At 32.6% G+C, this 57,671-nt stretch carries 36 protein-coding genes and 1 riboswitch (1 of these 37 running past the window's edge); of the genes, 32 read left to right on the forward strand and 4 right to left on the reverse strand.

Annotation, left to right across the window (positions count from 1 at the left end; all coding sequences use genetic code 11):
- Nucleotides 1-252: 252 nt before the first annotated feature.
- From ABMA45_RS00690 to ABMA45_RS00740, 11 genes are all read left to right on the forward strand, one after another.
- Nucleotides 253-771 (forward strand): GNAT family N-acetyltransferase, encoded by a 519-nt coding sequence (locus tag ABMA45_RS00690; protein ID WP_022087960.1) that lies wholly within the window; start codon nucleotides 253-255, stop codon nucleotides 769-771.
- 195 nt (nucleotides 772-966) lie between these two features.
- Nucleotides 967-1,443 carry a GNAT family N-acetyltransferase gene (locus ABMA45_RS00695; protein ID WP_346432189.1) on the forward strand — a complete coding sequence of 159 codons (477 nt, stop codon included), beginning with the start codon at nucleotides 967-969 and terminating at the stop codon, nucleotides 1,441-1,443.
- A gap of 406 nt (nucleotides 1,444-1,849) precedes the next feature.
- Nucleotides 1,850-3,745 carry an ABC transporter ATP-binding protein gene (locus ABMA45_RS00700; RefSeq protein ID WP_022087962.1) on the forward strand — a complete coding sequence of 632 codons (1,896 nt, stop codon included), beginning with the start codon at nucleotides 1,850-1,852 and terminating at the stop codon, nucleotides 3,743-3,745.
- Nucleotide 3,746: 1 nt separating this feature from the next.
- Nucleotides 3,747-5,582 carry an ABC transporter ATP-binding protein gene (locus ABMA45_RS00705; RefSeq protein WP_022087963.1) on the forward strand — a complete coding sequence of 612 codons (1,836 nt, stop codon included), beginning with the start codon at nucleotides 3,747-3,749 and terminating at the stop codon, nucleotides 5,580-5,582.
- A 199-nt stretch (nucleotides 5,583-5,781) separates the two neighbouring features.
- A riboswitch (cobalamin riboswitch) is annotated at nucleotides 5,782-5,968 on the forward strand.
- 67 nt (nucleotides 5,969-6,035) lie between these two features.
- Complete coding sequence (locus ABMA45_RS00710) at nucleotides 6,036-8,021, forward strand: DUF4430 domain-containing protein (protein ID WP_022087964.1); 1,986 nt, start codon at nucleotides 6,036-6,038, stop codon at nucleotides 8,019-8,021.
- A 32-nt stretch (nucleotides 8,022-8,053) separates the two neighbouring features.
- Nucleotides 8,054-8,977 carry an AAA family ATPase gene (locus ABMA45_RS00715; protein WP_022087965.1) on the forward strand — a complete coding sequence of 308 codons (924 nt, stop codon included), beginning with the start codon at nucleotides 8,054-8,056 and terminating at the stop codon, nucleotides 8,975-8,977.
- Entirely contained in the window at nucleotides 8,970-10,073 is a 1,104-nt protein-coding gene (locus ABMA45_RS00720; protein WP_022087966.1) for a DUF58 domain-containing protein, read from the forward strand. Before ABMA45_RS00715 ends, ABMA45_RS00720 begins: the two co-directional genes overlap by 8 nt.
- On the forward strand, nucleotides 10,070-12,196 hold the full coding sequence (locus ABMA45_RS00725; RefSeq protein WP_022087967.1) for a transglutaminase-like domain-containing protein: 2,127 nt from the start codon (nucleotides 10,070-10,072) through the stop codon (nucleotides 12,194-12,196). Before ABMA45_RS00720 ends, ABMA45_RS00725 begins: the two co-directional genes overlap by 4 nt.
- An 84-nt stretch (nucleotides 12,197-12,280) precedes the next feature.
- Nucleotides 12,281-16,531, forward strand: coding sequence for a cadherin-like beta sandwich domain-containing protein (locus tag ABMA45_RS00730; protein WP_022087968.1), 4,251 nt, complete (start codon nucleotides 12,281-12,283; stop codon nucleotides 16,529-16,531).
- A 397-nt stretch (nucleotides 16,532-16,928) separates the two neighbouring features.
- Nucleotides 16,929-22,376, forward strand: a complete 5,448-nt coding sequence (locus ABMA45_RS00735; protein WP_022087969.1) for a carboxypeptidase-like regulatory domain-containing protein — start codon at nucleotides 16,929-16,931, stop codon at nucleotides 22,374-22,376.
- 127 nt (nucleotides 22,377-22,503) lie between these two features.
- Nucleotides 22,504-24,105, forward strand: a complete 1,602-nt coding sequence (locus ABMA45_RS00740; RefSeq protein ID WP_022087970.1) for an MBL fold metallo-hydrolase RNA specificity domain-containing protein — start codon at nucleotides 22,504-22,506, stop codon at nucleotides 24,103-24,105.
- 218 nt (nucleotides 24,106-24,323) lie between these two features.
- On the opposite strand, the gene ABMA45_RS00745 is transcribed toward ABMA45_RS00740, so the two are convergent.
- The gene (locus tag ABMA45_RS00745) at nucleotides 24,324-24,698 is read right to left on the reverse strand and encodes a hypothetical protein (RefSeq protein ID WP_022087971.1); all 375 of its coding nucleotides are present in this window, start codon (nucleotides 24,696-24,698) and stop codon (nucleotides 24,324-24,326) included.
- A 358-nt stretch (nucleotides 24,699-25,056) separates the two neighbouring features.
- Between ABMA45_RS00745 and ABMA45_RS00750 the strand changes: the two genes are divergently transcribed.
- From ABMA45_RS00750 to nagA, 9 genes are all read left to right on the forward strand, one after another.
- Nucleotides 25,057-27,450, forward strand: a complete 2,394-nt coding sequence (locus tag ABMA45_RS00750) for a GH36-type glycosyl hydrolase domain-containing protein (protein ID WP_022087972.1) — start codon at nucleotides 25,057-25,059, stop codon at nucleotides 27,448-27,450.
- A 25-nt stretch (nucleotides 27,451-27,475) separates the two neighbouring features.
- On the forward strand, nucleotides 27,476-28,891 hold the full coding sequence (locus tag ABMA45_RS00755) for a phosphoglucomutase/phosphomannomutase family protein (protein ID WP_022087973.1): 1,416 nt from the start codon (nucleotides 27,476-27,478) through the stop codon (nucleotides 28,889-28,891).
- Nucleotides 28,892-29,015: 124 nt separating this feature from the next.
- Entirely contained in the window at nucleotides 29,016-30,812 is a 1,797-nt protein-coding gene (locus ABMA45_RS00760) for a sensor histidine kinase (RefSeq protein WP_022087974.1), read from the forward strand.
- 252 nt (nucleotides 30,813-31,064) lie between these two features.
- On the forward strand, nucleotides 31,065-32,378 hold the full coding sequence (locus ABMA45_RS00765; protein ID WP_022087975.1) for an ABC transporter substrate-binding protein: 1,314 nt from the start codon (nucleotides 31,065-31,067) through the stop codon (nucleotides 32,376-32,378).
- A gap of 79 nt (nucleotides 32,379-32,457) precedes the next feature.
- Nucleotides 32,458-33,354: a carbohydrate ABC transporter permease gene (locus ABMA45_RS00770; RefSeq protein ID WP_022087976.1), complete on the forward strand. Its 897-nt coding sequence runs from the start codon at nucleotides 32,458-32,460 to the stop codon at nucleotides 33,352-33,354.
- 14 nt (nucleotides 33,355-33,368) lie between these two features.
- On the forward strand, nucleotides 33,369-34,226 hold the full coding sequence (locus ABMA45_RS00775; RefSeq protein ID WP_022087977.1) for a carbohydrate ABC transporter permease: 858 nt from the start codon (nucleotides 33,369-33,371) through the stop codon (nucleotides 34,224-34,226).
- 15 nt (nucleotides 34,227-34,241) lie between these two features.
- Nucleotides 34,242-35,090 carry a response regulator transcription factor gene (locus ABMA45_RS00780; protein ID WP_022087978.1) on the forward strand — a complete coding sequence of 283 codons (849 nt, stop codon included), beginning with the start codon at nucleotides 34,242-34,244 and terminating at the stop codon, nucleotides 35,088-35,090.
- Nucleotides 35,091-35,798: a glucosamine-6-phosphate deaminase gene (gene nagB / locus ABMA45_RS00785; protein WP_022087979.1), complete on the forward strand. Its 708-nt coding sequence runs from the start codon at nucleotides 35,091-35,093 to the stop codon at nucleotides 35,796-35,798. It begins immediately after the preceding gene.
- Between the two features lie 132 nt (nucleotides 35,799-35,930).
- Nucleotides 35,931-37,166: an N-acetylglucosamine-6-phosphate deacetylase gene (nagA, locus tag ABMA45_RS00790; protein ID WP_022087980.1), complete on the forward strand. Its 1,236-nt coding sequence runs from the start codon at nucleotides 35,931-35,933 to the stop codon at nucleotides 37,164-37,166.
- Nucleotides 37,167-37,256: 90 nt separating this feature from the next.
- On the opposite strand, the gene ABMA45_RS00795 is transcribed toward nagA, so the two are convergent.
- Nucleotides 37,257-37,862 (reverse strand): Maf family protein, encoded by a 606-nt coding sequence (locus tag ABMA45_RS00795; RefSeq protein WP_022087981.1) that lies wholly within the window; start codon nucleotides 37,860-37,862, stop codon nucleotides 37,257-37,259.
- 141 nt (nucleotides 37,863-38,003) lie between these two features.
- Here ABMA45_RS00795 and ABMA45_RS00800 point away from each other — a divergent pair, with 141 nt between their 5' ends.
- The 3 genes from ABMA45_RS00800 (at nucleotide 38,004) to ABMA45_RS00810 (ending at nucleotide 41,241) form a co-directional block, all read left to right on the forward strand.
- The gene (locus ABMA45_RS00800) at nucleotides 38,004-38,801 is read left to right on the forward strand and encodes a Cof-type HAD-IIB family hydrolase (RefSeq protein WP_022087982.1); all 798 of its coding nucleotides are present in this window, start codon (nucleotides 38,004-38,006) and stop codon (nucleotides 38,799-38,801) included.
- 226 nt (nucleotides 38,802-39,027) lie between these two features.
- Nucleotides 39,028-40,821, forward strand: coding sequence for a Na/Pi cotransporter family protein (locus tag ABMA45_RS00805; RefSeq protein ID WP_022087983.1), 1,794 nt, complete (start codon nucleotides 39,028-39,030; stop codon nucleotides 40,819-40,821).
- Between the two features lie 63 nt (nucleotides 40,822-40,884).
- Entirely contained in the window at nucleotides 40,885-41,241 is a 357-nt protein-coding gene (locus tag ABMA45_RS00810) for a hypothetical protein (protein WP_022087984.1), read from the forward strand.
- A 251-nt stretch (nucleotides 41,242-41,492) separates the two neighbouring features.
- Here ABMA45_RS00810 and ABMA45_RS00815 read toward each other — a convergent pair whose 3' ends face one another.
- Nucleotides 41,493-42,077, reverse strand: a complete 585-nt coding sequence (locus tag ABMA45_RS00815; protein WP_022087985.1) for a TetR/AcrR family transcriptional regulator — start codon at nucleotides 42,075-42,077, stop codon at nucleotides 41,493-41,495.
- Between the two features lie 135 nt (nucleotides 42,078-42,212).
- On the opposite strand from ABMA45_RS00815, the gene mnmA reads away from it, so the two are divergent.
- The 6 genes from mnmA (at nucleotide 42,213) to lepB (ending at nucleotide 53,485) form a co-directional block, all read left to right on the forward strand.
- A complete protein-coding gene (gene mnmA, locus ABMA45_RS00820; protein WP_022087986.1) occupies nucleotides 42,213-43,274 on the forward strand; it encodes a tRNA 2-thiouridine(34) synthase MnmA in 1,062 nt (353 codons plus the stop codon).
- A 313-nt stretch (nucleotides 43,275-43,587) separates the two neighbouring features.
- Nucleotides 43,588-44,850, forward strand: a complete 1,263-nt coding sequence (gene rpoD, locus ABMA45_RS00825; RefSeq protein WP_243003041.1) for an RNA polymerase sigma factor RpoD — start codon at nucleotides 43,588-43,590, stop codon at nucleotides 44,848-44,850.
- A 321-nt stretch (nucleotides 44,851-45,171) separates the two neighbouring features.
- Nucleotides 45,172-49,719: a glutamate synthase large subunit gene (gene gltB, locus ABMA45_RS00830; protein WP_022087988.1), complete on the forward strand. Its 4,548-nt coding sequence runs from the start codon at nucleotides 45,172-45,174 to the stop codon at nucleotides 49,717-49,719.
- 239 nt (nucleotides 49,720-49,958) lie between these two features.
- Nucleotides 49,959-51,443: a glutamate synthase subunit beta gene (locus ABMA45_RS00835; protein WP_022087989.1), complete on the forward strand. Its 1,485-nt coding sequence runs from the start codon at nucleotides 49,959-49,961 to the stop codon at nucleotides 51,441-51,443.
- A gap of 222 nt (nucleotides 51,444-51,665) precedes the next feature.
- On the forward strand, nucleotides 51,666-52,568 hold the full coding sequence (locus tag ABMA45_RS00840; protein WP_022087990.1) for a PIN domain-containing protein: 903 nt from the start codon (nucleotides 51,666-51,668) through the stop codon (nucleotides 52,566-52,568).
- Nucleotides 52,569-52,750: 182 nt separating this feature from the next.
- Nucleotides 52,751-53,485, forward strand: a complete 735-nt coding sequence (gene lepB, locus ABMA45_RS00845; RefSeq protein WP_022087991.1) for a signal peptidase I — start codon at nucleotides 52,751-52,753, stop codon at nucleotides 53,483-53,485.
- A 143-nt stretch (nucleotides 53,486-53,628) separates the two neighbouring features.
- Here the strand turns inward: lepB and ABMA45_RS00850 are convergent, their stop codons facing one another.
- Complete coding sequence (locus tag ABMA45_RS00850) at nucleotides 53,629-54,390, reverse strand: GNAT family N-acetyltransferase (RefSeq protein WP_022087992.1); 762 nt, start codon at nucleotides 54,388-54,390, stop codon at nucleotides 53,629-53,631.
- 170 nt (nucleotides 54,391-54,560) lie between these two features.
- Here ABMA45_RS00850 and ABMA45_RS00855 point away from each other — a divergent pair, with 170 nt between their 5' ends.
- From ABMA45_RS00855 to pepF, 3 genes are all read left to right on the forward strand, one after another.
- Nucleotides 54,561-55,418 carry a deoxyribonuclease IV gene (locus ABMA45_RS00855; RefSeq protein WP_022087993.1) on the forward strand — a complete coding sequence of 286 codons (858 nt, stop codon included), beginning with the start codon at nucleotides 54,561-54,563 and terminating at the stop codon, nucleotides 55,416-55,418.
- A gap of 123 nt (nucleotides 55,419-55,541) precedes the next feature.
- Nucleotides 55,542-56,489 (forward strand): AEC family transporter, encoded by a 948-nt coding sequence (locus ABMA45_RS00860; protein WP_022087994.1) that lies wholly within the window; start codon nucleotides 55,542-55,544, stop codon nucleotides 56,487-56,489.
- 98 nt (nucleotides 56,490-56,587) lie between these two features.
- Nucleotides 56,588-57,671, forward strand: partial view of an oligoendopeptidase F gene (gene pepF / locus ABMA45_RS00865; protein WP_022087996.1) — the 5' portion only. 701 nt of this gene lie beyond the right edge of the window; 1,084 of the gene's 1,785 nt are visible here — the first part of the coding sequence; its start codon is at nucleotides 56,588-56,590; its stop codon lies off the right edge, out of view.

Below are 57,671 nucleotides of genomic sequence, written 5' to 3' on the forward strand. Positions count from 1 at the left end.
TATTAAAAGATATGAAATACTATCCATACGATTTGGTACATTACAAATAGGAAAATCTATAATGAGAAGATTGGTAAAGAAATAATTAATTTAATAATCAAAATAGGGGGAATACCAAGATGAAAAATGGAATTTAGAAGATGAAGATGATATAATGTGAGAAAATAAATTTGATATACAAAGCGGAATTGGTGCATTATAGAGGAGATATATAAATTCTAATAACAAAGGATTAGTGACGGAGGTATTATTGTGAAACTTAAGTTAGTAAAAGCAACAAATAAATATCGTAATCAAATCGTAGATATGTTGGATGAGTGGAATAATACTGGCGAAGAAATTATACCTTGTGTAATTGGTCGTTTAGATTATAGTGATTTTGATTACTATTGTAACAATCTGGAAGTAAAAGACACGAGTGAGGGCTTAGTTCCTGATTCTACGTTTTTTTGCTTAGATGAAGAACGAAACATTGTTGTAGGTGCTGTAAATATTAGACATTATTTAAACGAAGAGTTGTTATTAAATGGTGGACACATAGGAGATGGTGTTCGTCCATCAGAGAGAAGAAAAGGGATTGCAACAAAAATGATATCGTTGGCTTTGGACGAGTGTAGAAAGCTAGGAATAAATAAAGTTCTGATGGTTTGTGATAAAGGAAATATCGGTTCGGCTAAAAGTATTGAAAACAATGGAGGAATACTAGAAAACGAAGTTGTAGTTGATGGTGTTATGGAACAAAGATTTTGGATTGATTTGAATAAAATGTAAGTTGTAGAATTAGTGTAAAAGAGGCTATAGACTTTGCAAAAGAATGTATCATGTCAAAACAAAATATACCCAGAAACCATATCATTAGAAGACGGATTGAGAGATAGTGTTAAATGGTATTTGGAACATAGTACAGAGGTTAATAAGAAACCTTATTTTAAATATATAGATAAAAATTTGTAGAGATAAAGAAATTTGAAAAAGGATTATGGTGAAAAAATGAAAAATTACACGTATATTTCTTTAAGAGAAAAGCCAGAACTAAAAAATTGTGCAGCCGAATGGTTTCACAGTAAATGGGGAGTTCCAACAGAAGCTTATCTTGAATGTATGGAAGCTTATCTGAATAAGAAAACAGAATATGGTTGGTATATTTGCTTGGATGAAAATAAAATTGTAGGTGGGCTGGGAGTAATCGAGAACGATTTCCATGCTCGAAAAGATCTCACTCCGAATGTTTGTGCAGTCTACACAGAAGAGGAATATAGATGTCAGGGCATCTCAGGACATCTGCTTAATATGGTTGTAGAAGATTTAAAATCAAAAAACATAACACCTGTCTATTTGATTACAGACCATACCAGTTTCTATGAAAGATACGGTTGGGAATTTTTGTGCATGGTACAGGGAGATGGAGAACCCAATATGACCAGAATGTATATCCACCAATAGCTTTCAGTTTATCATACAAATGCTTTTGTGTTGCACGCAGTCATTTATAATTTCAACGTTGAAAAAGATGCCTATTTGTCTGAAAAGTTAACTATTGAGAGTAAAAAGTTGTCTTTTCAAAATATAAAGTTTGCTATTGAGAGTCAGAATTATAATGAACCAACGAAAAAACATATTAAAAATATATGAAGAAATTGAAACTAATCGGATATTTGGTGCTCCTGAGATAGAGAGTATTGAAATGTTCAACTTCAACGGCTAAGAATGTTATGAAAAAATTAAAAGAAATAGGTTTTGTTAAAGAAGTTAAAGGAAAAGGAAAGTATACTTTTATTTCTGATTTTATTTATGTGAAAATGAAAGTCGCAAAATTAAATTAGATGTAACATTAGTAAAGAGGAGACATATGAAAAAACAGAAGGAATATAACTTTTTAAATAATTTTATTTATGCCCTAAATATTGAGAGAAAGAGCAATTTAAAATTGCTGGCAATTACATTAATTAAGCCTATAGGAGACATAGTGGGAACTTTGTTAAATTCATATGCTCCTAAATATGTGCTGTCATTTATTGAGGATGATTTGCCATTTAACACAATAATTATGTATACAGTAATTATTTGCTTAATAATGATGATTTTAGATGTTATCAGCACTACATGTTACAACAGTTTCGAGTTTGAATATCGAAAGACAGAAGGCTATGTTGAAAAGAAGAGAATGGACAAGTTATTTCATACTGACTTTAAAAACATGGAATCACCGGATTTTCTTGATTATGCCCAAAGAGCAAAAACAGCATTGAACAGAGGCAAAGGATTTCATGGAGTTTTATACCAAAGTAGAAATTTTATTGCCCAGGGAACATTAATGATTTTGTCAGCGGCATTAATAGGAATCCAAAATCTATTAATGATGATAATTTTCATTGTAATATCTTTTGGAATAGTAAAGATTTCATCTTTCTTTACAAAAAGAGATAAGATCAAGTTTTCAGATGCAATGGCACCAACATGGCGTAAAATGAATTACTTAGAGTCAACTACAAAGAATTTTGATTTTGCAAAAGATATCAGACTTTTTAATATGTCAAATGCATTTTTCAATCAGTTATCAGGTGTAAATGAAACATACAAAGAATTAAACAGGAAGCATCACAACAGAATGGTTTTGTGGGAAGTAAGCCTTGGATCAGTATTGATTGTTCAGAAGATTCTTATGTACACATGGCTTGTTTACAATGTTGTTACAGGTGCGTATCAGATATCAGATTTTGTTCTTTATGTTGGACTTGTATCTACATTCCATGCGTCAGTAGGATATGTTAACTGGATTTATTCAGATATGAGAACTAATAGTCTTATGATTAATGATTACAGAAACTTTGTTGACTGGAAGGAAGACAGGGAAACAGCAGATGAAAAAGATGGTCACATTACAGAAATAAATCTTGATAAGTTTGAATTTAGATTTGAAAATGTAAGCTTTAAGTATCCGGGACACGATAATTATGTCTTAAAGAATGTTAATCTAACCATTAAGAATGGAGCGAAACTTGCGGTAGTTGGCGTTAACGGTGCCGGAAAAACTACTTTCATAAAACTTATGATGAAGTTGTACGAACCAAGTGAAGGAAGAATCCTTTTAAATGATGTTGACATAAAAGAATACAACAGGGAAGAATATTTTAAACTGTTTTCACCTGTATTCCAAAATGTGGAATGTTTTGCAATGCCAATCTATCAGAATATTTCATTTGCAGAGGAAGACAAAACTGATATGAATAAGATAAATGAGGTGCTGGAGCAAAGTGGTTTAAGTGAAAAAATCAATTCATACGAAAAGGGCATACATACTAATTTATTAAAAATTTTTGATAAAGAAGGAATTGATTTGTCAGGAGGGGAAAAACAGCGACTTGCCATGGCAAGGGCTTTGTATAAAGATGGAAAAGTTGTTATTTTGGACGAACCTACAGCAGCACTTGATGCGTTGGCAGAGGACAGAATGTATCGTGAATTTGAAAATATGATTTATGGAAAAACAGCAGTTTTTATTTCACACAGACTTGGAAGTACAAGGTTCTGCGACAAGATTGCAATGTTTGAAGATGGAACAATTGTTGAGGAAGGAACTCACGAAGAACTAATGGCTAAGAATGGAAAATATGCTTATATGTTTGGCATTCAGTCACAATATTATGATGAAAAACAAAAAAACAGCGATAATGTGGAAGATGCTGATTTAGAAATCAATGAAGGTGTAGAAGCATTAAAAGTTGAAATGGAGGGAGGACAGTAGTATGAAAAATAATAAAGATAATATCCGTTGCTTTAAGTTTTTTGGAAAATTTGCGTGGCAGAATGACAAGAAATATTATGCTTTTCTTATTTTAAACATAATTGTAAATTCACTGTCTCCCTTTGTAACAATTCTTGGAACCCAGTATCTTATTGATGAAATTGCAGATGAATCTAAGAGAAATATGTTTTGGATTGTGTTTTGGGTAGCTTTTATTTGTATTGGAAGTTTTATTTGTTCAAACCTTAAGAAGTGGACAGGAGAAAACATATCAAGAATTGGCGAAAAGTTTGACAGAATATTTAAAACCAATTTATGTATGAACTGCATTAAAATGAAGTTTAAAAATACAGAGGACACAGATGTTTTAGATATTATTAAAAATGCGGAAAGAGCATTAAATGAAACAGGACAGGTTAATGGTCTTATTACAGCACTGGCAAACATTATCACTAAGTTCTTTGTAGCACTTGGAGTTGTGGTTCTTGTTTGTACAAGAATTCCTTGGTTAATGATTCCTGTAATTATTTCTTTTGCGGTAAACTCTTATACCACATCGAAAGTAAACAAGGGCAGACGTAAGTTCTTCAAAGAAATGAGCAATGTGGAAAGAGGCAGTACATATTTTAATACTGAATTGCAGGAAAGCAGATATGCAAAGGACATTCGTCTTTATGACGCGTCAGAAATATTTGAAAAGAAATATGACGGCTATGTGGACAGAATATATGATACAAGTAAAAAATATTTCATGGGATTCTTGAAATATTGGAATGTAAATAATATATTTTATTCTGTAAGTGATATGACCATTTATATATTGCTGGTGGTAAATATTTTTAACAAAACCATTTCCATTGGCGAGTTTTCAAGTTTATTTCAGGCTACAGGCGAGTTTGCAAGTGCAATTAGAAACATAGTTAATTCATATCTTGAAATGAATTATACATCTTCAGTTTTAAAGTTCTATATTGATTTTGTTGAAAGTGTAGCTGTTGAAGACAATGAATTTGATAGTTCAGCAGCGGAAAACGGATTGTCAGACAATATAACTTTAGAAGAAATAGAAAATATTTTGACAGACTTTAATAAGTGTGAAATTGAATTTAAGGATGTAAGTTTTAAATATCCAAACACAGAAAAATATATTCTTAAAAACGTGTCAGTAACAATTAAGTCAGGAGAACATGTTGCCATTGTAGGACAAAATGGTGCCGGGAAGACTACCTTCATAAAGTTAATATGCCATTTGTACGACAATTACGAAGGAAAAATATTAATAAACGGCAAGGAAGCCGGAGAGTACAGCTTTAGGGAATATATAAGATTGTTGTCTGTAGTATTTCAAGATTTCAGACTTTTTGCTTTTACAATAAAGGAAAATGTAACAGTTTTTCAGGACAAAAAAGTTGACTTAGAAGAAATATACAAGATTGCAGGAATTGAGGATTGGATTACCGGCCTAGAAGAAAAAGATTCCACACATATTTATAAAATGTTTGTGGAAAACGGCGTTGAACCATCAGGCGGTCAGGCTCAGAAACTTGCTATTGCAAGAGCATTGTATAAGAATGCACCTATAGTTGTTCTTGACGAACCTACGGCAGCACTTGATCCTATTTCTGAATACGAAGTTTACAAGAACTTTGACAAACTGGTTCATGGGAAAACAGCAATTTACATTTCTCACAGACTATCATCATGCAGATTCTGCGATAGAATAATAGTCTTGGAGAATGGTTTAGTAGTTGAAGAGGGAAGCCATGAGGAATTAATGGAAAACGAAAAAGGTTTATACTTTAATATGTACAATGTTCAAGCACGACACTATAGTTAATAATTTAGACCATTTGAAGGAGTTGAGGTAAAGTATAAACAATTATGTATATGTGTATAAAGCAAACTACAAAGGTTCAATTATAGACTATACGGTATATTAAGAGTAAAAGAGTGACCAAAATAGTCACTCTTTTGCTAATTAACAATACAAAAGAATTGCATTATATAAATAATAATGCTATCATTAATACGATTTAAATTTCATATCAGTATATGGTTTGACAGAATTATATTCGTGTCGATTAATAGGGAATTCGGTTAGAACCCGAAGCAGTCACCACTACTGTAATGCAGACGAGAAAGCAATATGTCACTGGGAAACCGGGAAGGCGCTTTTAAGGATGAAGCTGAGTCAGGAGACCTGCCATATATGCGGTTTAAATATATTTTCCGGGTGAGGAGGATGTGTTTTTTTGTTGCCATTTTTTAAAAATGAAAATTAGGAGAGGCTATGGTGAAAAATAATAAACGGATTATTAATAGAATAATTGTAATACTAACAGCCGTGGCTTTAATAATAGGAACATGGGGGATTTTATATCACAAAGGCGATGCACCTGTAAATCCAATGAATAATGAGGCAAAGGCATCTAAAGTGTATGAAAATGATGATTTGCAGGTAGATGAATTTAATGACTATTCTAATTTGCAAAATGCGGATAGTGAGGAGAATAATGAAAATAAAAATAATGACAACAGCGAAGAGACTAATAACGAAACAAATGGCAATGGAAATGTAAGTCTGAAAGGCACTTCTAACAAATCAGGAAATGGAAAAGAATCCGCAGGTGAAGGAAAATCAGGTAAAAGCAAGGGTAAATCTTTTGCTAATAAGGTTAATCAAAAAACAGAAACCCTATATTTTACAACTTCAATTATAGATGGAGAAACAATTTCTACATATGAATATGCATTTACGATTACACATTTAGTTGAAAGTCTTACGGTAGAACAACAGTTAGTGTATGTGAATGATGAGCAGATAAATAATTTTGATGGCAGAGTTATTCTTAAGGAAGGAACCAATACTATAGAAATAGTGGTTAATTATAGAAGAGATGACGGCCGTGAAATTATTGCAAAGAAAAAATATACGGTAAATGTAGATACAGGCAATTTGTTTATATCAACAGATTTGAAGGACCAGACTGTAAACAATCCGTTTTTCAAATTTAATTTGCAGGCAAAAATGGGTGAAAATGATGCAGATGTAAAGGTATCGTTAAATGGTAAAAATATAACGGGAAAAGATGGCAAATATTCTGTAATTTTAAAAAAAGGAAAAAACACAATAGTCGCAAAAGCTGAATATGATAAATATTCGATTACAAAAAAGTATGAAATAACTCTTGAATATGAGGATGGTTTTGGAATTGAAACCGATTTGGAAAATAAAACAGTTAATGTAGAAAATATTGAATTTCAGGCAGTTATAAGAAATGGAACAGATAAGGCGAAATTATCTGTAATTGTTAATGGGAACATAATTGCAGGAAATGAAGGAACGTATAATGCTGGTCTAAAAATTGGCAACAACACTATAAGGCTTAAGGCAACAGATTCAGGAAACGTATCTTTAAATGAAACTTATACAGTTAAATATGTTCCATTAGCTACAAAAGATACTGAACCGGTTATTTCATATATAAATGTTACTGATGGAATGGAGATAAAAGGCGAAAGTTTTACTTTATACATCGGAGCGATGGATTATAAGAAGAACAAAATTTATTATGACGGAATTGAAGTTAAATTAAATGGAAAGAAAATTCAGTACAGATGGTCTGCTAATTATGTTGGATATTTGCTTAATTTGCAAAATGGAGACAATAGCCTTGAAGTTAAGATAACAGACAGCGATGGAAGGTATAAGGAATATAGTTACAAATTAAAATGTACATATATAGATGAAGGAACCGTTATTGGTACGGCAACAGTAAGCATCGATGCGAAGGTTATTCATTTAGGAGTCCTATTAAGACCTAAAACAGTAGATATTTATTATGGAGATAACGCAGCAGATATATTTGAACGTGCTATAGAGAAAAGCGGATTCTCATATACAAACAGCGGAACAGTGGATAAAGGATTTTATCTTGAAACTATATCAAGACCGGGAATTTTAAGAGGCTGGATGATTGATGATAAATTAAAAGATGAAATCATTGAGGATGGACTTCAGTTTAATATAGACCCTTCAACCGGAGAGTACATATATGACATGGATAGCTTAGGACAACTTGATTTCTGTCAGGGTTCAGGTTGGGCGTATAGTGTTAATGATGAATATAAAGAATACGGAATGTCGGAATATAAGCCAAAAGATGGTGATGATATAAAGATTAGATACACTTTGGCATATGGAAAGGATATTGGAGGATATAATCCGTCAAGCGGTTCTTATGGTATCAAAGATAAATATAGTGTTACATATTAAACGACTAGGCTTTCAAAAGAAAGGTATTAAAGATGAATAAAAAAATAGAAGATATTGTTTCAGAAGTTAAAAAGGTTGTAATAGGTAAAGATGAAATCATAGAAAAAGTATTAATGGCGATATTAGCCGGAGGACATATTTTATTAGAAGATGTGCCGGGAGTAGGAAAAACTACATTGGCATTAACTTTTAGTAAAGTATTAGGACTTGATTATAAGAGAATGCAGTTTACACCCGATAGTGTACCATCAGATATAACAGGATTTTCGGTATATAACAAAAATAGTGGCGAATTTCAATATATGGAAGGGTGTGCAATGACAAATCTATTGCTTGCAGATGAAATTAACAGAGCTTCAAGCAAAACCCAATCTGCGTTACTTGAAGTAATGGAAGAAGGAAAGATAACGGTAGATGGAGTTACAAGAACAGTGGAAAAACCATTTGTTGTAATTGCAACTCAAAATCCTACAGGATGGATTGGAACACAAAGTCTTCCAAATTCTCAGTTAGACAGATTTATGATTAGACTTAATATGGGATATCCGGATATGAATAATCTGATAGAAATTATGAAAGACAGACATCATGAGAATCCGTTAGACAAAGTAAAGCATGTTATTAATAAAAATGAATTAATAAACCTGCAGGAATTGGCGGGGAATATTTATGTGTCAGATGAAATTTATGAATATATAAGTAAGCTTGTAGAAAAAACGAGAGAACATGAACTCATAAAATTAGGAATCAGCCCTAGAGGAGCATTGGCAATTTGCAAAATGGCGAAGGCAAAAGCGATGCTTGGTGGAAGAGATTATGTAGTGCCACAGGATGTTCAATATATTTTTAAAGATGTATGCAGTCACCGTATAATCGTGGAATCAAGGTCAATGATTAATGAAGTAAACACTGACGAAATAATGAAAGAAATAATAGAAAGTGTAGAAAATGAATAGAAAGAGCTTAGGATTTTTTTTACTGCTGTTATTATTTCTGATATCAGCAGTAGTGTGGCGGCAGAAATTATTTTTAATAATTCCTATAATTATGATTTTGACAGGAATACTTACATTTGCCTATGCAAAATTAGCAACTACGAATTTAAATGCAGAGCTTAAATTCACAAATGTAGTGGATAAGGGCAAAAATGTTACAGGAAAAATAATAGTAAACAATAAATACCCTGTTCCATTAAATGAGATGGTTCTTAATTTTGAAATAAAGAACATACTTACAGGCGAGACAAAGAAAGTTAAAGAGAATTTGTTCCTTGGTATAACAAAGAAAAGTGAAATGCCACTTGAACTTGAATCTAAATATTGTGGATGCATAAAGGTAGAACTGAAAAATATCGAGATATTTGATATTTGGGGAATAGCGTCTATTAATAAAAATTTTAATGAAAGTCAGCAGATATATGTTATACCATATACCATTACACAGGACATTGAACTTGGAAATTCGAATGCAAAGGAAGCGTCAGATACATGGCAATTTATGGAGAATGTAGCAGGAGTTTCAGGAGAGGTATTTGATATTAAGGAATATCAGATTGGAGATAACATTAAAAATATCCATTGGAAATTAACAGGTAAATATGAAAATCCAATGGTTAAAAAAATGGCTAAAGAGGCAGAAGATTCAATCATATTAATTTTTGACAACCGATTTGAAAATTCCAAATATGAAATGGCGGATGCTTTAGCAGAAATGTTCATATCATTAAGTAGGAATCTTTTTAACGAAAATATTCCTCATACTATAGGATGGTGGCAGGAAGATAAAGAAAAATATATTTCATATAACATAAGAAGTGAACAGGATTTAGTAAGCAGATTACCTAAAGTATTAGCAGCAGGAAAATGCTTAAACAAGACATCAGAATATGAGAATTATATAGCAAAAATGTCATTTGAAAAAGCACATACGGTTATTGTGGCAGAAACAAAATCTGATGTACATAATATAGCGGCAAAAGGCGTTACGTGGCTTACTGTAGATGATGAATTAAATTCGCACAACTTAAAACAAAGAAGGGCAATTAAAATATGAAAAATCAAAATACTGTTGATTTAAGAAAACTGAATAAAGAAGATAAAAAATCAACAGATATTTTGATGACTTTGATTATGGAATTAATTGTTCTGGTTGGAATAACAGGGTTTGTATTTAAAGTGACAGAGTTTAGGATAACGGCATTTGGATTAAATATGAAAGTTATTTTAAATGATATTTCTGATTTAATCGGAAAAAAATATGGAATGATTACTCAAAAGTACATATTAAATCCTGACTTTAAAATGGATTTGCTTTTAATAGGACTATTAGCTTTAATTGCAATTGTTTTATATATTGCAATTAAATATGAAAATCAGGCAGTATTTGCAATTGGAATAATAGTCACAGTAGTTATTCAGGGAATGTTTGGTGGAAAAAAAAGTTGCCTTATGGCAGCAGTTTTAATATTTGCAAATATAATTTGCCTAAATAAAAAAAGATTAAGCAGTGCATTTGAACAAAATAATAAAAGTAAAGTATTAATAGTCTTTTCAATGCTTGTTATTAGCATTTTATGTGTTCCAATATCATATGAGACTAATACAGATAAGATGTTGGAGAACTTAAACCAAAATATAAATCATAAAACAGATGATTTGAGATATTTAAAGAAAAATAAGATTGCATTGAAAGTAAAAATGTCAAAGCCACAGTCTTATTATTTGAAAGGCTTAGTGGCAGGAGATTTTTCACAAAACGGTTGGAAGGAAACAGATAAAAAGAAACTGTACAAGTATGCAGATTTATTCTTCTGGTTACATAAAGAAAATTTTTATGGGCAGACACAATTGTTTAATGCAAAAAGCGAGGGCAATAGTGAAATTGATATAAACAAGATGACTATTAATGTTTTAGGGGCATCTTCTAAATACATTTATTCACCATATGAATATGTTTCAGATAATGATGGGTTAACAGATAAAGATGAAATAGGAGATGAAAAGCTTCTGTCAAAAGGCTTATATGGCACAAGAAAATATGAACTTGATGTGTCAGATAACATAGTGACTAATTATTCAGATATTGTGGAAAATCTTAAAAATAATGGAGATAAGCCGACAAAGTATTTAAAAAACGAAAATTACTATAATGAATTTGTATATAAAACATATTTGGATTTGACAGTAAAGCAAAAGGAAATACTTGGTACATATTTGAAAAAGGATAATGATAATCATGATTCATACAGTTACGCGAAATCAGAGATACTAAATTATTTAAATAAAAATATTAAATATAGTAAAAAGTTTCAGGGGATAAATGATTATGGAAATTTTTTAAATGAATTTATGGAAGTTAGCAAATCAGGAAATGATAAAGATTATGCTACGGCAACAGTTTTAATGTTCAGATACTTTGGAATACCGGCAAGGTATGTTGAAGGATATCTTATTACGCAGGATGATGTGAAAGATGCTGATGATAACAGCACTATTAACATACCTAAGAATAATTTTCATTGTTGGGCAGAATATTATCAGGATGGTGTTGGATGGATTCCATTTGAAACTATTAAATCATATATGGATTTGATGGGAACGAATGACAGCTTTACATCGGGCTTGGAGAATGAAACAAATGATAACAGGCAGATTAGTCAGGAAATAGACAGAGATAATTATAATGGTGAAGAACCTGAAAAAGAAAAAAAGGATGATAATGATAAAAATGAATCTGAATTAAATTACCTGATATGGATTATTTGCAGTTTATTAGCAATTGTAATTATTGCGGCTGCTGTATATGAAGTAAGATTGTATTTTATCAGAAAAAATATAAAACAGGATAACAACAATGCCAATGCAAATAAGGCAATAATGAGTTTATTTTCATATCTTATGAATGCATACTTTATCATTGATAAAACAAATAGATTTAAGAATTTAGAAAAATATGAAGAATTTCTAAAGGCTTATGAGAGTGAGTGTGAAGAAGGATATTTGGAAATGATGACATTATATCAAAAGGCAAGATATAGCAATCAGACCTGTACTAAAGAGCAGGTAAATCAAATGAAATATTACTGTGAAAATGTTAGAAAAGATATTTTCCTGAAACTTAGCAAATGGCAGAAATTCAAATGGAAATTTGTTTATAAATATGGAAGCCTTAAATAATGTTTAAATGCAAAATAAGAGAAATATAAGATAGTAGCAAATAGTTTATGAAAAAACATATAAAGTAAAATGAGTGAGAATGAAATGAAAAAAAGAATTTATGGATTGATTTTAAGTTTAATAATTGTAATAACCACATGTTTTGCTAATTGTGGAAGTCTAATTACTGTATATGGAGAAACAGAAGAGAAAGGTACCGTTACAGTTTATTTTACATTGAGTGAAGATGGAAAATTTGTAACGGGAAATGATGATAATGAAACTGTTTTGTGCCATATTCCTGTGACTATAAGTTATTTTGACTTAGCTGAATATGGTATGGAGGATTACTACAGATATGAAGCAGATTCATTTGAAGAAGGTGGAAGATACAATAGTGATAAAATTGTAGAAAGACCGACATTACTTCATCTTTTCATTAAAATGCTTGAAAAGTATTATCTTAGAAAAGGAGAAAAATTTGTAGTAAATGACAGATTACAGGATGCAATGAGTATTTCCGGTTCTGCAACAAGTTTATATATGACAAGATTTTGGGGACATGATGAAAACTTAATGTATTATGTTAATCACGAATATCCGCTTCAGGCAGCAGGATGGGGGTCAACATCTGACTATATTTTACTTGAAGATGGAATGGAAATCGATGTGGCAATGTTTTCTGATTGGGATTTCTATCACACGGGTGCATTTTCATTTTTTACAAGTGAAAGCACAAAGTGTACAAATTCCGGAATTTTTGACATACATACAAATGAAAACATAACTTTGACAATGAGGGGAACTGCAACAAATGCAGCAAATGATGGTAATTCATCTTTCGTAGGTGAAGCGATGCCCGGTGAAAAAGTAGTGTACTGTAATGCTTTGCAGGCGGTGTCGGATTATAACAATGATAATTGGAAAGAATTAAGTCAGGAAACTGACGATAATGGACAGATAACATTAACATTTGACAAACCCGGAACTTATTATGTTTCATCAACATCAACTTATGAAAATTATAAATTGAGTTCAGGAAATGCATGCGTTGCACCACCAATTGCAGTAATCAATGTTTCCGGAGAAAACGTATCAGAAGAAACAACAGAAAATCATCCCGGAGAATATGACGGCAGATTAATAAAAAACATTGAAATAAGTAATGGCATTTCAGATAATTCGAAATCTTATAAGTTTGATGCACCATTTGATGCAAATACAAAAGAATATACAATTACGGTTCCCGATTATGAAGATTCAGTATGCGTAAAGGTGGGATTAGAAGAAAGTGTACCTGATGGAACAGAAATTAAAGCTAACTATACGGATACAAATGGTGAAAGCAAAGAAATAACTATCAGTGGAAATGATGAACTGGGAAAGAAACTGGGAAAAATCATTGAAAAAGGAACTGTTGATAATAAATTTGTATTAACAGCAGCTTATAACAAAGTTGTAGAAAAATACACATTCAATATAAAAAGACAGACAACATTAAAAGGTATTACATTTGCAAATGAAAAAACAGGCAGAAATATTTCCATACAACCTGAATTCAACAGGGATACTTACGAATATGAAATAAGCATTCCGAAAAATTTGGAAAAGATAGAAACACAGATAGTTCCATATGATGAAAATTACAACATATATGTAAATGACGAACCTGTTGATGGAAACAGTAAGATTGATATTAGCACAGAAATAGATGGAATAAAGATTAGTGCTAAAAAAGATGAGTGCAGTTATTCGACTTACATAATTAAAATTGCAAAAACAAATCTTGCTAATACAGATTTTAAATTAACGAACGGAAGTATTATTCAGATAAAAAATAGTGATGGAGAAATTATAGCAGGTAAAAATGTTGTTGATACGCAGTTTACGGCAGAAAACTTGCTTGAAGGTGAAAAATATACTTATGTCGTTACTAAATACGGATATAAATCTGTAAGTGGAAGCTTTGTTGCAGGAGCAAATACTAATATAGATGCAACACTAAAAGAAGCTGATGTTAATAATGCAATAAATAAAGGAATTACTTCTATATGGAGTAATTTCAGAGGCAATGATGAAAATAATGGTGTGACAAAAGCATTAACACCTACTGACTATACAAATTCTATGCTCTATTGGGCAGAAAAAGTTGGTACGGGATTTGGAAGCGGGGCGCCAAGTTCGCCGATTCTTGTTGGAGATGATTTGGTATATACTACAGCGACATCGATTGTAAAGGTAGATACCATAACAGGAAAAGTAATTAAAAGTGGAAACATGATAAGAACCTCAGCTTTTAATATTACACCTCCAACATATGCAGACGGAATGATATTTGTTGCACTTGCAAGTGGAGCAATACAGGCATTTAATGCAGATACATTAGAATCCTTATGGGTTTATGAAGACCCATTATATGGTCAGCCAAATTCACCGATTACCTATCACAACGGATATATTTATACAGGATTTTGGAATGGTGAGACAGGAAATGCAAATTATGTTTGTTTGTCAGTTACAGATGAAGATGTAAATGACAAAACAGAAAAAAAGACAGCGAGCTGGACATATACATCAAAAGGTGGATTTTATTGGGCAGGAAGTTATGTATGTGACAAATATCTTGTAGTAGGAACAGATGATGGAGCGAAAGCGGATGAAGAAGGTAAAGGTTCATTGATAGTTCTTGATTCGTTAACAGGCAATCTTATATCAAGATATGATGATGTAAGAGGCGATATTAGATGTAGTGTTAGTTTTGATAAAGAAACAGAAAGATTTTATTTCACATCAAAAGGTGGAGACTTCTGTTCAGCAAAAATTTCTGCAGACGGAATAATTGAAGAAGTAAAAAAACTGGATATAGGAAGCTCTAGTACTTCAACTCCGGTTATTTGCAATAAAAGGGCTTATATTGGAGTTAAGGGAAAAGAACAGTTCGGAGTTAATTCAGGTCATCATATTGCGGTTATAAATTTGGAGGATATGAGTATTGCTTATACCTTAAGTACACGAGGATATCCTCAGACAAGTGGACTTGCAACAACAGGATATGAAGATAAAGACGGATATACATATGTGTATTTTATAGATAACTATGAGCCTGGAAAAATAAGAGTGCTTAAAGATAAACCTGGACAGACTGAAGCAATAATAACAAGAGATAGTGAGTACGAGGACGAAAATGATTATAACGTTTTGTTTTCACCAAAAGGTGCTCAGGCAAATTATGCAATCTGCAGTTTGATTTCGGATGATTATGGAACAATGTATTTTAAAAACGACTCAGCATACATGATGGCACTTGGAAGCAAAATAACAAAAATACAGGTAACAAAACAGCCGGATAAACTTGAATATAAAGCAGGCGAAAAATTTGACCCTAGCGGAATGGAAGTTACAGCTTTTTATTCAAATGGAAAAACAAGAAATGTTACTAAATATGTAACTGTTGATGATAGAGCACTGACGTCAGTGATGTCTGATGTGGAAGTTTCATTTAATTATGTACTTTATAATGATGAACTTTCTACTTACGGCAAATTTGATCCATTAATAGATACTGTAAACATTACCGTTACAGACAAAGAAGGTGAAGAAAAAGCAGCAGATGTCGTAAATAAAATAAACGGTATAGGTGATGTTATAACTCTTGATTCAAAGCAGGCAATAATTGATGCAAGAAATGCATATGACCAGCTTGATAGTTCACTTGAAAAATTTGTAACTAACTACCAAAAGTTAATTGATGCTGAAAATGTATTCAGAAGAATTGCAAAAGAATATTTGGATTCAAATTCACTTGGATTTACCGGAAACAATAAAGGATTCCAGAAAATAAACTTAAGTTGGAATAACTTAAGTTATGCAGACGGATACCTGCTTTATAAGTTAGATAATAAAACAGGGGAATATAAGGAAATTGCAAACTTTAAAGAAACAGGATACGAAGATACACAGGCAATAGTTGGTAGTACATATCAATATAAAATTATTCCTTTTATCAGAATTTCAAATAAGGCAGATGGGGTAATTTTAGGAAATGAATCCATTGTACAGACAAAATCAGAACTTGAAAAAGCAAACGGACTTAAGGTAAAAAAACAGGGCAAAAAATACTTAAAAATAAAATGGAACAGAAATAAAAACTTTAGTGGATATGTTGTCTACAGAAAAGAAGGAAAGAGTAAAAAATTCAAAATAATAAAAACAATAACTTCGAATAAGAAGACAACATATATAGACAGAAAAGTAAAAAGAAACAAAAAGTATTATTACAAAATCAGAGGTTTCAGAACAGTAGACAAAAAGAAGATATACGGAAAATATTCAGCCGTAAAATCTATAAAACGTTAAATTATACATAAGTAGCCATAACTGCAGATTACACGTGCATGGAACTTGCAGCTATGGCGAAGATGTATAAAAGTATAACTTTTGGTTTAAATTGTGAAATTTGCCATAGTTAATGAAATAAAAATTACCATTACTGATACAAAGTTATTTATTTATCGTTGCTAATGTTTGAGCCATTAGGCGAGTTTTACTTTTTTATTTACAATAAACGGTGCAGCAAAATAAGAAAAACAACGTGTTTGATATATATAATTATGTTTCGGCAAAAAAGTAAAAACAGAGCAGGCGATAAATAAAATATGGATGATGTTTAAGCCATCAGGCGAGTTTTACTTTCATTAATTATGGCAAGTCTCACAGCAAAAATATGGGACTAAAAAAACAAAGGAGAGAAGAGATGAAACAAGTGGGAAAGAAAATTTTTGCATTTTTATTGGCAATAACAATGATTGCCGGTATGACACTTGACAATGTCACAATTGCAAGAGCAGAAGAAAAAGCACCATGCATTACATTAAGCGATGGTGTAAAGGAAGAAGTGAATGAGACAACTTATATCTATAATGGATATAAGCCATATTTAGGGGACAAATTCACTGACAGCGAAAAACATGGAATGCTTTATTATGTAAGCAGAAGTGTTTACGATGAAGAAAGTGAAACATGGTCAGAACCTTCAAAATATGAAGAAATCACTATCGGATTCGCAAGTAGTCTTCCGGAATATGCAGTTACAGAAAGCACTCCGGGAAAATATAAGTATAGTTGGAAAGCTTATTGTAAAACAACAGGATTACTTTCAGAGGCAACTTATACAGTTAATTTAACAGTACAGGATCCGGAAGAAACAACATATGATATGACATTTTATGTTGGAAGAGACAATGCAGGAGCAAATAAGAATCCTGAAATTAAATTATACAAAACATTAGGACAGAATGATGAAACAGGTTACGATGAATTTGATGAATCAGATGAAATTGAACTTGAAGGAGGAAATATTGATTCAAGTGGACAGTATAGAGTATATACAGCTTCATTAAATGGTGGAACATATTCATACAGAGCATTTGGATATGATGAAAGTACACAAGAGTATACAAATCCATTAGGCGGTATGTGCGTTAACGTTCCAATGTCATCTAATGTAACTCAGTCAGGATATGATTCAAAATCAGTATATATCAGATGTACAAATGTAAGTTCAAGAACAAAGTATGACGGAAATAATTATTTAACAGCGGACCAGTATACTACAGAAGTTGTTTGCCCTTATTATAGTTGTACAGCTACACCTGGTACACCATATGTAAATGCAGGCATTACATACTATCCATATATGCTTGTAGCTCAGGGAAATGCATGCCTTTACAATTATTTTGCATATCCAAATAAAGACATAGCAGAAGAATATGATCTTACTTATGGATATGGAATTAACGGTACAGTACAAAAAGGTTATTCAACATTTTCATGGTCACCTTCAGTTGTTTCAAGAATTACATCAGCTATTACAGTACCTGATGAAGCGAAAGCACAGGTATATTTCCAGATGAACAACTTTAGGGATAAAGAAATTGAAAGTTATAAGCAAAAAACTAATTCAGATGGAACAGTAACATGGTATTTCTATGTTCCAAAGTCAAATGGAAATTATTCATATCGTGTATCTAAAGATGGATATGTAACTAAGGCAGGATATATGAGCCTTGGAAGCGAACAATCAGCAACATTTTCAGTTGATTTGGATAGAAAAGATGTTACAAGTCATGATTTCAGTGGCTTAGACAGCAGAGTATTAACAAGAGATGAAGCAAACTTAATTATGAATGTAAGTGATAAGAATGTTAAGAACATTGACGTTGATGAAACATTTAGACTCAGAGCTTACAGAGTATGGGAAATTATTAATAGTGATGCAGGAAATATAATGATTGAACCTGATTTTAATTATGAAATTTTATCAGGTGCAGATAATATTGATATAGAAGAAGTAGAAGATAATAGAACTAACGGAAAAGGAAACTGGTTAGATATTAAAGGTGTTAAAGCAGGAACAGCCGTAATTGCAGTTACCTATAATGCTATAGATGTTGATGGTACATCAAGCGGAGGATTTTACCCTGCAATATCTCCAAAGAGAACAGGTATAGCAATAATCCATGTCGGAAATGAAAAATCAGACATTTCTGATATAGGAGTAAAAAATGTAAATGGAAAAGACTGGTGCTGGAATTATGACACATTCTTCTTTAATGGAAAAGAAGGAAGTATGAACATTGCACCATATGCTTCAAGTGGAATTGATAAAGTTGAAGTTATTCCGGTAAAAACAACAGATGACTTACATAGTAGTTTTGAAGATGGAACAGCAGTTGAATCAAATGAAAATGGAACATATGATGTAAACCTTAAAGAAGGAAATAACATTATAAAAGTTACATCAAAGAATGGTTCTGTAGGATATCAGGTTGTAAGAGCTGCTAAAGTTCAGATGAATTATGAAAACATGTCAAATCCCGGAGAAAAAATTATGCCGGGAGATAAGGTTAAAATAATATTTGACGGGCTTTACAGATCGATTCCAAAGGTTTCAGGTATTTTCAATCCGGTAGTATTACAGATAGTAGGAAATACACCGGATGGTACTAAGTTAACAGGTCAGATTTCACAGTATCAGGTTGCTGATAGTGGTTCATTAGAAGTTACAATACCTTCTGATTTAACATTTGAAGATGGACAGGAACAGACAGATTATACAATTTCAAACGGATACATTAACTTACAGTCAATGTACAGCTATGCAGATGCATGGAAGTATATGTATACATTAACAGATGCAGGTGTTGGAACATGCTTTAACGCAGTAATTGTTACAGGACAGCATTCAACAATTTCAGATTTCTCTATTCCTGTAAATAGAAAGGTAACTTATGGAGTTAATGTTAATGTAACAGATGAACAGGGAAATGAAATTAAAGACTATGACTTATCTGTAGTAAATAAAAATACAAACGAAACAGTTGAAGATTTCAGTGCTCTTGGATATGCAAAATATAGTTACAGCATTAGTGCACCGGGATATGTAGCAAAATATGGAACATTTACTTTAGGTTCAAAGACAGAGGTAACTGACGGGAAAACAACAATAACTATTGTGTTAAAGAAAGCTGATGAAAATGCATGGGATGGAAAAACATTCACAGAACCACAGATGGATGAAGAAGGTACATATTTAATTGGAACAGGTTCAGAACTTGCATGGTTTGCTAATGAAGTAAATTCATCAACAGCAAAGACAACATCAGCATTAAATGCAAAATTAACAAAGGATATTGATCTTGCAGGATACAATTTCCCACAGATTAGTTATTATACTTCAAGTTCTGCATATGTATATTACGGTGGAACATTTGATGGTGATAATCATAAGATATACAACTTAAGAATTGATAAAACAGCAATTAATGCATCAACAGTTTATGGTGGATTATTTGCATATACAAATGGTGCAAAATTAAAAAATCTTACAGTAGAAGGTGATGTTGCAATTACAGCTCTATCTACAATGAGTGTAATAAACGCAAATACAGGTGGTATTGTAGGATATGCTTCAAATACAGAAATTAATAATGTAACAGCAGATGTAAATGTTGAAATTAAAGACTACGTAAAAGGAAACTGGAGTTACATTGGTGGTATTTGTGGATATACAAAAGGAACAGTAATTAAAAACTCAAAGAACAAAGGAACTATTTCAGGAAACAGATACACAGGTGGTATTGTAGGTAATACAAATGGCACAGTTGAAAATTGTGTAAATGAAGGAAATGTTATTTCAACAGCAGGTTATGCAGGTGGAATCGCAAGTGAAATTACAACAAGTGCAGTTGTTAAAAATTGTATCAATACAGCAAATATTGAAAGCAAAACAGGTTTAATGATTGGTGGAATTGTTGGTTATGCAAATGGTTCTGTAGATTCATCAGTAAATAACTGTATCTCTCTTGGAACAGTTTCAAGTGCTGCAACAGGTGATACATTAGGCTCAATAATTGGTTCAATAACAAGAGGAAAAGTAACAAACTGTTACGGTGTTTCAAAAGATAAAGTTGTATGCGGTAAAGTAAATGCTACATATGCAACAGTAACAGATAGCTATGCATCAGATGATTGCAATGAAGTACTTTACAAATATGCAACAGGAAAAGAGTTAAATGATTGTAGCGAAGATGCTAAAAATGAAATTGTAGAAATTACTTCTAAGTATGCACAGTTACTTATGGATAACAGTAAGACTACAGAAGAAAAAATAAATGCAATTTCAGATATTTCTAATGAAAACTTTGATAAGTGCATATTAGAAAATGAAAATGTAAATGTTACGGTAAATGCTCAGGCTAATAACAAATTTATCGTAGCTTCAAAGACAGTAGAAGTTAATGGATATTTAGCTGAAAGATATGGCTATACAGATGCAGTAAAAGATGGAGTATCAGCTCTCGATGTTCTCGTTGCAGCACATGAATATGTATACGGAGATAAATTCACAACTTCAACAGCAAAAGATTACATTGATTTTAGTACAAGCCAGTATGGTACATTTGTTTCAAAGACATTTGGAAAAGATGCTTCAACATTTATGTATTCAATTAATGGAAAATATCCACATAATGATGAATTAGTAAATGGATATTACACAGGATATACAGTAGACCAGGCTAAAACAGCAGACAATGATGTAGTTGATTTCTATTTCCTTCAGGATGCAGGATATTCAGATGATTTATCAACAATTAAGCTTGATACAGACAGCACAACAACAGATAAAACATTTAATGTATCAGTAAGCGGATATAATTATGCATGGTATGGTGCATGTGAACAGTCAGTCATTGATGCAAGTACACATGCTGTTAAAGGTGCAAAGATTGGAATTGTTGATGTTAAAACAGGTGAAGTTACACCAATCGATGGAGCAGTTACTGACGAAAATGGTAATGCAACAGTAAACATTGATAAGGCAGGAAAATATATTGTTACAGCATATGTTGATGATAAAGACAACACTCCAATATTAATGCAGCAGGCAACAATTAATGTAGAGTGGGCAAAACCATTAGAAGTAAAAGGTGTTGCAATTGCAAAACAGAATAAAAATGAAGTATCAGTTATGTGGCAGCAGAGCTTAGAACAGATAAGATTAGGACAGATTTACAATGTATATGTTGATGGAGAGTTATACAACAAATATCCTGCAGCAACAACTGTAACATATACATTTGACAAAACAGGAAAGCATACAATTAAGATTACTTCAGAACTTAATGGATTTGAAACAGAAGGTTACACAGTTGAAGTTGAAATTGAAGAGGAAACAACAGAGGAATCTACTGTAGAAACAACAACAGAGGTTGTGGAAAGTACAACAGACGAGACAACAACAAAAAAAGTTATGGAAAGTACAACTGCTAAAGACATAACAAATGTTTCTACTACAGCAAGTCAGACAACAGAAACTGTAACTACAACAACAAATGCTACAACAAAAGCAGTTAAGACTGTAAAAATTAAAAAGGCAGTAAAGAAAAAATCAGCTAAGAAAGTAGCAATTAAGTTAAGAAAAGTTAAGAAAGCAAAAGGCTATGAAGTTTTAGTTGCTAGAAATAACAAATTTGCCGGAAAGAAAGTTATTAAGATAACTTCTAAGAAAGTTAATGTAGTTGTAAGAAAGCTTAAACCAAATAAAACTTACTATGTTAAAGTAAGAGCATATGAAGTTATTAATGGTAAAAAAGTATATGGCAACTGGAGCAAAATAAAGAAGATAAAAAACAAAAAATAAAACAAGTTATAAAATAAAGAAATAAAAAAATAAAATCGTTTTATATTTTTGACCCTGTAATCATAAAATGTTATAATAAATATATTAATTAGTACGGATTAAAATTTAATATAAAGGGGATGATTTTATGATTCTAACATTTCTTGGAGCAGACCATGAGGTTACAGGAAGTTGCCACTATTTACAGGTTGGAGATAAAAAAGCTATTGTAGATTGTGGTATGGAACAGGGAAAGGATATTTATGTAAATCAGGAGTTGCCGGTGGCAGCAGGAGATATAGATTACATATTTTTAACTCATGCTCACATTGACCATTCAGGATTAATTCCGCTTATGGTAAAGAGAGGCTTTAAGGGACAGGTATTTGCAACGAAAGCAACTTGCGAATTATGTAACATAATGCTTCGTGATAGTGCACATATCCAGGAATTTGAAGCTGAATGGAAAAGCAGAAAGGCAAAGAGAGCCGGTAAGGAAGAATATGAACCAATCTATACGATGGCAGATGCAGTAGCTGCCTGTGAATTAATGGTTCCGGTAAACTATGATGAAACTGTGAGTGTATGTGATGAATTCCAGATTAAGTTTGTAGATGCAGGACATTTGCTTGGTTCATCAAGCATCGAGGTAAAAGTTACTGAAGGTGATGTGTCTAAGACGATAATTTTCTCAGGAGATATTGGTAATATTAATAAACCAATAATTAAAGATCCTAAGACAATGGATGGAGCTGATTATGTCTTAATAGAATCTACATATGGTGACAGATTCCATGAAGAAAGACCTGATTATGTAAAAGCTCTGGCGAGAATATTAAACGAAACATTTGCAAGAGGTGGAAATGTAGTTATCCCGTCATTTGCCGTAGGCAGAACTCAGGAAATGCTATATTTCCTCCGTATTATTAAAAGAGATAATATGGTTAAGAACTATCCTAATTTTGAAGTGTATGTAGATAGTCCGCTTGCCATAGAGGCAACAAATGTATTTAATAATAACGTAATTGATTGCTTTGATGAAGAAACAATGGAATTAATTAACATGGGAGTTAACCCGTTGAAGTTCGATGGATTAAAGGTTTCAGTTACAAGTAATGAATCTGTTGCTATTAACCAGAATAATATGCCAAAAGTTATATTGTCTGCATCAGGTATGTGTGAAGCCGGAAGAATACGACACCACTTGAAGCATAATCTGTGGAGAGAGAACTCTACAATATTATTTGTAGGTTATCAGGCAGTCGGTACGTTAGGAAGAGCAATACTTGAAGGAGCAACAACAGTAAAACTTTTTGGTGAAGAAATAGCTGTTAAGGCAAGAATAGAATCCTTAAAAGGTATAAGCGGTCATGGAGATCAGAAAGAGTTAGTAAAATGGCTCGAAGCTATGAAGAAAAGACCACAGAAAGTCTTTGTAGTTCATGGTGAAGATGAGGTATGTGATATTTTTGCAAAACTTTTAAGAGATGAACATGGATATGATGCATATGCTCCTTACAGTGGAACACAGTTTGACCTGGCAACAGGTGAATTAATAAAAGAAGGAGTTCCAATCAGAATACAAAGCAACTCTTCAAAACAGAGAAAACCATCTACTGTATATGAAAGATTACTTGCTGCAGGGCAGAGACTTCTTGCAGTTATTAAACGTAATGAAGGCGGTGCAAATAAAGACCTTGCAAAATTTGCCGACCAGGTACAGGCACTTTGTGATAAATGGGATAGATAAAATTTTATTATTAAGTTAAAAGCTATTAATTAAAAAAGCTACCACTTTACAAATTACGTAAAGTGGTAGCCTTTTTTTGTAAAACATTCCAATTTGGTATTTTTACATGATTAGAAAAACATTGTTTTTCTAAAAGTGGCTTTTTGATTTTAACATTACAAATTAATTATAGTCGAAAAAAGTCGATAATTATTTTATTTGAAAATAGTACGCTATTTTTAAACTAAACTGCATTTTTTCTTCACATCATCACTATAATAAGTGTTTTTGACAAGTTTATCATAGTAGAGGTAAAGCTTTTGTACTCCTCTTTCGAGAAAGAAATAATGCCTTATGTAAAATAAAAGAAGAATGTATATTGCAAGCAAAAATACAAACACACATATACTTTGGAGAACATAATTTGCCAAAGTTGTAAAAATTGCAATAATTGCAAATGTAACTGTTACGATTAAATGAATAAGTCTTTCATTTTGGAAAAACTGAATCTGTTTCATAAAATCGTTAAAAACTGCTTCACGTTCATTGTCTGACAATTCTTTTGATGTGACCATTTCCATATGGTCCAAAAATTCCTGTAATCGTTCTCTCATATAAACCTCCCAACTTTGATGTTTATTTATATGTATATTTTACACCTAAACAAACATAAATAAAGTCTAAAATTAAATTGATTTTCTTTATTTTCATAATGAATCTACAATTTACTGAAACAATCCGTAAGAATTAAAGTTGTGGTTTTTTGACTCTGCTATCAAATAATATTTATGACAAATGTAATAGATTGATTAATCCGTAAATTATTGCTGATTTGTATTTATTTGTTCCAAATAACAAAAAATAAAAACAAATCTGACAAAAAGAGAAAAGTAATAACAAGTACGTTCATTCAAAAAAGAGATTATATTTGCTATCATTATTTTAACTAAGAAAATAGGCAGGGAGAGGATTATGAGATACGGACATTTTGATAATGAAAAAAGAGAGTATGTAATAGACAGAGTGGATCTTCCTACATCATGGACGAATTATTTAGGTGTGAAAGATACATGTGTGGTAGTTAATCATACGGCAGGTGGTTATATGTTTTATAAAACACCTGAGTATCATAGAGTAACAAGGTTTAGAGGCAATTCAGTGCCAATGGACAGACCGGGACATTATGTGTATGTAAGAGACAATGATAATGGTGATTACTTTAGCATTTCATGGCAGCCGGTAGGAAAGCCACTTGATAAAGCTAAGTATAAGTGCAGACATGGATTATCATATTCTGTTTATGAATGCGAATATGATAAATTAAAAGCAAGTCAGAAACTTTGCGTTCCAATAGAAGATGATGTTGAACTTTGGGATGTAGTTATTGAAAATACAGACAATAAACCTAGGAACTTAAGTATTTTTTCTTATTGTGAATTTTCCTTCCATCATATTATGATAGATAATCAGAATTTTCAGATGAGTTTGTATTGTGCGGGTTCCTCATATAAGGATGGAATTATATTGTATGACTTATTCTATGAAGAATTTGGTTATCAGTATTTTACTTCAAATTTTTCTCCAGATGGCTTCGATTGCCTCAGAGACAAGTTCCTGGGTTTATATCATACGGAAGATAATCCACAGGCAGTAATAAATGGAAAATGTACAGGTTCATTTGAAAAAGGAAATAATCACTGCGGTTCTTTACAGAAAAATATTGTAATACAACCGGGCGAAAAAGTCAGACTTATCTTTATGTTAGGTGAAGGCGATGACACAGAAGGCAGAAGAATAAGAGAAAAGTATAGCGATTTTACAAATGTGGACAAAGCATACAAAAATTTGGAAAAGTATTGGAATGATAAAATTAATAAATTAACAATTGAAACTCCAAGTGAAGCAATGAACACAATGATTAATATATGGAATTTATATCAGTCAGAAGTTAATGTAATGTTTTCAAGATTTGCATCTTTCATCGAAGTAGGTGGAAGAACGGGATTAGGATATAGAGATACGGCGCAGGATTCAATGACTATACCGCATTCTAATCCGGAAAAGTGTAAACAGAGAATAGTACAGCTTCTTAATGGATTAGTTTCAAAAGGATATGGATTACATTTATTCCAACCGGAATGGTTTGAAAAGAAAAAGGATGATAAGAAACCTTTTAAATCACCTACAGTAATTCCGGGAATTAATAAGTCAGATATAATACATGGTATTGAAGATGCATGCTCAGATGATGCTTTATGGCTTATACCATCTATTGTGGAATATATAAAAGAAACAGGAGAAATCGAATTTGCTGATCAGATTGTTCCATATGCAGATAAGGGAGAAGGTACTGTATATGAACATATGATGAGAATATTAGATTTTTCAGCAAAAGAAGTAGGAGCAACAGGAATTTGCTTAGGACTTAGGGCAGATTGGAATGACTGCTTAAATCTTGGCGGAGGAGAAAGTGCTTTAGTATCATTTTTACATTATTGGGCAATAAACAATTTTATAGAATTAGCACAGTATCTTGGAAGAGATGATGATGTTAAGAAATATAAGGAAATGGCCATGCATGTAAAAGATGTATGTAATAATGAATTGTGGGATAAAGATTGGTTTATAAGAGGAATAACCAAAAACGGAAAGAAAATTGGAACAAGTACAGATAATGAAGGTAAAGTTCATTTAGAGTCAAATGCCTGGGCAGTATTGTCGGGGGCGGCATCGGAAGAAAAAGGCATTAAGGCTATGGACAGTGTAAAAGAATATTTGGCAACACCATATGGAATAATGTTAAATGCTCCATCGTATACAGTTCCTGATGATGATATAGGATTTATCACAAGAGTATATCCGGGTGTCAAGGAAAATGGTGCTATATTCTCACATCCAAATCCATGGGCATGGGCAGCGGAATGTGTACTCGGAAGAGGCGACAGGGCAATGGAATATTATAATTCATTGTGCCCATACAATCAGAATGACATGATTGAAATCAGAGAAGCAGAACCATATTCTTATTGCCAGTTTATCATGGGAAAAGACCATACTGCATACGGAAGAGCAAGACATCCGTTTATGACAGGAAGTGGAGGATGGTCATATTTCTCAGCAACAAGATATATGCTTGGAATCAGACCTGATTTTGATAAATTAAATATTGATCCATGCATTCCAAAGGAATGGGATAAATTTAAAGTTCACCGTGTATGGAGAGGCGCGGAGTACGATATAAATGTAGTTAACCCTAATAAGGTTAATAAAGGAGTTAAAGAAATAAAATTAAATGGGGAAATAGTAGATTTTATTCCGGTTATGGAAAAAGGAAGCCATAATCTGGTTGAAATCACCATGGGGTAGCATAAGGTATAATGAGGAGGCTTACATGATTAAATTTGGAACAGGCGGCTGGAGAGCAGTCATAGGAGATGAATTTACTAAGAAAAACATTCAATTATTAGCTCAGGCTATGTGCAACAAAATGAAAGCAGAAGGCAAGACTGATAAAGGAATGATAATTGGTTATGACAAGAGATTTTTGTCAAAAGAAGCTATGAGATGGATGGGACAGGTATTTGCAGCACAGGAAATTACAACATTGCTCGTTAACAAATCAGCGCCTACTCCTCTTATTATGTTCTATGTAGAAAAACATGAAATGCCATATGGAATGATGGTAACAGCAAGCCATAATCCGGCTATTTACAATGGTGTAAAAGTATTTACTTATGGTGGCAGAGATGCTGATGAAAATCAGACAAAAGAAATAGAAGACTACGCTTCAAAAATAGATGTGGATTCTATAGAAGAAATGGATTATGATGAGGCAGTAAGCAAAGAGTTGATTAAAGAAATTTATCCTTTAAATGAATACTTAGATAATATAATTAATGCTGTAGATATGCAGAAAATCAGAAATGCAGGTCTTAGAGTTGCTTTAGACCCGATGTATGGAGTTTCTGAAATACCTTTAAAAACATTACTGCTTACGGCAAGATGTGATGTAGAAACAATACATGACAGACATGATACCTTATTTGGTGGAAAACTTCCATCACCAAGTGCATCAACTCTTAGAGGTCTTATGACAAGAGTAATTGATTATGGATTTGACATAGGAATTGCTACAGATGGAGATGCGGACAGAATTGGAGTTATTGATGATACAGGAAGATTTCTTCATCCAAATGACATTCTTGTGTTATTATATTATTATCTTGTAAAATATAAAGGATGGCATGGTGCAGTAGTTAGAAACGTAGCTACAACACATATGCTTGATAAGGTAGCAAATAAGTTTGGGGAAACTTGTTACGAAGTTCCGGTAGGTTTTAAGTATATATCAGCAAAAATGACTGAAGAAAATGCAGTTATTGGCGGGGAATCTTCCGGAGGACTTACAGTACGTGGACATATTAATGGTAAAGATGGTATTTACGCAGCAATGTTACTTATAGAAATGATAGCAGTTACAGGAAGAAAGTTATCTGAAATATATAAAGACATTGAAGCTGAATGCGGAGCTATTTATATGGAAGAGCGTGACTACAAATTTACAAAAGAAAAGAAAGAAGAAATTCACAAAATATTAATGGAAGATAAACAGATTCCGGAATTACCATATAAGATTCAGCATGTTTCGTATATGGATGGAAGCAAAGTTTATTTTGAAAACGGAGGATGGGTAATTGGCAGATTCTCAGGAACAGAACCGTTGATTCGTATTTTCTGTGAAATGCCAACAAAAGAACAGGCTATTGAAGTTTGTGAAATATATGAGAAATTCTTAGGATTAAAGTAGTAATTTTGGAGTAACATAAGTTTAATAAGTCATTTACATAATAATTATTTATATAATATTAGTAACAGAATAATAAATAAGTTTCCCGACAGAAATAATAGTAAAAGTTGAAGGGAGACTAATAATGAAAAAGAACAACAGATATAATGCACTAAATAAAGAAAGGAAAAAGGCAAATCTGACCTTTGGGATGATTCGACTGCTGGTAATATGCCTTGTAGTACCGTTTGGAGCATTGTCGGTTGTTCTTTTTTTCTCGTCAGCTTCAAAAACTTCTAATCAGGTAAGAAATACAGTAGTTACATCTATGGAAAATGCTGCAGAAAACTGCAACAGTAATATAGAAAAAGTAATACAGGAATCAAAGCAGGCTTCATATGACAATGTCATAAGAACAAGTTATTTACAATTCCTAAAAGATAAAAATGAAGCGGTAATGTACAGAGAAATATCTAGTTATCTTAGTGAAAAGTACAAATATAATTCAATGATTTCAAGCACAATTGTTGTATTTAAAGAAAAAACAACAATGGAATATTATACGTATAGCAATGTTGCGGGAGCGACTTATGCAAGTATTTCAGATTTTAAAAATAATGCTATGACACAGATAAAGTCAGTAGCTCAAAGAATGGGAACTAATACTAAATTTATAGAGATAGGAGAACATCTGTATTTAGTTAGAAATCTGGTTACAAGTGATTACAATCCTTATGCAATTATTGTTATGGAAATAAATAAATCAAATATGTTTAAAAGCATGGATAATGTAGTGTGGAGAGAAAATGGGGCTATATTTCTAGATGGAGATATGGTATGTGAACCTGATTATGAAAATGATATAAATAATGAAAAATTCAAAATTTATGCTGATAATAATAAAAGAAATTATGGAGAAGTTACAGAAACAGAAAGCAATTATGATAGTAACAATTATACTGTAAATCTGTACACAAGATGCAATAATCAGCAGTTTACATATATTGTTAAATTAAATCGAATGGAAGTACTTAATGAATCGTTTACGTATGTATATATATATGTATTAATCATTTTGATTACAATTTTATTGGCAGCGTTAACATTTTATTATTTTTACAGAAATATCAATAAACCAATTTCAGATTTGATGGAAATGTCTGAAAAGATTGAAGAAGGAGAATATGGAATAACTTTACCTGCATTTGAAGGAAATAAAGAATTTGGAAAACTAATAGATACATTTAACCATATGTCATTAGGACTTGAAGAATCTTTTAATCGAATATATGCAGAAGAAGTAGCATTAAGAGATGCAAATATGCAAGCGTTGCAGTCACAGATTAATCCACATTTTCTAAATAATACATTGGAGATTATTAACTGGAAGGCCAGAATGAGTGGAAATCATGATGTAAGTGGAATGATTGAATCTCTTGGAGTAATGATGGAAGCGACAATGAATAGAAAAAAAGAAAAATTCATCACTATTGAAGAGGAACTTAAGTACGTAGATGCTTATTTGTATATCATTCATCAGAGATTTGGAAGCCGATTCCATTTTGATAAAGATGTGGATGAAAATTTACTTAATTTAAAGATTCCAAGACTTATAGTACAGCCAATTGTAGAAAATGCTGTAGAGCATGGAGGAGATAAAGAGGGGAATATTATAGGAAGCCTGAAAATATATGCAGATTACAATAACTTGTATATAGTTGTTCATAATAATGGAAATATGACTGAGGCTGATAAAGCGAAGATAGAAATATTACTTTCGGATCAGAAACTGGAAGAGAATGTACATAATATCGGAATTAGAAATGTAAACATGAGACTTAAGCTTTTATATGGTGAAAACAGTGGTTTATCTATAGAAAACATTGATGACAATCTTACTGAAAGTAAACTGAAAATAGATAGGTTCAAAATGGAAAATTGACAATAATAGCAAAATTTTTAAATTGAAAACAATAAAATACAAATTTTTGCAAAAAGATTAAATATTTTATACAAAAATGAACAACTATATTCAACAAATAAACAAGCAAAATCATTAACTTTTTTGTGCAATTCGAATAGAATAATACATGTAATAAATAATAGATACGGAAAAAACTTATAACCAAATAAAAAAAGCATATGGTTATAAGGAAAAAAGAAAAGGTATCAGTGAATGGATTGGAGGAGTTATATGAGAAAACCATTAGCACTTATGCTCGCAGGACTTATGGCAGTATCCATGGTTGGATGCGGAAGCAATGGAGATGCCGCAAGCAGCAGCGACAACAAAGACAAAGCAGATTCAGGAAAGGTAACATTAAAGGTTACAACAACATATGCAGGTGAAGACACAAATGCAGGAAATTATAAAGATGCCTGTGCTGCATGGACTAAAGAAACAGGAAACAAGATTGAAGATAGTTCAGCAACATCTGATGAAACATTTAAATCAAGAGTTATTACAGACTTTGAAACAGGTTCAGAACCGGATGTATTATTCTTCTTCAACGGAGTTGATTCAAACCAGTTCGTTGAACAGGGTAAGGTAGTTTCAATTGATGAAATCAGACAGGAATATCCTGATTATGCATCAAATATGAAAGATGACATGCTTGGAGCATCACCTGTAGATGGAAAGAATTATTCAGTACCGGTTAATGGATACTGGGAAGGATTATTTGTAAACAAGGATGTACTTAAAGAAGCAGGAGTTGAAGCTCCAACAGCAGATACAACTTGGGATGAATTTATGACAATGTGTGAAACAATAAAGAAAGCAGGTTACACACCAATAGCAGCTTCATTACAGGAAATTCCACATTATTGGTTTGAATACACAATTTTCAACTTCCAGGATGTAGCTACACATAGTACATTACCTAAATCAGCAGATGATGAATATGGTAAAGCTTGGGTAAATGGTATCAATGATATCAAAGACCTTTATGAAAAAGGATATTTCCCAGACAATACATTAACAGCATCAGATAGTGAAACATTTGAGTTATTTACATCTGATAAAGCAGCTTTCTTAATTGATGGTTCATGGAAAGTTGGTGGTATTGAAGAAGCAGTAGATGATATTGATAATTACACAGTTACATACGTTCCTGGAAAAGGAAATCGTAAGTCAACAGACCTTATCGGTGGTCTTTCAAGTGGTTACTATATTACAAAGAAATGCTGGGATGATCCTGAAAAACGTGCAGCAGCTGTAGATTTCATTGAATACATGACAAGTGATGAAATGGTATCAAAATTTGCAGGAAGCTCAGCAACAGCATTAAAGAATGGTGCAACAGTTGACGCTGATTCAATGTCAAGTCTTGCAAATGCAGGTGTAGAATTATGTGCAGGAGCAACTGGAATTTCTCCAGCTGTACAGGATAGTTTATCAACAGCAGCAAAAGATCCTATTTTTGCAGGTATGGCAGATATTGTTCAGGGTAACACAAAAGTCGCAGCAGCTGTAGATGAAGCATTAACAATTAATTCTGGTGAATAAATTATTAAAATAATCAAGTAGAAATTAGAGCCGGAAGGAACAAAAACCTTCCGGCTTTAAAAAAATAAGGAGATATAATATGGGTGCAAAAATATACCAAAACAAAAAATATATTGCATTTTTCTTAATACCGGCATTTGTTTTTATGTTGATATTTCTTTACTACCCATTCATACAAAACATAATTAACAGTTTTCAACATATAAAGTATATGGGGACGGCAGCTGACAAATGGAATGCTCCGTTTTACAAAAATTATCTTGAAATTTTCAAGGATCCGAAAATGTTAATAGCCTTGAAAAATACAGGAATTATGATTATAGCAACAATTGTTGGAGAAGTAGGACTGGCTATTGTTCTTTCATTGTTAGTAAGCAATATAAAGAAAGGTGCAGGATTTTTCAGAGTAGTATATTTTTTCCCAATTGTTATTTCAGCAACAGCCCTTGGCTTATTGTTTAACTTAGTTTTCCTTTATGATAAAGGAATGATAAATCAGCTTCTACAGCTTATTGGTGTTTTGGATGCAGGTAAAAATGAATTGATTGACTGGAAGGCAACACATCCGATGTTTACAATGCTTGTTCCGGTTATATGGCAATATGTTGGATTTTATTTCATAATTTTACTTACGGGATTAAGCGGAATACCGGAAGATTTATATGAAGCAGCAGAAATTGATGGAGCTTCAAAGCTTCAGCAGGTTAGATATGTAACGCTTCCATTATTAAGAAATAGTATTTGTACATGCGTAGTATTAGCAGTAACAGGAGCTTTAAAAGTATTCGATTTACCATGGACAATGTTTGTAAATGGTATGTCAAATACATGGTTAACAGGAACATACATGTACTCAAAAGTATATGTAGATGTTGACTACAGTTCGGCAATAGCAGTTGTTATTGTAATAATAGGTGTAGTATTGTCAGTTGTAGTAAATCAAATATTTAAGACAAATGACGATTATGATGTATAGAAGGGAGAAAAGACATGAAGAAGAAAAATTTTAAAATATCTTTGGTATTTGTATATACAATTCTTATTGTTTGGGCTCTTACGACAATTTTCCCTCTGCTATGGTCCATCATGAATTCGTTTAAAAATAAAAAGGCAATATACAATAATTCATTTGCATTGCCTGTTGGTAAACTGTTCTCATTAGATAATTATAAAGCAGTATTTGCCAACTATGACATTTTGAATGCATACAGGAACAGTTTTATTATATCTGGTACTGTTGCAGTAGTTGTTATTCTATTCTCCGGAATGGCAGCTTATATATTAACGAGGTATAAGTTCCCGGGCAAGGGAATTTTGGATGCCTTACTTTATGCAGGAATGATGTTCCCTATCTACTCCACCATCATTCCTGTATTAAGAATGATGACAGGTTGGGGAATTGTAAACACACCACATGTTTCATTAAATTTGTTATCAGTTATACTTCCGCAGATTGCAGGAAATATGTCATTTGCTATAATAGTACTCAGAAGTTACATGAGAGGGCTTCCGGTGGAACTGGAAGAGGCAGCGTATATGGAAGGCTGTAATATATTCCAGATTTATTTTAGAATAATCATGCCGCTATCAAAGCCATCATTTGTAACAGTTGGAATTTTTAGTTTCCTTTGGAGCTACAATGATTTGTTTACTCAGATGTTCTTCCTTAGAACAAAAGATAACTGGGCAATTACAATTCTTCTTAATAATATTGCTTCAAAAGAAGGTGTAAATTATGGTATGCTGTTCACATCAGTAACTTTGATTGTAATACCTATTTTAGTAGTATATATGGCATTACAGAAATACATTATTAAAGGTATGACAGTAGGTGCTGTTAAGGGATAATAAGGAGAGAGTTTTATGTATAAAGTAATTATCGTGGATGACGAGCCGATTATAGTAGAGGGGCTTAAATTAGGAATTGAATGGGCAAATTGGAATTGTGAAATTGCTGGTACAGCCAGCAATGGATTAGCAGGTTTAGAACTTATGAGAAAAATAAAACCTGACATTTTAATTTCAGATATATCAATGAATAATATGGACGGACTTGCAATGGTTGCAGCAATTAAGTCTGAGTATCCCGATATTGAAGTGTGTTTATTGACAGGATTTAGAAATTTTGAATATGCACAGCAGGCTATAAAGCTTGGAGTGACAAGATTTTTATTAAAACCGTCAAAGATAGATGAGTTAGAAGAAGCAATAAGTGCAATGACTAACAATCTTAAGCAGAAGGGAAATGATAGCAGCAATGCAGAAATTGATTCTATATGGAGCCGTTCAGATGAAGAAGAGAATTATATATATGAAACATTTATAAAAAATCATCCTGAATGTGATACTCCTGAAAAGGATAGATTAAAATGTACTGATGCTAACAATTTTATACTTAAAAACGCATTGAAATTTATATATGAACATTACAAATTGAAATTAAGTCTTTTAGATGTGGCTGAACAATGTTTTATAAGTAGCTGGCATTTAAGTAAGTTACTTAATCAGTACACAGGAAGAGGATTTTTTGAAATAGTTAACACAATAAGAATAGATAAGGCGAAAGATTTGTTAGAGAATAAAAATTATAAGATTCAGGATGTATCTGAACGCGTAGGTTTTCAGGATGTAACACACTTTTGCCGTATATTCAAAAGTTATGTAGGAAAATCTCCATCGGATTACAGAAATTATGGAGGGAAAGGAAAATAAATGCGTGTTATAGAAACACAGGATTATTATCATATGAGCAGAACTGCAGCAAATATTATTTCAGCTCAGATAATAATTAAGCCAAATAGTGTCATTGGGTTGGCAACGGGTTCTACACCAATAGGAACTTACGAACAGTTGATTCGCTGGTACGAGAAAGGTGATTTAGACTTTTCTAATGTTACTACAATTAATTTAGATGAATATAAAGGAATTGCTCCTGATAATGAACAGAGTTATAGATATTTTATGAACAAGCATTTGTTTGATCGTATCAATATTGATAAAAAGAATACATATGTGCCTGATGGTTTGGAAATGGATTCTGATAAAGCATGCTCAGATTATAATAGAATAATAAGAGAATCAGGAGGGGTTGATTTACAACTTTTAGGTCTTGGAAATAATGGACATATCGGATTTAACGAACCAGGTGAAGCATTTGAAAAAGAAACTCATTGCGTTAAATTGACAGAAAGTACTGTTAAGGCAAATTCAAGATTCTTTGATACTATCGATGAAGTACCTAAGGAAGCTTATACAATGGGAATTAAAGCCATAATGCAGGCTAAAAAGATTGTTGTTGTAGTAAGTGGTGAAGGTAAGGCAGAGATAGCTAAAAAAGCCTTCTTTGGACCGGTAACTCCAAAAGTACCGGCATCAGTATTACAGTTACATAACGATGTAACAGTAATTATGTGTAAATAAGTAGAATACTAAAACAAGTAAAAGCAATTACTAAAATAACTTTATTTAAACTTTCGGTTAAATTTCGTATTTTGGTAATTGCTTTGTGTTAATAAAGGATTAATTTTATAGAAAAGCAAAAGTGAGGGTTTTATGGAAATTATAAAGAATGGTAAGGTTTTTACAAAGAATTTTACATTTGAAAAGGCAGATATAATATTAGATAAAGGTGAAATTAAGGATATTATATATTTTGGAAATAATGGTGACAGTACAAATAATTCAAGTGATATTAGTGGTAGTACAGATGCAAATAACAATAAATCAGATAATAATTACACTAGAATTATCGATGCTAATGGCTTAATGGTAATTCCGGGGCTTGTAGACATCCATTTTCACGGATGTGTTGGCAGTGATTTTTGTGATGCAACACTTGAAGCTGTAGAAAAAATGGCAGAATATGAAAAAGAGCATGGAATAGCTGCCATTTGTCCGGCAACAATGACATTGCCAAAACAACGTCTTATGGAAATTTGCAGAAATGCAAAAGAATATAAGGATATTCAAATGAATACTAAGTCTTTGGAAAAAAATAATGAACAGGTAAATACTTCAGAAAAATTAAAGGCAAAGCTCGTAGGGATAAATCTTGAAGGCCCATTTATATCTCCGGACAGGGTAGGAGCTCAGAATCCTGAATATGTTCAGAAACCGGACGCAGAGATGTTACAAGAACTTATTGACGAATCAGGTAATATGGTAAAGCTTGTAACAATAGCACCTGAAAGAGAAGGCGCTATAGAGTGTATTTCAAAATTACACGATAAAGTCAGATTCTCAGTAGGACATACAATGGCAAATTATGATGAAGCAACATTGGCATATGAAAGCGGAGCAAAACATGCAACACATTTATATAATGCAATGACAGGATTAAATCATAGAAATCCGGGCGTTGTAGGTGCAGCAAGGGATGCCAAAAATGTTACAGCAGAATTGATTTGCGATGGAGTACATATTCATCCTTCAGTTGTAAGAGCAACATTTTCAATGTTTGGAAGCGACAGAGTAATACTTATAAGTGATAGCATGAGAGCTTGTGGAATGCCTGATGGTGAATCAGAGTTAGGTGGCCAGGTTGTTATAAAGAAAGGAAATGAGGCAAGACTTGTTACAGGAGAATTGGCAGGAAGCGTAACAAATGTTTACGACTGTATGGTTAAGGCCATAGAATTTGGAATCCCTATAGCAGATGCGATTAAAACAGCAACTTATAATCCGGCAAAGGCAATAGGAATTCTTGATGAATTTGGAACTATAGAAATAGGCAAAAAACCGGGATTTGTATTGGTTAATGAAGACTTTTCAATAAATCAGGTTTTATAATAAGTATAATAAGAACTCTTCACAAACTGTATGTACCTTCTTTGCCGGACAAAAATGTCCGGAATTCTAGGTACATATCAGTTGAACAAGTTAACACAAGTCTGAAAAATTATTGATTTCATGATATAAGCGCGAAATAGGAAGACCTACTACGTTGTTGTAATCACCATTTATTTTCTCAATATGAATTGCAAAAGGTCCCTGAATTCCATATGCTCCGGCTTTATCAAAAGAATCTTTTGTATTAATATAACTGTTTATTTCATCGTCAGTCATAGGGCATACATGTACATCTGTTTTTTCATAAAAAGATTTAACTTTCGGAGATGAATTTCCGGATGTGTAATGAAGTAAGGTTACGCCTGTATAAACCTGATGCGTTTTATTCTGTAATTTCTTTAACATACGAAATGCATCATCATAATCAGATGGTTTTCCCATGATTTCATCATCGCAAAAGACGACAGTATCAGCTCCAATAATTAAAGTGTCGTTCTCCAATAAAGAAAGGGAATTTGCAACGCCAAAAGCTTTGACAGATGAAAGTTCCATGGAAACGTCAAAAGGAGCAGTTTTAGTTGTGATTTCAGGAGTGTCAGAAGTAACAATTTTAAAGTCATACCCTGCCTGCTTCATTAGTTCCATACGTCTTGGCGATTTAGATGCCAAAATAATATCTGTATTTGTAATATTCATATCAATTAATTCTCCTAAATATTTAAATTCATAATAGAGTATACAACAAAATAGTGTAAATAAATATAGTTATATGTTAACATCATAGTGTAATCAAAACTTACAAAAATGTTAATAAAATTTAATTATGGAGAGAAACATATGAATAAGTTTAAGGGATATCTTATTTGCACGGATTGCGATGGAACATTGACAGACAATGAAGGAAAAGTATCAGATGCAAATGCAGAGGCTATTAAATATTTTGAAAAAGAGGGTGGATTATTTACATTAGCTACAGGCAGATTTCCTCATTTCGCAAATAATTTTAAAGATAAATTTAAGGTTAATGCACCAATAGTATCCTTAAATGGTGCGGTACTCTATGATATTAACGCAGAGAAAATGTTAAATTCATGGAAAATGGAGAAAGAGCGTTTTGCTAAAGTTTTAAGATATGTAAATGAAGAATGGCCACAAATATGGGAAATATGGACAAGTGGAAACATATATGAAAGTGTAGGTTATAAGCCGGCAGAACATAAGTATGATGAAAATAGTTTGGAAGAATATATAACAAAGCTTCCGGATTATTTATATAAAAATCTGTTTATTCAACCTGCTGATGTAACAAAAAAATTGCAGGAGCAGTTAAAAATAAGATTTGGGGATAAATTCAGATTTGATTTAAGCTGGCCCGAAGGAATAGAAATGCAGTCGATAGACAGTGGAAAAGGAATTGCAATAAAATATTTGAAAGAACATTTAGGAAAAGAAAATGGAAATACTATTCATACTACAATCGGAATTGGAGATAATGAAAATGATATAAATATGATTGAATGTTCTGATATTGGATATGCAGTAGGTAATGCAGTAAAAGAATTGAAAGAAAAGGCTGACAGAATTACAGTTGCAAACACTGAGGATGCTATAGCAAAGATAATTTCACAACTTTAAATAACATTAAAATTTTTATTGAAAAAAGTATGTGTATTCGTTATTATGGACTATGGATATGTAAATTATATGTAAAAATCAAGGAAAAAATAAGAAAAAATGAAGTAAAATATCTATTTTCCATAGGAAACAAAATGGACAAAGTTCATTATATATAAGTGTTTCCGACGATTAGCCACCGACCAAAGGGAGGGGGCAATACATAGTGTGCAAGGAGAAAGTAATTATGGACTATGTACTTTTAGTATTAGAGTTACTTGGTGGCGTAGGACTGTTTTTGTATGGAATGAGTCTTATGGGTTCATCTCTTGAAAAGTTAGCAGGTGGAAGTCTTGAAAAGATTTTGGAAAAGCTGACAACAGGAAAGAGCAAAAGAACAGGACAGATTAAAGGTTGGGGCCTTGGAACAGGGGTAACTGCCATTATTCAGAGCTCAGCGGCAACTACACTTATGCTTATCGGATTTGTAAATGCCGGAATTATGAAATTAGGACAGGCTATTCCGGTAGTATTTGGTGCCAATGTTGGTAGTACAGCGACAGCTATTATTTTAAGTTTAGGAGATGTTGGTGATAATCTTTTAATTTTAAAATTAGTTAAGCCTAAATATTTAGCATGCGTGTTATTGGTTGTAGGTGCTTTTATTATTCTTTTCTCTAAGAAAAAGAAATTAAAAGATACAGCGGGAATTTTAGTTGGTCTTGGCATACTTTTTACAGGTATGACAACAATGGAATCTGTGTTTAGCAGTAATGCACAGATTACAGCAGCTATTGAGCATATGTTTGGAACAATAAGTAATCCATTACTTGCATTTTTAATAGGTATGGTACTTACGGCAATTATTCAGAGCTCATCTGCTTCAGTAGGTATTTTACAGGCACTTTCCGCTACAGGAGTAGTAACATATGGAACTGCAATTCCTATTATTATCGGTCAGAACATTGGTAAATGTGTTGCTATTATTTTAGGTGGAATCGGTGCAAATAAAAAAGCAAAAAGAGTTTCTCTTAGCTATTTATTGTTTAATATTATAGGTGCATTTTCATTTATGGTTATATTCTGTGTATGTAAAGAAGCATTTGGTTTAGCAATATTTGGAGAAACTGTAAACAGAAGTAAGATTGCTATTATCCATGTAGGATTTAACCTTGTTACAAGTTTAGTTTTACTTCCATTTGCAGATAAAGTAGGTGATTTGACAGGAAAGATTGTTGGAAATGAAGAAGAGTCTCTTATGGATAAAGAACTTGGAACACTTGATCCAATGTTATTAAAAACACCTACAGTAGCTTTAAAGCAGAGTAAAGAAGTTATGTGGGCAATGACGGATGCAATATCAAATAACTATAAGATTGCATGCGAGCTCATTAAACATTTTGATATTAAGTTATTAGATGAAGCAAGAAAAAATGAAGACTTTATTGATAAATGTGAAAGCGTTTTAAGTTCATACATTTTAAAGATAGATGCAAAACAGCTTCATGGAGATGGAAAAAGAGTCGTATCTGAATTATTAAATTCAGTTGGAGATTTGGAAAGAATAGGTGATCACTGTATAAATATTTCATTCCTTATGGAAGAAATGAATGAAAGAAAAGCTCATTTTTCTGATAAGGGGTTAAAAGAAGTTGAGGTCTTAGTAGATGCAATAGAATCTATTATTAATACAACATTCCAGGCATTTAAAGAAGATGATGAAATATCAGTTATCAGAGTAGAGCCAATGGTTAAGATAATTTCAAGATTAAAAAATATGATAAAAGACAATCATATTTCAAGATTGGAAAACGGACAATGTAGCATAGAAGCAGGTATTACTTTATTAGATTTACTTACTAATTTTGAGAGAATTGCCAGCCACTGTGAAAATATAGCTTTGCATATTACTAAGAGGGTAAATAAAGAATTGCATTTAGATGATATGCATGGACATATGATGGACAAACATAGTGAGGAATATAAGGGACTTTACTTATATTACAAGTCTCAGTATGTAGATAAAATTGAAAATGAATAATAATATTGACATATGGTATGGATGATGTTTAAATTAAACTATCTGTACTAAGGGGTGGTATTTATGTCAAAGAAAAAAAGTATAATTATAGTAGGAATTGTGGCAGTTATTTTAGCAGTAGTTTTGATTGTTGTGTTACATCCTTCAGGCACCGGAAAAGATGCTGAGAATAAGATGGAAGTGACAACAACTAATTATCAGACAGATGAGGCAGATGACAACAATTCAATGGATAACGAATCAGCTGAAGGCGAAACGAATTATTGGGATTCAGTAGACATGATAGAAGATGGCAATGCAGCTGATAACGAAGGTAATAACGAAAATACAGCAGATGAACAGGTAAGTGGCGACTCAGAAGAATATCCGGGACAGGATGATGGATGGTCACCAATTGTACCGGCTGATGATGTAAATTAAATTATTTTAGTTAATTGTGGGGATATACGGGGTGAAAAATAAATTATGATTTGAAGGAAAAATTAATTAGGCCTCAGTGTATTTAAGAAAATTATATTTATGGTTTTATAAGTGAATTTTCTGATACCAACAGAGAAGATGATGAAGAACTGATTGCGATAAAAAGATAAAAAAGATGAACACAAATAAGTTACGTTTAGTGATAACGAATTTGTGTTCATTTTTTATGTTTATCAAAAATTTTTCATATATTACTTAGAAGAATCTTCTATGAGTCTTGTGATAATATCATGGACTGTGTTGTATACAAATACAGCCATTTCTTCAGGTGGTGTAATGCAATCAGAAAAAATCCATGTTTTAAGCATTCCAATACAACCGCTTCTTAAAAACGAATAAACATATTCAGGGGCGATTGATTTGTTAAAACAATATATAAGATTAATCTGTTTTCTTACCTTACTTTCGATTACGTCTTCCATACGTTGTATAAAAAATGCATCGCCGTGATATCCCATTAAAGCTTTTAATGAATCTCTGTTTGCTTCAAAAACAGAAATCAGGTCAGTTACAAAACTGTAACTTTGAGCTCTCGATAATGAAGGATAGGAATCAAGTACCTTCTGAATCTGGGAAATAATGTCGTTTTCCATTTCTTGTAATAGGTCAAATATATCCGTATAATGCAGATAAAAAGTTGAACGGTTTATATTTGCAAGAACAACAAGATTTTTAATTGTAATATCATTAATATTCTGTTTTATCATCATTTGCGCAAGCGTTTTCTTCAAAGCTTCCCTTGTGCGCTGACTACGTTTATCTATTTTAATATTCATGCATAATATTAGTCATTACATATGGTATAATGGCCTTTCCTTTACTTGAAGTTATTTACAAAAATATTATAATAGAGGATAAGAAAAAAGACAACATGATGTCTATAAAAATAAGAAATATTTAAGAGGTCAAAAATGAAAAATAAAACAGTTGTAGTAGGGTTATCAGGGGGAGTTGACTCATCGGTTACGGCATATTTATTAAAGAAACAGGGTTACAATGTAATTGGCGTTACAATGCAGGTGTGGCAGAAAGATATTCCTGAAAGTGGAGAAACAGGAATAGCAGAAGTGGAAGACGCAAGGAAAGTGGCGGCGTATTTGGGTATTCCTCATTATGTGCTTAATTTTAATGAAGAATTTCATAAGAATGTTATAGAATATTTTGTTAAAACTTATAATGACGGAAAGACACCTAATCCTTGTGTGGTATGCAACAGATATGTAAAATGGCAGGCTTTAAGGGAAAAGGCAGGAAATTTAGGAGCGGATTATATTGCAACAGGTCATTATGCAAAGATAGAAAAATTAGAAAATGGAAGGTACGCAATTAAAAATTCAAAAACGGCAAAAAAAGACCAGACATATGCATTACATTTACTGACTCAGGAACAGTTAGAACATACAATTATGCCTCTTGGCAGCTATGAAAAAGATGAAGTGCGAAAGATTGCTGAAAGAGTAGGAATTCCTGTTGCACATAAAAAAGACAGTCAGGATATGTGCTTTATTCCCGATGGAAAATATGCAAATTTTATATACAAAGAAACAGGAAAAAGGGCAATACCGGGAGATATTGTGACAATGGATGGAGAAGTTGTTGGAAAACATAAAGGAATTATTTTTTATACAGTCGGACAGCGAAAAGGTTTGAAATTGCAAAATAAAAATATGTATGTTTGTGAAATCAATGCCAATAAGAATCAGATTGTGGTATGCGACAATGAATCCCTGTTTAAAAAGATAGTAGTTGCGCACAATGTTAATATGATGGCAAAGGAAAGTATTAGTGGAAAACAAAGAGCATTTGCGAAAATAAGATATAACCATGAAGGGGCAGACTGTACTGTGTGGATGGAAGATGAAAAATTGTATTGTGAATTTGACAAACCTCAAAGAGCAGTGACCCCGGGACAATCTTTAGTTGTATATCAGGATGGATATGTGCTTTGCGGAGGAGAAATTATTTCAGAATAAAATATGTTGGAATCAAAAGCACCAACTTTGATGTTTACGGATTGTTTCGTGCTACGCAGTCCAATAATCCTACCAAATATTCATAATAAGTAGACAGTAATTATGCAATATCTACTCATTGATACAAATTTGCGTATTTTTTTACAAAATATTTAAAAATAATGTTGACGGATTTTAAACATATGCGTATAATTGTAAGTTGAATAACCAACACTTAATGTGGATAGGTCTATCTCGACGAAGAGAGTTTTTATATATTTATGAGTTCATGATTAGTCGGAGTTATTCAAATTCAAAGAAAGGGATTGCTGTAGTGAAGAAGAAAGACTTTACAGAAAAACTGACAGAATTAGTAGAACTTGGCAAGAAGAATGGTGGAGTGGTTACAACTGCTGATGTTGATAACATGTTTCAGGGGATGCCACTTACAGGCGAACGTAAAGATGCTATTGCCGAGTATATAATTGAAAATGGATTGACAATTAAAACAGGTGATTCAGACGGAAAGTCAGAAACAAAGAAATTAACAAAGAAGACAAGTGTGAAAACTGATGTGGAAGCGGTAGATGATACTGATAATGAAGAGGTGGATAATGCAGAAGAAACTGCATCTGATGCAGAACCAACAGAAGCAGATTTGACACTTGCAGCAGAAGGCCCTATTGATTTAGAACCTACAGATGACGATTTTGAAGATGAAGAAGAAATTGTTGAATTAGATAATGTTGGTTTACTTGAAGGTGTCGGAACAGAAGACCCTGTTAGAATGTACTTAAAAGAAATAGGTACAGTTCCATTGTTAACTGCAGAAGAAGAACTTGAACTTGCCAAACGTAAATCAGAAGGCGATCCTGTTGCTAAAGACAAATTAATAGAAGCTAATTTACGTCTTGTTGTTAGTATTGCTAAGAGATACACAGGAAGAGGTATGAGTTTCCTTGATTTAGTACAGGAGGGCAATTTAGGACTCATAAAAGGTGTTGAAAAATTTGATTACGAAAAAGGATATAAGCTGAGTACATATGCTACATGGTGGATTAGACAGTCTGTAACAAGAGCACTTGCAGACCACGCAAGAACAATCCGTGTACCTGTTCATATGGTTGAGACAATTAACAGAATGTCAAAGATGCAGCGTAAATTAACTTTAGAGTTAGGTTACGAGCCATCAACTCAGGAATTAGCCAATGCATTAGATATAACAGAAGAAAAAGTTTTAGAGATAATGCAGATAGCAAGAGAGCCTGCATCATTAGAAACACCTATCGGTGAAGAAGATGATTCTAACTTAGGAGATTTTGTTGCAGACAACAATACAGTTACTCCGGAAGCTAACATTGAATCAGTTATGCTTAGAGAACACATTGATGTATTACTTGAAGATTTGAAAGAACGTGAAAAGGAAGTTATTATCTTAAGATTTGGCTTAAGAGACGGACATCCAAGAACTCTTGAAGAAGTTGGAAAGGAATTCAATGTTACAAGAGAGCGTATCAGACAGATTGAAGCTAAGGCATTAAGAAAGTTAAGAAATCCTGTTAGAAGTAAGAAGATTAAGGATTTCCTTAATAGTTAATAAATAAAAATTCTTCCGTGCATAAAGAAAAGCATTTTTGCATGGAAGAATTTTTTTATAAAAGGCTTTCTAAAGTAAACCAAATGGTTAAATTAGTTAAGACAAACTAAGTTAAGGCACATACTTAAAATAGAGAAAGTAAAAAAATAAAAAAATATGTATTTTTTACTTAATTTTACTTGATTTTGTCATAAAAATAGTTTATAAAATTAAGTAAATAAAAAAGTAAGCATAAAGGTACAAAGGCGTACTTCAGTGTTGCTATGCAACTGAGGCAGTCCTTTGTACCTTTTTTATATTCTAACTATCAGGAGGGATACGATGAATCAAAACGAATTATTTGAGAAAGCAAAAAAAGATGGCTTATACGATGAAAGATTTGAACATGATAACTGTGGTATTGGTGCAGTTGTAAACATTAAAGGTATCAAATCTCATGAAACAGTAGAAAATGCTTTAAAGATAGTAGAAAATCTTGAGCATAGAGCAGGTAAGGACGCAGAAGGAAAGACTGGTGACGGAGTTGGTATTTTGTTACAGATTTCACATAAGTTCTTTAAGAAAGCTACAAAGAATTTAGGATTTGACATTGGAAATGAAAGAGAATACGGAGTTGGAATGTTCTTTATGTCTCAGGACGAACTTGTCCGTAAGCGTGAAATGAAAATGCTTGAAATAATAGTTGAGAAAGAAGGACTTGAATTCTTAGGATGGAGAGAAGTACCAACACATCCTGAAATTTTAGGAACTAAGGCAGTTGAATGCATGCCATACATTATGCAGTGCTTCATAAAGAAACCTGAAGATGTAGAAAAAGGATTACCTTTTGATAGAAAATTATACATTGTAAGAAGAGTATTTTCACACAGCAGTGTTGGAACATATACAGTTTCAATGTCAAGTAGAACAATAGTATACAAAGGTATGTTCTTAGTTGGAGAACTTAGAATGTTTTTTGATGATTTACAGAGTAAAGATTTTGAATCAGCTATAGCAATGGTTCATTCAAGATTCTCAACTAACACAAATCCAAGTTGGAAGAGAGCTCATCCAAATAGATTTATTGTTCATAATGGAGAAATAAATACAATTCGTGGAAATGCAGATAACATGCTTGCAAGAGAAGAATCAATGGATAGTGAATATATGAAAAATTCTATTCAGAAAGTTATGCCTGTAGTAGATACAAATGGTTCTGACTCAGCAATGCTTGATAATACATTAGAATTCTTAGTAATGAATGGAGTAGATTTGCCTCTTGCAGTAATGATGTGTATTCCTGAACCATGGGAAAATAACAACACAATTTCACAGAGCAAAAAAGACTTCTATCAGTATTATGCAACAATGATGGAACCATGGGATGGACCGGCATCTATCCTTTTCTCAGATGGAGATTACATGGGAGCAATCCTTGATAGAAACGGACTAAGACCATCAAGATATTATATTACAGATGATGACCAGTTGATTCTTTCATCAGAAGTAGGTGTCCTTGAAATTGACCCTGCAAAAATAGTAGTAAAAGATAGACTTCGTCCGGGACGTATGCTTCTTGTAGATACTGTAAATGGAAAATTAATTGATGATGATGAATTAAAAGAAGAATATGCAACAAGAAAACCATATGGTGAATGGTTAAATAACAATCTTGTATATTTGAAAGATATAAAGATTCCAAATAAAAAAGTTGAATCATATACAAAGGAAGAAAGACAGAGATTACAGAAAAACTTTGGATACACTTATGAAGATTTAAAGAAGATAATTCCAATGGCAAATAACGGAGCAGAAGGAATTAGTGCAATGGGTAAAGATACACCAATAGCAGTACTTAGTGAAGCAAAGAATCCATTATACAATTACTTTAAACAGCTATTTGCTCAGGTAACAAATCCACCTATTGATGCAATTAGAGAAGAAATAGTTACATCAACTTCTGTTTATATAGGTAAAGACGGAAATATCTTAGAAGAAAAACCTGAAAACTGTAAGGTATTAAAAATTCATAATCCAATTCTTACAAGTACAGATTTACTTAAGATTGAAAATATGAATGTAGATGGATTTAAGGCTGCAAAGGTGCCAATCATATATTACAAAGGAATTGCATTAGAGAAAGCTATTGAACAGGTATTCGTAGATGTAGATAAAGCGCATAAGGATGGAGCAAATATCATAATACTTTCAGACAGAGGTGTAGATGAATATCATGTACAGATACCGGCACTTTTAGCTGTGTCAGCAGTACATCAGCATCTTGTAAAGACAAAGAAAAGAACAACTCTTTCACTTATTCTTGAAAGTGGTGAACCAAGAGACGTACATCATTTTGCAACATTACTTGGATATGGCGCAAGTGCAATTAATCCTTATTTAGCACATGATACAATCAAACAGATGGTTGATGAAAATATGATTGATAAAGACCCATACGCAGCAATTGATGATTATAACGATGCGATACTTCATGGAATAGTTAAGATAGCATCTAAGATGGGTATTTCAACAATTCAGTCATATCAGGGATCACAGATTTTTGAAGCAATCGGAATTAGTAGTGAAGTAATTGATAAATATTTTACAGGAACTGTAAGCAGAGTAGAAGGTATCACAATGCGTGATATTGAAGAAAATGTTGAAGAACTTCATTCAAAAGCATTTGATCCATTAGGACTTGATGTCGACCTTACTCTTGAAAGTTCAGGCTCTCATAAATTAAGAAGTGGAAAAGAAGAACATAAATATAATCCACAGACAATTCATACTCTTCAAATGGCAACATGGACAGGAAACTATGATTTATTTAAACAGTATACGCATATGATTGACGAGGAAATGAGTCCGGTACATTTAAGAGGATTAATTGACTTTAAATTTCCTGAAAATGGTGGAATCCCAATTGATGAAGTAGAAAGTGTTGATTCAATTGTTAAGAGATTTAAGACAGGAGCAATGTCATATGGTTCAATTTCTCAGGAAGCACATGAAACAATGGCAATTGCAATGAATATGATTGGTGGAAAATCAAATTCAGGTGAAGGTGGAGAAGCTCCTGAACGTTTAGTTGTTGGAAAAGACGGACTTAACAAATGTTCAAAGATTAAGCAGGTTGCTTCAGGACGTTTTGGTGTTACATCAAGATATCTTGTAAGTGCAGAAGAAATTCAGATTAAAATGGCACAGGGTGCTAAACCTGGTGAAGGTGGACACTTGCCTGGAAAGAAAGTTTATCCTTGGATTGCAAAAACAAGATATTCAACACCGGGTGTAAGCTTAATTTCACCACCACCTCATCATGATATTTATTCAATTGAGGATTTGGCACAGTTGATTTATGATTTGAAAAATGCAAACAGAGATTCAAGAATTTCAGTTAAATTAGTTTCGGAAGCAGGTGTTGGCACTGTAGCAGCAGGTGTTGCAAAAGCAGGTGCACAGGTAATTCTTATTTCAGGATTTGATGGAGGTACAGGTGCAGCTCCGGGTAACTCAATTTACAATGCAGGGCTTCCTTGGGAACTTGGATTAGCAGAAGCACATCAGACATTGATTGCAAATGGTCTTAGAAATAAAGTTATTGTTGAAACAGATGGTAAGTTAATGAGCGGACGTGATGTAGCAATTGCTGCAATGCTTGGTGCAGAGGAATATGGATTTGCGACAGCTCCATTAGTAACAATGGGATGCGTAATGATGAGAGTATGTAACCTTGATACATGTCCTGTTGGTGTGGCAACACAGAATCCTGAACTTAGAAAGAGATTCAAAGGAAAACCTGAATATGTTGTTAACTTTATGAAATTTATAGCTCAGGAACTGCGAGAATACATGGCAAAACTTGGCGTTAGAACAGTAGATGAATTAGTTGGTAGAGCTGATTTATTAAAGGTAAAAGAAAATGTTACAGCAGGTCATGCACCTGAAGTAAATCTTGATAAGATAATCAATGCTGATTTTGCAAATGAAAGAGTTCAGTACAACAAGAAAAATGTATATGACTTTAAGTTAGACCAGACAAAAGACGTAACTGTATTATTGAAAAAATTAGGCAAGGCTTTAGATGCTAAAAAGGCAGCAAGTGTTGAAGTTGATGTAAATAACTTAGACAGATCATTTGGTACAATATTTGGCTCAGAAATTACAAAGAAATATAACGATACATTAGATGACGATATGTATGTTGTAAAATGTAACGGTGCCGGCGGACAGAGCTTTGGTGCATTTATTCCTAAGGGATTAACTATAGAACTTACAGGTGATAGCAATGATTATCTTGGTAAAGGTTTATCAGGTGGAAAGATTGTTGTTAAACCACCTAAGGAATCTAAGTTTAAACAGGATGAAAATATCATTATCGGTAATGTTGCTTTATATGGTGCTACAAGTGGAAGTGCATATATAAACGGTGTAGCAGGAGAACGTTTCTGTGTAAGAAATTCAGGTGCTACAGCAGTTGTAGAAGGTGTTGGAGAACACGGATGTGAATACATGACAGGCGGACGTGTAGTAATTATCGGTAAAGTAGGTAAGAACTTCGCAGCAGGTATGAGCGGCGGTGTTGCTTATGTACTTGATGAAAACAACGATTTATATATGAAAACAAATAAAGAGTTAGTATCTACAGAAGAGTTGTCAAATAAATATGATGTTCAGGAATTAAAGAAAACGCTTGAAGAACATGTTAAATATACAAACTCAGTACGAGGAAAAGAAATACTTGAAAACTTTGAAGAATATCTTCCAAAATTCAAGAAAATCATTCCTTACGATTATAAGAAGATATTAAATGCCATTGCAAAAATGGAAGAAAAAGGATTAAATCCGGAACAGGCACAAATCGAAGCATTTTATGCGGCAACAAGATAGGACAAGCAATAAATAATTACTACGCCGGCAGGACGTTTACGTACTGCCGAAGGAAGTAATTATTTATTATTTGCGTAGCAAAGCGAGTGAGATGAAGCAGCAAAGGCTGTGAAATCGAACTGCTTGTCCTATCTTATGAAATGATAGGAAAGCAAAGCGAGTGAGATGAAGCAGCGAAGGCTGCGTAATCGAACTGCATGTCCTAATGGAAGAAATTTAAATGAAGAGGAGAAAGAAAAATGGGAAAACCAACAGGATTTTTAGAATATGAGCGTGAAGATGCACCGGCTTATTCACCAAAAGAAAGAATAAAAAACTTTAATGAATTTCACGAACCATTATCATTTGAAAAACAAAGATGCCAGGCTGCAAGATGTATGGATTGCGGAGTTCCATTTTGTCAGTCAGGTAAAATGTTAGCAGGCATGGCATCAGGTTGTCCTCTAAATAACCTTATACCTGAGTGGAATGACCTTTTATATCATGGAAATATGGAACAGGCTTATAATCGTTTACACAAGACAAACAATTTTCCTGAATTTACATCAAGAGTATGTCCTGCTTTATGTGAAAAGGCATGTACCTGTGGATTGAATGGAAATCCGGTTTCATGTAGAGCAAATGAAAATACAATTATTGAAAATGCATATGCTAAGGGCTTTGCGGCAGCAAAAGCTCCATCAATGAGAACAGGAAAAAAGGTTGCGGTTATCGGTTCAGGCCCTTCGGGACTTGCAGCAGCCGACCAGCTTAATAAACGTGGACATAATGTTACAGTATTTGAACGTGCAGACAGAGTTGGTGGATTACTTATGTACGGAATTCCAAATATGAAACTTGAAAAGCATATTATTGATAGAAAAATCAATATTATGAAAGAAGAAGGCGTTGAATTTGTAACAGGTAAAGATATTGGAAAAGATATAAAGGCAGATATGATATTAAAAGAATATGACAGGGTAATTCTTGCATGTGGAGCTACAAATCCAAGAGATATTAAGGCTACAGGAAGAGATGCAAATGGAATTTATTTTGCAGTAGATTTCTTGAAATCAACAACAAAGAGTTTGCTTGATAACGGACTTAAAGAAGGAACCTTTATTTCTGCAAAAGGTAAAGATGTAATTGTCATCGGTGGTGGTGATACAGGAAATGACTGTGTAGGTACATGTATCCGTCACGGAGCAAAAAGTGTATTACAGTTAGAAATGATGCCAAAAGCACCTGATGAAAGAGCAGCAAATAACCCATGGCCTGAATGGCCAAAAGTCTGCAAGACAGATTATGGTCAGGAAGAAGCAATTGCTGTATTTGGACATGACCCAAGAGTTTACCAGACAACAGTTAAAGAATTCAAGAAAGACAAAAATGGAAATCTTGAAAAAGTTGTTTTAGTTAAATTAGAGTCAAAGAAAGATGAAAAGACGGGAAGATTTAACATGGTAGAAATACCGGGAAGTGAATATGAAGTAAAGGCTCAGCTCGTGTTAATAGCAGCAGGATTTCTCGGTAGTCAGGATTACGTAACAAAGGCATTTGGTGTTGCTGTAAATGAAAGAACAAATGTTAAGACAGCACCTGAAAGTTATCAGACAAATGTTGAAAAAGTATTTACTGCAGGAGATATGCATAGAGGCCAGTCATTAGTTGTATGGGCAATTCATGAAGGCCGTGAAGCAGCAAAGGCTGTTGATAAAAGTCTTATGGGATATACGAATTTATAAAAAAAAAGCGGCTTTTTAGTCGCTTTTGTTTTTTTAGGGTGTCGCAAATTGGATAATGTTGTTTCATAAATCAATTTGTGATAATATGTACATTATAAATAGTAACAAATATAATGGGGTGGATGAAAAACAACGATAAATAAAAGATAAAATTTTTTAATATAGTTCACTCAGAATTGTATTAAACAATTTTTTAGCAATAATGAGAGGGATATAATGTAAATGGAGACGTTTTATTTAATAGATTTTGAGAATGTTCATAATAATGGAATTGCAAATATTGATAATTTGTCAAATGAAGAACATGTACATATTTTTTCAACACAAAATGCATTAAACATTCGACCAGAAGTATTTTGGCTTAAAAGCGACATAAATGCTCATTTAGTACCGGTTAGAAATCAGTCATTGGATATGCATTTAGTTTCTTACCTTGGGTATATAATCGGAATTTATGGGAAGGAATGTAAATATGTTGTAGTAAGTAAGGACAAAGATTACGATAATATTATCGAATTTTGGAAAAAAGAAGGTTGTTCCCACATATGTCGTGAAATAGAGATTCCAAAAAAAGATTTAAATAGAGCTGAATTGGAGAATGAGTTAATAAAAAGAGGGACTAATACACAGAGATTGAACCATAAGATTAGTGAAGGGATGAACTGTAATTTTTCGGGGGAAGATAGGAGTGAATTAAATAATTTTGTACAACATGGTTTGGTAGAATTAGGATATATAGCAAATGATGCAAATAAAGTATGTAAATACGTAATTACACATTGCAATGATGAACAAATGCTAAATAAAATACATAATGATATAAAAAGAGAATTTGATGATTATTCTAAAGTATATCAGGATATAAAAATAGTTCTTGAAAAATTTGTTGAAATAAAAAATAAGTCGGAAACAAAAAGAGAAGCACAGGTACGTTCTTTTTTTGGACAAAATTTTAAGAAAAAAATATATGTTGACAATAAGGAAGAAATAATAGAAATAATGATAAATGCGAAAACAAGACAGGAGGTAAATAACAAATTGCTAAAATTGTATTCGGATAGTAATGTTGTTAAGCAAATCTATCATACAATGAAACCACTCATAAAGGAGCTACCTGGAAGATGATTGGCTTAAAATGAAAAAAATTTTTCACAAATGTTAATAAGAAATATTCAAGTTCACAAAAACTTAATGCAAGTTTACAAAGAGTTAAAGGAGGAAGTCTTGCACATCATTGTTTTTGTGGATATAATGAATAAGAATTTAGGGGAAGAGAAAATAACTTTTTTCTTCGGAAAGGAAATGACATGAGTGAAAATATAAATGAAAATATGACTGAGAAAGAGGCTAAGAAGGCAGAAGAACTGAAGAAGAAAGAGTTAGAGAGGGAAAAGTATCAGGAGCAATTGAATGATCCTAATTTAACTAAGAAAGAAAAGAAAAAGATAAAAAGAAAATTAGAAGAATTAGAACCTTTTGATTTGAAAAAAGAAATTTTCAGTTGGATTAGAATATTTATTGCAGCAGTTGTAATTGCATTTTTAGTAAATAATTTCGTAATAATTAATGCGAATGTACCAAGTGGCTCAATGGAAACAACAATTATGACTAAAGATAGAATGCTTGGTAACAGATTGGCATACAAAACAGGTGACATAAAGAGAGGAGATATTGTAATTTTTAAATTTCCGGATGATGAAAGTCAGTTATTTGTAAAGAGAGTAATCGGTTTGCCTGGTGATAAGGTTGTAATTAAAGAAGGAAAAATTTACATAAATGATTCAGAAGAACCGTTAGAAGAAGATTATTTACCAGAAGAATGGACAGTTGGAAATGATGCAAGCAATCTTCCTGATGGAAAGAACGAATACAATGTGCCGGAGGGAAGTTATTTCTTAATGGGTGATAACAGAAATATTTCAAATGATGCAAGATACTGGAATAACACTTATGTAAAGAAAGATAAAATAATTGCAAAAGCAATGTGCGTTTATTTCCCATTTAATCATATGCATGCTTTAGAATCAGCGGAATATAATTAGAAAAATACAGAAAAATAATAAAAAGAGTTTCGTATGTATCAGTTTAAAACAGATGTAAAATCTGAAAATTGAAAGTGATACAAATACGAAGCTCTTTTTATTCCTCAAAAAATGGGGAAAACTAAGCTTGCTTTCTTATTTTATTATAAATTAAGACAATAGTAATCAAGACTTGAATCGACAACAAATCCCATCGACTGATAAAGGCGGAATGCAGGTATATTACTTTTAGTAACGTGAAGAATTATTTTGTCAATATTTATTTCGTCTAAATAACCTAACAGACAGTTAATTAAGTGTGCACCAAGTCCAAGTCCGCGATATTTTTTTATAATTTCAACTTCACTTAAAATACAATAGGAATCATTTATTAAAGTTATTGAGCATGAACCGACAAAAAAATCGTCTTTAAAAAATGCACATTGTTGCGCACCTTTACCTGATTCTGTTATATCTATGTCAAATTCAGAAGGATAAATGATTAAATTTTTCAAATTTAAAGACATTTTACATTCTGTATCTGAGTATCTGAAATTATTTTTTCTCAAAACTTCAGCTGCATTTTTGCAATGAGCAGGAAGCGGAAATGAAAGATTGATATTTTTATATTCTTCTTTAACAGCAGTTAATAATTGAGAAAAAATTCCGTTGTTACGATAGGCAGGCAGAACAAAACCACATACATCAAAGTTTTGCCTGTCGATTCCGGAAAGACAAATAAATCCTAATATATTATTGCTGTCATCACTAAAATAAAAAAATCCCGGGTGACCAAATAAATAAGAGTCATCCTCCTCGTAAAAAAAGGAATATTTTTTCGAATCATTCTGACAACAAATGGATACAATATTTTTTAGTACATCCATATGGTCAGAACGGACAGTTTTTTCAATTGTTAAACCCATAAAAATCCTCCCAACAACTGTTTCCAATAAAACTATTGTATCACATTTTGGAGAATTTTAGAGATAAAATATTGGAAGTAATGGAGATTAAATATATTACAGATGTGGTCAAGTATGAATGTTTGTAGTAAAATATCAAATGGACTGATTAAAAATGAGAGGAAAGTAAAATGATACGTATTGGATCCCATGTTGGAATGAATGGTAAAGAAATGATGCTTGGTTCTGCAAAGGAAGCAGCTTCATATGGTGCAAATGTGTTTATGGCTTACACAGGTGCTCCGCAAAATACAAGAAGAAAAGAAATAAGTGAATTAAATATTGATAAAGCCTGGGAATATATGGATGAACATGGAATAGATGAAGTGGTAATTCACGCACCGTATATTATTAATCTGGCAAATACAGTTAAACCTGAAACTTATGAATTAGCTGTAGAGTTTCTCGCAAAAGAGATTGAAAGAGCACAGGCGATGAGGGCAAAAAGCATGGTACTTCATCCGGGTTCTCACGTTGGAGCAGGAGTAGACGTAGGAATTAACAAAATTATCGAAGGTTTAAATGAAGTACTTACGAGTGATACTAAGATAAATATTGCACTTGAAACAATGGCAGGAAAGGGCAGTGAAATCGGAAGAAATTTTGAAGAACTAGCAAGAATTTATGATGGCGTAAAATACAATGATAAATTAAGAGTGTGCTTTGATACATGCCATGTAAATGACAGCGGATATGATTTGGTAAATGATTTAAGTGCGACTTTAGAAAAATTTGATAAGACAATCGGAACAGACCAGATTGCGGTATTTCATATAAATGACAGCAAAAATGAACTTGGAGCAGGTAAAGACAGACATGAAAATATCGGCAAAGGTTATATTGGCTTTGAAACATTGCATGAAATAGTTCATTTGCCTGAATTTGAGAGCGTTCCTAAAATTTTGGAAACTCCATATATTAAAGATGAAAATGACAGTAAGAAATCATATCCTCCATACAAGGAAGAAATAGCGATGCTTCGCAAGTGATTTCATATTTTTATCATAAATAAGATTGATAATATGATGATAGGTAAATCAAAGGCAACTATGCATCTTACGATAACAGCCATTTATCATAAATGCTTAAATGATTACTAAGGAGACAAAATAATGAGTAATTTGATATACAGCCTCAACGCTACGGTTCCTGTATTTTTGGTAATTGTAGTAGGATATGTTTTGAAAAGAATTGGCTGGATAACACCTGAATTTATAAAGGTCGCAAATAAAATAAACTTTAAAGTTACATTGCCATGCCTTTTGGTACAGGATTTAATGAATACAGATTTTAGACAGGAATTTGATGGCAAATATATTTTGTATTGCATGATAGTGACATCACTATGCTTTTTCGCAACATGGGCGCTTGCAAAAGCTTTTCTAAAAGATAAAACTCTTGTTCCGGAATTAGTGCAGGGTTCATTTAGGGGAAGTGCGGCAGTGCTTGGAACGGCATTTGTATTAAATATGTATGGTGACACAGGAATGGTTCCGCTTATGATTATTGGGGCAGTTCCGCTTTATAACATATATTCTGTAATAGTGCTTACAATAGAAAGCCCAAGAAGAGAAGAAATTGAAGGCTCACCTGTCAAAAATACAATAAAAGGTATTGCTACAAATCCAATTATTATAGGTATTGTAGTAGGATTGCTACTTTCAATTTTCAGAGTAGATTTCCCACTTATGATAGATAATACTATTGGGAATATAGCAAAAATGGCAACACCTTTAGCTTTGCTTGCGATTGGCGGCTCATTTGAATTTTCAAATGCATTAAAGAAAATGGGACCGGCAGTTACAGGTTCAGCCATAAAACTTGTAATTATGGCTGCTGTATTTTTACCTGTTGCAGTGTGGCTTGGTTACAGAGATGCTAAGTTAATGGCGTTAGTAATAATGTTAGGTTCACCAACAACGCCAAGTTGTTACATAATGGCAAAAAATATGAAGTGTGATGGAACTCTTACAAGCAGTATGGTAGTAATAACTACTATGATGTCAGCATTTACAATAACATTAATTGTTTTTGTATTGCGTACATTAGGATATTTGTAGAAGAAAACACAATGAACAAAGTTTATTTTTATAAAGGTTTCTGATGATTAGCTGCCGACTTAAAGAAGAGGCAATACATATTTTAGGAGGAACAGAATATGAAGAGAATAGAGCAAAAAGTAGAAGATACATGGTGTCTTGAAGATATGTTTGAAAGTGATGATTTCTGGGAGGAGGAATTTGGAAGACTCCAGAGAATGATTTTTCAGTATGAAGATTTTGAAGGCACACTAGGAGAAAGTGCAGACAGTCTTCTTGAATATCTTAAATTCAATGATGAAACAAATTTGCTAATGGAGCGTTTATATGTTTATGCAAATATGAGATATCATCAGGATATGGCAAACAGCATGTATCAGGAATTTGCTGCCAGAGCACAGAAATTAATGGTGGAGATAAGTGGCGCAAGTGCATTTGCTGAACCTGAAATATTAGAAATAACAACAGAAAAAATAAATATATTTTTTAATGAAAATCCTGAACTTGAAACTTATAAGAGATACATTAGTGAAATTTTAAGAGGTAAAAATCATACTCTTGATAAAAAGACAGAGACAATCCTTGCAAAAAGCAGACAGATGGCAAATGCAGCGGAAAATATTTTTTCAATGTACAATGGAGCTGATATTAAATTCCCTTCAATTACAACGGAGGAAGGGGAAGAGATAGAAATTACCCACGGAAATTTTGTGCCATTGTTGGAAAGCACGGACAGAGAAGTGAGAAAAGCAGCATTTGAAGGTGTATATGAAACTTATGGTAAGATGAGAAATACATTGGCTGCTACATTTGCAGCAAATTTGGATCAGGCAAATTTTTATGCACAGGTTAGAAACTTTTCATCAGCAAGAGAAATGTATCTGTATGGAAGCAATATTCCTGAAAGTGTGTATGATAATTTAATAGAAACAGTTCACAAAAATATGGATAAGATGCATAAGTACGTATCTCTTAGAAAAAAGATTTTGGATGTTTCTGAACTTCATATGTATGATTTGTATACTCCGATTGCTAAGGCACCGGATACTAAATATTCATTTGAGGCAGCAAAGGATATCGTGTTAGAAGGCTTAGCTCCTATGGGAGAGGAATATATTAAAGTATTAGAAGAAGGATTTGACAACAGATGGATTGACGTGTATGAAAATGAAGGCAAAAGAAGTGGAGCTTATTCATGGGGTG

The sequence above is a fragment of the Eubacterium sp. CAG:156 genome, assembly GCF_000434315.1.
Taxonomy (GTDB): Bacteria; Bacillota; Clostridia; order Lachnospirales; family Lachnospiraceae; genus Eubacterium_U; species Eubacterium_U album.

Coding starts and splice junctions, on each gene's coding strand:
- ABMA45_RS00700 (WP_022087962.1), top strand. CDS start 1,850: ATGAAAAAACAGAAGGAATATAACTTTTTAAATAATTTTATTTATGCC.
- ABMA45_RS00705 (WP_022087963.1), top strand. CDS start 3,747: ATGAAAAATAATAAAGATAATATCCGTTGCTTTAAGTTTTTTGGAAAA.
- ABMA45_RS00710 (WP_022087964.1), top strand. CDS start 6,036: ATGGTGAAAAATAATAAACGGATTATTAATAGAATAATTGTAATACTA.
- ABMA45_RS00715 (WP_022087965.1), top strand. CDS start 8,054: ATGAATAAAAAAATAGAAGATATTGTTTCAGAAGTTAAAAAGGTTGTA.
- ABMA45_RS00720 (WP_022087966.1), top strand. CDS start 8,970: ATGAATAGAAAGAGCTTAGGATTTTTTTTACTGCTGTTATTATTTCTG.
- ABMA45_RS00725 (WP_022087967.1), top strand. CDS start 10,070: ATGAAAAATCAAAATACTGTTGATTTAAGAAAACTGAATAAAGAAGAT.
- ABMA45_RS00730 (WP_022087968.1), top strand. CDS start 12,281: ATGAAAAAAAGAATTTATGGATTGATTTTAAGTTTAATAATTGTAATA.
- ABMA45_RS00735 (WP_022087969.1), top strand. CDS start 16,929: ATGAAACAAGTGGGAAAGAAAATTTTTGCATTTTTATTGGCAATAACA.
- ABMA45_RS00740 (WP_022087970.1), top strand. CDS start 22,504: ATGATTCTAACATTTCTTGGAGCAGACCATGAGGTTACAGGAAGTTGC.
- ABMA45_RS00745 (WP_022087971.1), bottom strand. CDS start 24,698: ATGAGAGAACGATTACAGGAATTTTTGGACCATATGGAAATGGTCACA.
- ABMA45_RS00750 (WP_022087972.1), top strand. CDS start 25,057: ATGAGATACGGACATTTTGATAATGAAAAAAGAGAGTATGTAATAGAC.
- ABMA45_RS00755 (WP_022087973.1), top strand. CDS start 27,476: ATGATTAAATTTGGAACAGGCGGCTGGAGAGCAGTCATAGGAGATGAA.
- ABMA45_RS00760 (WP_022087974.1), top strand. CDS start 29,016: ATGAAAAAGAACAACAGATATAATGCACTAAATAAAGAAAGGAAAAAG.
- ABMA45_RS00765 (WP_022087975.1), top strand. CDS start 31,065: ATGAGAAAACCATTAGCACTTATGCTCGCAGGACTTATGGCAGTATCC.
- ABMA45_RS00770 (WP_022087976.1), top strand. CDS start 32,458: ATGGGTGCAAAAATATACCAAAACAAAAAATATATTGCATTTTTCTTA.
- ABMA45_RS00775 (WP_022087977.1), top strand. CDS start 33,369: ATGAAGAAGAAAAATTTTAAAATATCTTTGGTATTTGTATATACAATT.
- ABMA45_RS00780 (WP_022087978.1), top strand. CDS start 34,242: ATGTATAAAGTAATTATCGTGGATGACGAGCCGATTATAGTAGAGGGG.
- nagB (WP_022087979.1), top strand. CDS start 35,091: ATGCGTGTTATAGAAACACAGGATTATTATCATATGAGCAGAACTGCA.
- nagA (WP_022087980.1), top strand. CDS start 35,931: ATGGAAATTATAAAGAATGGTAAGGTTTTTACAAAGAATTTTACATTT.
- ABMA45_RS00795 (WP_022087981.1), bottom strand. CDS start 37,862: ATGAATATTACAAATACAGATATTATTTTGGCATCTAAATCGCCAAGA.
- ABMA45_RS00800 (WP_022087982.1), top strand. CDS start 38,004: ATGAATAAGTTTAAGGGATATCTTATTTGCACGGATTGCGATGGAACA.
- ABMA45_RS00805 (WP_022087983.1), top strand. CDS start 39,028: ATGGACTATGTACTTTTAGTATTAGAGTTACTTGGTGGCGTAGGACTG.
- ABMA45_RS00810 (WP_022087984.1), top strand. CDS start 40,885: ATGTCAAAGAAAAAAAGTATAATTATAGTAGGAATTGTGGCAGTTATT.
- ABMA45_RS00815 (WP_022087985.1), bottom strand. CDS start 42,077: ATGAATATTAAAATAGATAAACGTAGTCAGCGCACAAGGGAAGCTTTG.
- mnmA (WP_022087986.1), top strand. CDS start 42,213: ATGAAAAATAAAACAGTTGTAGTAGGGTTATCAGGGGGAGTTGACTCA.
- gltB (WP_022087988.1), top strand. CDS start 45,172: ATGAATCAAAACGAATTATTTGAGAAAGCAAAAAAAGATGGCTTATAC.
- ABMA45_RS00835 (WP_022087989.1), top strand. CDS start 49,959: ATGGGAAAACCAACAGGATTTTTAGAATATGAGCGTGAAGATGCACCG.
- ABMA45_RS00840 (WP_022087990.1), top strand. CDS start 51,666: ATGGAGACGTTTTATTTAATAGATTTTGAGAATGTTCATAATAATGGA.
- lepB (WP_022087991.1), top strand. CDS start 52,751: ATGAGTGAAAATATAAATGAAAATATGACTGAGAAAGAGGCTAAGAAG.
- ABMA45_RS00850 (WP_022087992.1), bottom strand. CDS start 54,390: ATGGGTTTAACAATTGAAAAAACTGTCCGTTCTGACCATATGGATGTA.
- ABMA45_RS00855 (WP_022087993.1), top strand. CDS start 54,561: ATGATACGTATTGGATCCCATGTTGGAATGAATGGTAAAGAAATGATG.
- ABMA45_RS00860 (WP_022087994.1), top strand. CDS start 55,542: ATGAGTAATTTGATATACAGCCTCAACGCTACGGTTCCTGTATTTTTG.